Source organism: Terribacillus jepli (assembly GCF_047228925.1).
In the GTDB taxonomy this organism is placed as follows: domain Bacteria; phylum Bacillota; class Bacilli; order Bacillales; family Amphibacillaceae; genus Terribacillus.
Genome location: NZ_JBFEGH010000022.1, coordinates 1 through 57671 on the forward strand (window position 1 = coordinate 1; position 57671 = coordinate 57671).

Annotated in this window: 47 protein-coding genes, 11 tRNA genes and 1 pseudogene; 10 read left to right on the forward strand and 49 right to left on the reverse strand. The window is 43.2% G+C overall.

Features of this window, described 5'->3' with window-relative positions:
• Nucleotides 1–336 precede the first annotated feature (336 nt).
• Nucleotides 337–522 (forward strand): hypothetical protein, encoded by a 186-nt coding sequence (locus tag AB1K91_RS18380; RefSeq protein ID WP_077304658.1) that lies wholly within the window; start codon nucleotides 337–339, stop codon nucleotides 520–522.
• 366 nt (nucleotides 523–888) lie between these two features.
• Here the strand turns inward: AB1K91_RS18380 and AB1K91_RS18385 are convergent, their stop codons facing one another.
• The 4 genes from AB1K91_RS18385 to AB1K91_RS18400 all read right to left on the reverse strand — a co-directional run bounded on the left by AB1K91_RS18385 (nucleotide 889) and on the right by AB1K91_RS18400 (nucleotide 5923).
• On the reverse strand, nucleotides 889–1068 hold the full coding sequence (locus AB1K91_RS18385; RefSeq protein ID WP_413091968.1) for a hypothetical protein: 180 nt from the start codon (nucleotides 1066–1068) through the stop codon (nucleotides 889–891).
• Between the two features lie 87 nt (nucleotides 1069–1155).
• Nucleotides 1156–1746, reverse strand: a complete 591-nt coding sequence (locus AB1K91_RS18390) for a hypothetical protein (protein WP_413091970.1) — start codon at nucleotides 1744–1746, stop codon at nucleotides 1156–1158.
• An 805-nt stretch (nucleotides 1747–2551) separates the two neighbouring features.
• Nucleotides 2552–4045 (reverse strand): hypothetical protein, encoded by a 1494-nt coding sequence (locus AB1K91_RS18395; RefSeq protein WP_413091971.1) that lies wholly within the window; start codon nucleotides 4043–4045, stop codon nucleotides 2552–2554.
• 135 nt (nucleotides 4046–4180) lie between these two features.
• Complete coding sequence (locus AB1K91_RS18400) at nucleotides 4181–5923, reverse strand: G5 domain-containing protein (protein ID WP_413091973.1); 1743 nt, start codon at nucleotides 5921–5923, stop codon at nucleotides 4181–4183.
• 1198 nt (nucleotides 5924–7121) lie between these two features.
• On the opposite strand from AB1K91_RS18400, the gene AB1K91_RS18405 reads away from it, so the two are divergent.
• Nucleotides 7122–7292 carry a hypothetical protein gene (locus AB1K91_RS18405; RefSeq protein ID WP_413091975.1) on the forward strand — a complete coding sequence of 57 codons (171 nt, stop codon included), beginning with the start codon at nucleotides 7122–7124 and terminating at the stop codon, nucleotides 7290–7292.
• Nucleotides 7293–7588: 296 nt separating this feature from the next.
• On the opposite strand, the gene AB1K91_RS18410 is transcribed toward AB1K91_RS18405, so the two are convergent.
• The 8 genes from AB1K91_RS18410 to sigW all read right to left on the reverse strand — a co-directional run bounded on the left by AB1K91_RS18410 (nucleotide 7589) and on the right by sigW (nucleotide 16799).
• Nucleotides 7589–7852 carry a hypothetical protein gene (locus AB1K91_RS18410; protein WP_413091977.1) on the reverse strand — a complete coding sequence of 88 codons (264 nt, stop codon included), beginning with the start codon at nucleotides 7850–7852 and terminating at the stop codon, nucleotides 7589–7591.
• Between the two features lie 96 nt (nucleotides 7853–7948).
• Nucleotides 7949–8770 carry a hypothetical protein gene (locus AB1K91_RS18415; RefSeq protein WP_413091979.1) on the reverse strand — a complete coding sequence of 274 codons (822 nt, stop codon included), beginning with the start codon at nucleotides 8768–8770 and terminating at the stop codon, nucleotides 7949–7951.
• 939 nt (nucleotides 8771–9709) lie between these two features.
• Complete coding sequence (gene glmS, locus AB1K91_RS18420) at nucleotides 9710–11512, reverse strand: glutamine--fructose-6-phosphate transaminase (isomerizing) (RefSeq protein ID WP_413091980.1); 1803 nt, start codon at nucleotides 11510–11512, stop codon at nucleotides 9710–9712.
• Nucleotides 11513–11921: 409 nt separating this feature from the next.
• On the reverse strand, nucleotides 11922–13271 hold the full coding sequence (gene glmM, locus AB1K91_RS18425) for a phosphoglucosamine mutase (protein WP_413091982.1): 1350 nt from the start codon (nucleotides 13269–13271) through the stop codon (nucleotides 11922–11924).
• A gap of 29 nt (nucleotides 13272–13300) precedes the next feature.
• Nucleotides 13301–14587 (reverse strand): CdaR family protein, encoded by a 1287-nt coding sequence (locus tag AB1K91_RS18430; RefSeq protein WP_413091984.1) that lies wholly within the window; start codon nucleotides 14585–14587, stop codon nucleotides 13301–13303.
• Entirely contained in the window at nucleotides 14580–15404 is an 825-nt protein-coding gene (gene cdaA / locus AB1K91_RS18435) for a diadenylate cyclase CdaA (RefSeq protein ID WP_413091986.1), read from the reverse strand. Before cdaA ends, AB1K91_RS18430 begins: the two co-directional genes overlap by 8 nt.
• A gap of 200 nt (nucleotides 15405–15604) precedes the next feature.
• Nucleotides 15605–16222: a zf-HC2 domain-containing protein gene (locus tag AB1K91_RS18440; RefSeq protein WP_413091988.1), complete on the reverse strand. Its 618-nt coding sequence runs from the start codon at nucleotides 16220–16222 to the stop codon at nucleotides 15605–15607.
• Nucleotides 16223–16235: 13 nt separating this feature from the next.
• Nucleotides 16236–16799 carry an RNA polymerase sigma factor SigW gene (gene sigW, locus AB1K91_RS18445; RefSeq protein WP_093727890.1) on the reverse strand — a complete coding sequence of 188 codons (564 nt, stop codon included), beginning with the start codon at nucleotides 16797–16799 and terminating at the stop codon, nucleotides 16236–16238.
• A gap of 206 nt (nucleotides 16800–17005) precedes the next feature.
• Between sigW and AB1K91_RS18450 the strand changes: the two genes are divergently transcribed.
• A complete protein-coding gene (locus tag AB1K91_RS18450; protein ID WP_413091990.1) occupies nucleotides 17006–17167 on the forward strand; it encodes a Spo0E family sporulation regulatory protein-aspartic acid phosphatase in 162 nt (53 codons plus the stop codon).
• Between the two features lie 75 nt (nucleotides 17168–17242).
• Here AB1K91_RS18450 and AB1K91_RS18455 read toward each other — a convergent pair whose 3' ends face one another.
• The 13 genes from AB1K91_RS18455 to AB1K91_RS18515 form a co-directional block, all read right to left on the reverse strand.
• Complete coding sequence (locus AB1K91_RS18455; RefSeq protein WP_413091992.1) at nucleotides 17243–17734, reverse strand: hypothetical protein; 492 nt, start codon at nucleotides 17732–17734, stop codon at nucleotides 17243–17245.
• Nucleotides 17735–17792: 58 nt separating this feature from the next.
• Nucleotides 17793–18998: an MFS transporter gene (locus AB1K91_RS18460; protein WP_413092048.1), complete on the reverse strand. Its 1206-nt coding sequence runs from the start codon at nucleotides 18996–18998 to the stop codon at nucleotides 17793–17795.
• A 134-nt stretch (nucleotides 18999–19132) separates the two neighbouring features.
• The gene (locus AB1K91_RS18465; RefSeq protein WP_413091994.1) at nucleotides 19133–19897 is read right to left on the reverse strand and encodes a cytochrome c oxidase assembly protein; all 765 of its coding nucleotides are present in this window, start codon (nucleotides 19895–19897) and stop codon (nucleotides 19133–19135) included.
• Nucleotides 19884–20342: a DUF2243 domain-containing protein gene (locus AB1K91_RS18470; RefSeq protein ID WP_413091996.1), complete on the reverse strand. Its 459-nt coding sequence runs from the start codon at nucleotides 20340–20342 to the stop codon at nucleotides 19884–19886. The genes AB1K91_RS18465 and AB1K91_RS18470 overlap by 14 nt, the downstream gene beginning before the upstream one ends.
• A 127-nt stretch (nucleotides 20343–20469) precedes the next feature.
• Nucleotides 20470–20542 (reverse strand) — tRNA-Ala (locus AB1K91_RS18475).
• A 3-nt stretch (nucleotides 20543–20545) separates the two neighbouring features.
• Nucleotides 20546–20620: transfer RNA gene (locus AB1K91_RS18480), tRNA-Gly, on the reverse strand.
• Nucleotides 20621–20641: 21 nt separating this feature from the next.
• Nucleotides 20642–20723: transfer RNA gene (locus tag AB1K91_RS18485), tRNA-Leu, on the reverse strand.
• Between the two features lie 35 nt (nucleotides 20724–20758).
• Nucleotides 20759–20831, reverse strand: a tRNA-Lys gene (locus tag AB1K91_RS18490).
• A gap of 29 nt (nucleotides 20832–20860) precedes the next feature.
• Nucleotides 20861–20934 (reverse strand) — tRNA-Gln (locus AB1K91_RS18495).
• A 4-nt stretch (nucleotides 20935–20938) separates the two neighbouring features.
• Nucleotides 20939–21024: transfer RNA gene (locus AB1K91_RS18500), tRNA-Tyr, on the reverse strand.
• Between the two features lie 8 nt (nucleotides 21025–21032).
• Nucleotides 21033–21108, reverse strand: a tRNA-Thr gene (locus AB1K91_RS18505).
• A gap of 103 nt (nucleotides 21109–21211) precedes the next feature.
• A tRNA-Val gene (locus AB1K91_RS18510) sits at nucleotides 21212–21287 on the reverse strand.
• A gap of 7 nt (nucleotides 21288–21294) precedes the next feature.
• A tRNA-Glu gene (locus AB1K91_RS18515) sits at nucleotides 21295–21366 on the reverse strand.
• 321 nt (nucleotides 21367–21687) lie between these two features.
• On the opposite strand from AB1K91_RS18515, the gene AB1K91_RS18520 reads away from it, so the two are divergent.
• Nucleotides 21688–23082, forward strand: a complete 1395-nt coding sequence (locus tag AB1K91_RS18520; protein WP_413092050.1) for an NAD-dependent succinate-semialdehyde dehydrogenase — start codon at nucleotides 21688–21690, stop codon at nucleotides 23080–23082.
• Nucleotides 23083–23116: 34 nt separating this feature from the next.
• Here AB1K91_RS18520 and AB1K91_RS18525 read toward each other — a convergent pair whose 3' ends face one another.
• Nucleotides 23117–27436, reverse strand: a complete 4320-nt coding sequence (locus AB1K91_RS18525) for a S8 family serine peptidase (protein ID WP_413091998.1) — start codon at nucleotides 27434–27436, stop codon at nucleotides 23117–23119.
• Nucleotides 27437–28148: 712 nt separating this feature from the next.
• Between AB1K91_RS18525 and AB1K91_RS18530 the strand changes: the two genes are divergently transcribed.
• Nucleotides 28149–29345, forward strand: a complete 1197-nt coding sequence (locus tag AB1K91_RS18530; RefSeq protein ID WP_413092000.1) for a glycerate kinase family protein — start codon at nucleotides 28149–28151, stop codon at nucleotides 29343–29345.
• Nucleotides 29323–30774, forward strand: a complete 1452-nt coding sequence (locus AB1K91_RS18535) for an SLC13 family permease (RefSeq protein ID WP_413092002.1) — start codon at nucleotides 29323–29325, stop codon at nucleotides 30772–30774. The genes AB1K91_RS18530 and AB1K91_RS18535 overlap by 23 nt, the downstream gene beginning before the upstream one ends.
• 83 nt (nucleotides 30775–30857) lie before the next feature.
• Here AB1K91_RS18535 and AB1K91_RS18540 read toward each other — a convergent pair whose 3' ends face one another.
• From AB1K91_RS18540 to AB1K91_RS18600, 13 genes are all read right to left on the reverse strand, one after another.
• Nucleotides 30858–32213, reverse strand: a complete 1356-nt coding sequence (locus tag AB1K91_RS18540; protein WP_413092004.1) for an Nramp family divalent metal transporter — start codon at nucleotides 32211–32213, stop codon at nucleotides 30858–30860.
• Nucleotides 32214–32306: 93 nt separating this feature from the next.
• The gene (locus AB1K91_RS18545; protein ID WP_413092006.1) at nucleotides 32307–33611 is read right to left on the reverse strand and encodes an MFS transporter; all 1305 of its coding nucleotides are present in this window, start codon (nucleotides 33609–33611) and stop codon (nucleotides 32307–32309) included.
• A 13-nt stretch (nucleotides 33612–33624) separates the two neighbouring features.
• Nucleotides 33625–34656: a phosphoglycerate dehydrogenase gene (locus AB1K91_RS18550; protein ID WP_413092008.1), complete on the reverse strand. Its 1032-nt coding sequence runs from the start codon at nucleotides 34654–34656 to the stop codon at nucleotides 33625–33627.
• Nucleotides 34586–35593, reverse strand: coding sequence for a 4-hydroxythreonine-4-phosphate dehydrogenase PdxA (pdxA, locus tag AB1K91_RS18555; RefSeq protein ID WP_413092010.1), 1008 nt, complete (start codon nucleotides 35591–35593; stop codon nucleotides 34586–34588). The genes AB1K91_RS18550 and pdxA overlap by 71 nt, the downstream gene beginning before the upstream one ends.
• Entirely contained in the window at nucleotides 35562–36857 is a 1296-nt protein-coding gene (locus AB1K91_RS18560; RefSeq protein ID WP_413092012.1) for a four-carbon acid sugar kinase family protein, read from the reverse strand. Before AB1K91_RS18560 ends, pdxA begins: the two co-directional genes overlap by 32 nt.
• Before the next feature lie 12 nt (nucleotides 36858–36869).
• On the reverse strand, nucleotides 36870–38030 hold the full coding sequence (locus AB1K91_RS18565; protein WP_413092014.1) for an iron-containing alcohol dehydrogenase: 1161 nt from the start codon (nucleotides 38028–38030) through the stop codon (nucleotides 36870–36872).
• A gap of 12 nt (nucleotides 38031–38042) precedes the next feature.
• Entirely contained in the window at nucleotides 38043–38924 is an 882-nt protein-coding gene (gene dapA, locus AB1K91_RS18570) for a 4-hydroxy-tetrahydrodipicolinate synthase (RefSeq protein ID WP_413092015.1), read from the reverse strand.
• A gap of 154 nt (nucleotides 38925–39078) precedes the next feature.
• Nucleotides 39079–40737: a PrpR N-terminal domain-containing protein gene (locus tag AB1K91_RS18575; protein WP_413092017.1), complete on the reverse strand. Its 1659-nt coding sequence runs from the start codon at nucleotides 40735–40737 to the stop codon at nucleotides 39079–39081.
• A gap of 112 nt (nucleotides 40738–40849) precedes the next feature.
• A complete protein-coding gene (locus tag AB1K91_RS18580) occupies nucleotides 40850–41566 on the reverse strand; it encodes a YebC/PmpR family DNA-binding transcriptional regulator (RefSeq protein WP_413092019.1) in 717 nt (238 codons plus the stop codon).
• A 127-nt stretch (nucleotides 41567–41693) separates the two neighbouring features.
• Nucleotides 41694–41906 (reverse strand): hypothetical protein, encoded by a 213-nt coding sequence (locus AB1K91_RS18585; RefSeq protein ID WP_093727869.1) that lies wholly within the window; start codon nucleotides 41904–41906, stop codon nucleotides 41694–41696.
• Nucleotides 41893–42381, reverse strand: a complete 489-nt coding sequence (locus tag AB1K91_RS18590; RefSeq protein WP_413092021.1) for a GNAT family N-acetyltransferase — start codon at nucleotides 42379–42381, stop codon at nucleotides 41893–41895. Before AB1K91_RS18590 ends, AB1K91_RS18585 begins: the two co-directional genes overlap by 14 nt.
• Entirely contained in the window at nucleotides 42375–43646 is a 1272-nt protein-coding gene (locus AB1K91_RS18595) for an NAD(P)-binding domain-containing protein (protein ID WP_413092022.1), read from the reverse strand. The genes AB1K91_RS18590 and AB1K91_RS18595 overlap by 7 nt, the downstream gene beginning before the upstream one ends.
• 15 nt (nucleotides 43647–43661) lie before the next feature.
• Nucleotides 43662–43982, reverse strand: coding sequence for an ArsR/SmtB family transcription factor (locus AB1K91_RS18600; RefSeq protein ID WP_413092024.1), 321 nt, complete (start codon nucleotides 43980–43982; stop codon nucleotides 43662–43664).
• A gap of 129 nt (nucleotides 43983–44111) precedes the next feature.
• On the opposite strand from AB1K91_RS18600, the gene AB1K91_RS18605 reads away from it, so the two are divergent.
• From AB1K91_RS18605 to AB1K91_RS18615, 3 genes are read left to right on the forward strand one after another with little or no spacing between them, the layout of a single operon-like run.
• Nucleotides 44112–44447: an ArsR/SmtB family transcription factor gene (locus tag AB1K91_RS18605; protein ID WP_413092026.1), complete on the forward strand. Its 336-nt coding sequence runs from the start codon at nucleotides 44112–44114 to the stop codon at nucleotides 44445–44447.
• Nucleotides 44448–44464: 17 nt separating this feature from the next.
• Nucleotides 44465–45763: an arsenic transporter gene (locus AB1K91_RS18610; RefSeq protein WP_413092028.1), complete on the forward strand. Its 1299-nt coding sequence runs from the start codon at nucleotides 44465–44467 to the stop codon at nucleotides 45761–45763.
• Between the two features lie 12 nt (nucleotides 45764–45775).
• The gene (locus AB1K91_RS18615; RefSeq protein ID WP_413092030.1) at nucleotides 45776–47413 is read left to right on the forward strand and encodes an FAD-dependent oxidoreductase; all 1638 of its coding nucleotides are present in this window, start codon (nucleotides 45776–45778) and stop codon (nucleotides 47411–47413) included.
• 395 nt (nucleotides 47414–47808) lie between these two features.
• Here the strand turns inward: AB1K91_RS18615 and AB1K91_RS18620 are convergent, their stop codons facing one another.
• Together AB1K91_RS18620 and AB1K91_RS18625 are read right to left on the reverse strand one after the other, a co-directional pair.
• Nucleotides 47809–48540: an SDR family oxidoreductase gene (locus AB1K91_RS18620; RefSeq protein WP_413092033.1), complete on the reverse strand. Its 732-nt coding sequence runs from the start codon at nucleotides 48538–48540 to the stop codon at nucleotides 47809–47811.
• A gap of 42 nt (nucleotides 48541–48582) precedes the next feature.
• Nucleotides 48583–48831 (reverse strand): Atu4866 domain-containing protein, encoded by a 249-nt coding sequence (locus AB1K91_RS18625; protein ID WP_413092035.1) that lies wholly within the window; start codon nucleotides 48829–48831, stop codon nucleotides 48583–48585.
• Nucleotides 48832–48957: 126 nt separating this feature from the next.
• Here AB1K91_RS18625 and AB1K91_RS18630 point away from each other — a divergent pair, with 126 nt between their 5' ends.
• Nucleotides 48958–49869 (forward strand): AraC family transcriptional regulator, encoded by a 912-nt coding sequence (locus AB1K91_RS18630; RefSeq protein WP_413092037.1) that lies wholly within the window; start codon nucleotides 48958–48960, stop codon nucleotides 49867–49869.
• Between the two features lie 1105 nt (nucleotides 49870–50974).
• Here AB1K91_RS18630 and AB1K91_RS18635 read toward each other — a convergent pair.
• The 8 genes and pseudogenes from AB1K91_RS18635 to AB1K91_RS18670 all read right to left on the reverse strand — a co-directional run bounded on the left by AB1K91_RS18635 (nucleotide 50975) and on the right by AB1K91_RS18670 (nucleotide 57667).
• The gene (locus AB1K91_RS18635) at nucleotides 50975–51829 is read right to left on the reverse strand and encodes a DegV family protein (protein WP_413092039.1); all 855 of its coding nucleotides are present in this window, start codon (nucleotides 51827–51829) and stop codon (nucleotides 50975–50977) included.
• 280 nt (nucleotides 51830–52109) lie between these two features.
• Nucleotides 52110–54302 carry an MMPL family transporter gene (locus AB1K91_RS18640; protein ID WP_413092041.1) on the reverse strand — a complete coding sequence of 731 codons (2193 nt, stop codon included), beginning with the start codon at nucleotides 54300–54302 and terminating at the stop codon, nucleotides 52110–52112.
• Nucleotides 54303–54393: 91 nt separating this feature from the next.
• A complete protein-coding gene (locus AB1K91_RS18645) occupies nucleotides 54394–55038 on the reverse strand; it encodes a response regulator (RefSeq protein WP_413092043.1) in 645 nt (214 codons plus the stop codon).
• On the reverse strand, nucleotides 55039–56235 hold the full coding sequence (locus AB1K91_RS18650; protein WP_413092045.1) for a histidine kinase: 1197 nt from the start codon (nucleotides 56233–56235) through the stop codon (nucleotides 55039–55041).
• Nucleotides 56236–56392: 157 nt separating this feature from the next.
• A pseudogene (locus AB1K91_RS18655) lies at nucleotides 56393–56734 on the reverse strand (ArpU family phage packaging/lysis transcriptional regulator); the annotation flags it as partial.
• Nucleotides 56735–56760: 26 nt separating this feature from the next.
• Nucleotides 56761–57168 carry a hypothetical protein gene (locus AB1K91_RS18660; protein WP_413092046.1) on the reverse strand — a complete coding sequence of 136 codons (408 nt, stop codon included), beginning with the start codon at nucleotides 57166–57168 and terminating at the stop codon, nucleotides 56761–56763.
• 349 nt (nucleotides 57169–57517) lie between these two features.
• A tRNA-Thr gene (locus AB1K91_RS18665) sits at nucleotides 57518–57590 on the reverse strand.
• A 2-nt stretch (nucleotides 57591–57592) separates the two neighbouring features.
• A tRNA-Asn gene (locus tag AB1K91_RS18670) sits at nucleotides 57593–57667 on the reverse strand.
• Between the last annotated feature and the right edge of the window lie 4 nt (nucleotides 57668–57671).

The following is a 57671-nucleotide window of genomic DNA, read 5'->3' on the forward strand; positions in this document are numbered from 1 at the left end:
ATTCTTGGTTCCTTCGGATCACGTGGAATTACATATACTCCATCCAAAAAAGCATTATCAAAATTATTTATTTCATCGTTTATTTTATTCTTATCTCTTTTTACTTTATATAACCTGAACAATCTCCATACAATAAGGAAACACACCGTATAACCCAACGCTATGCTAGTAATTTTCATGCTATCCACCTCTAACTTTGTTATTCTCAATCCACTTCTGAAACTACTAACACTATAAATATAGAATATAACTTGTATGCTTAAATTACTTTTTAGTTAGAAAGCCACTCCAACTCCCTTTTTCAAAAAAATAATCTAGTAAAGGAGCAACTTTCGTATGCCACTCGGTAAAGAAATAAATCAAAACCTAATTAAAAATGCTAAGAAGACTGCAGCCAAACATCAGAGGTTCAAAGAAAGCCTCAAAAGCTTTTACCTCAATAACAGAGAAAAAGAGTATCAACAAAACCAACTTGAAATGTCACAGCTCTTAAAAGATTTAGATAGTAGACAACAACAATAGTGAATCTGTAGCAAAGTTTGCCCTTTATAACTTTTTGGTTAAAAAGGATCTTATAAAACCAAATCAAATCTACTTTGAAAGGAACAATACTTCAATGAAATTATATTCAGAATGGGAAGCAGCAAATAAACTTAGTTTGAGTATCGAGACTATCCAACGTATGTGTGAAACTGGAAAGTTGAAGGGCTGCCGAAAAATTCAAGACACTTGGAAAATTCCTCAAGACAACTTCATTACTAACAAAGTACATGATATTAAGTCAGAAAGCTTTCTGCGAAATCTTGATAGAAAGAATAGTCTCAGCGATAATGTAAATGAGTTTGATTTATAAAACATGAATAGCGCACTCTCTGCAAAGAGAGCGGGTTACTCCAATGGAACAATCTTGCCATTAGGATACTCCTTTACCAACTTGCCATCCTTCTCGTATACAATATACGTATTATTCTTCTTTGCCTGTTCCATGGCCACCTCCCCGGTCCTTTTTATGTACTCATCCATCCACGCATACTTCCTCTTTGGACGATTGTTTTTGTTATCTGCCATACTTAAGACCTCCTATAAAATTTTATTCTTCAGAAGACGCTCAGAGGCTTCTCATGCAACTTTCACATTCCATTTACTTTCGCCTATTTATCTCATTCTTGATAGCCCAATAGCCTTTCTACTTGCATTATGAGCTGCTCTATAAAACGGGTTATACCTCTTTTCATCTGAATTAAGAGAGCTGACAATCAAGTCTATATCCGGATTAGAAAGAGAGAATAATTCCATCTTTTTATTTATTCTCTTAGCAACATCATTAATAATTGGAAAATTCTCTAGTAGCATGTCCTCATCATACACTAAGTCAATTCCTTTCCAATCACTATTAATAATTACCTTTGAAGGTGCGTTAATCAGATTACCAAGTACAAAATCCAGGTGTTGTATCGCAAAGTCAACGGCCATAACCTCTCCATAGATACTTACTGTTTGCATACGGCTGTTATATTGTTTTTTGGATTTTACATATGTACATCCTTGTCCTACATAAATAGCTCCTAAACCAAATATACCTTGTCTTTTTAATTCTGATGTATCAACAAATACACGAAGAGTTTCTTGATCCCATAACCAATTATCTGCTCTCTCTCTCGCTTCTTTTGGCGGTATCTTTTGTTCTCTATGAAGTGCTGCTTTGTGTCCATTCCCATTGTGTTGATACACTCTTCTATTCTTCAACGGAAACCCTCCTCCTTACTACTGACTATAGGCAAAATAAAAACAGCTCACATCCGATTGAATGTGAGCTGTTGCGTATTTATTAAACTGTCTATACATTTTTTATTTTTAATAGTCATCATAATTCCAGCTTTCTTGCGAATTTTAACTAAGCTTTTCAAGATTCAACTTCTTAAATCTATTCTACCATTTTCATCCTTCACCTGATATTAATTAAAGAATTTCTTTATAAAAGACTTTTTAAATAAAAAGTTAGAAAGTCCACTGTGTCAGATTATTGAATAAATGTATTAACAAGGTCATAAACGTGAAATCAGTCTATGCACTAAAACTTGTCGTTTTGTCTAAAGTCTATAATATGTAATGATTATTTGATTTACAGCTCTTATTTTTACCTATTGTCAAAACGAAGTATGTATTCTTCGTTCAAACCTGCAATTATATTAAACTTCTGCCATTTATGTCGTTAAAACTTGCAGTTTTATCTTATGTTTCTGCTTGAATTATGTATTGCATTCAATAAAAATTGACTCCTTTTGTCGCTTAAACCCCATTGCATAGCCCTTTTCTTAACTTCTGCTATTTCCATCGTTCAAACTTGCAATTTTGACTAATGAATCAGTTTATAGATAATCAAGATTGGTTAATCTAGGTGATTTGTCAAGAGGTGTCTTTCATATGATAGAAAGGAAGATCATAATGTTCATCCCCAAAAAGGATAACGAAGGGGAGTATATATTGGCTCGCATTCTAATTAAAGAGAATTCGAGCTTTTATAAGCCATTTATTCGCTATCTATGTGTGGTTAGTAAAAGCTAGCTACTTGAACAGTTAGTGATAAATCGTCATCTACAGCGTTTAGGTTATCTCCCGCTTTGCGGTATTCATCGTTGATGATTGCCCCTACACGGATTGTGCTACCCGGCTTCGCATCTTTTGGAATGGTAATAGTACCAGCAGTACCTTTACGTCCGCCTTTTGAGATGCTTCCACTACCTGTGGATTTACCTGAAACATCATCATAATCCTTATCATATTGACCACTTTCTTCTAATGAGGATTTATAGTTCAAAGCTAGGCCAGTATCTACTGTCAAAGGAGTATGCTTTGTTTTAGTTACTTTACTCAAGTTTTCAACGTTTGTTTCAATTCGATATGTTTTACCAGGGACAACCTTATCAGTTGCTGCTTTATGCCAATCTGCAATATCACCAATTTCGATTTCTCTTGATTCGGCTTTAACTCGATTAACTTCTTTCACAATACGACGATTGGTTGTATGTACACCATCATCTATGAAGTCATTTTCTACAAGTCGCAACTGTCTTAAGTTCAAGTTCATGTAACCATCACTTTTGTCTGCATACAGCGTAAAAGTACGGTATTTTGAACCACCAGAGTGATAAGCAGCAAATGCAGCTCCACCGTATTTACCATCTTGCTTATTATTGTTGATTGGGTTCTCTTCTGGTTCGGTCTGTAAAGACAATATCTTCATCCACTGATTAACAGAATGCATTTTTTTCATAGATGGATATTGAGCTAGAAGTCGCTGTACAAGGTTTTTCTTAGCAGAATTCCATGTCGCAGTATCAAAAGCAGTTTGGTTGAACAATCTACTACCGTAGTCCTTGTAATTATCCCATTTAAGTTCATTTACTGCTGGAGCCACGAAGTCGCCAGGGAAACGTGTGCTTTGCAAACTGGATCCATCTCCTGCATAACCCGCAAAACGCCAGCTACCTGATTGGTTTTTGTAGTTACCCCCATTATTGACTTCTGGACTTCTTTCTACATAGACTCCTAGTTTTTTCATCCCTTCTCTGGTTGTACCTTCTGCTTCCTTCCCTGCGATGTTTTGCACAGTCTTAAAGTTTCGAGTAATATCTGAATCTCCCAACCATAAGTCACCTAGATATCTACTGGAATCAGAGCCACCAATACCATATAGTTTGGCAGTTTTTAGGTTTTCATAGATATATTCTCCATTACTAACACCCCCACTACCGTTTTTAGAACGGATAGGAGACCAATAGGTATATCCATTGTCGGTTACTTTGTAGAGACGGTTAGATGCTTTAGAGTCAAGAGACTTCACTTGGGAACCATAAAAGCTTGCACGTTGTGGGTCTACACTAGGGTTAATAACAGCTTCAACATTATTTCCTAAGATACGTACAGAGTGCTGACCTGATATAATATAATCGTCTACTGATTCAGCATGCGAAGTCAAAGGAGTGGAAATCAAAATCCCGAAAATAGAACTTGCTCCGATCAATAATTTTGTATTCTGTTTCATTCAACCACTTCCTTTCCCATGTTTTAGAAATTTATATCTTATAATAGTTTGAGAAAAGAAAATCTATAACAACATAATGAATTAAATTTGTTGAATAAAAAAAACCCTCCTCAAGTAGAGAAAGGGTTTATATTTTTAGAAAGATTTATTGAAAGACTCACTTTGAATGATTTGGTTGTAAAGTGAGTTAGCTTTGGAACTACCACTTCCGTATACTGCATTTGATGCAGCACGAACAGCTTTTTCAATAGTGTTTCGTTTTGATTGACCATCATTATATTCTTTTGTTCCTTCTTCTTCACCAAGAAGATCGATCAAATCTTGTTTAGACATATTCAATGAGATATAAGCATTGCCATTATAACGGATATTGCTCACGTCTTCTCCATTTAGACTTACTTGAATAATCTCACCATATCCAGCATCGTTCAGTACATAGCTGCTACCTGCTTTTGTGAATACGCCAGCGCCACTTAGGATGCTATTAGCAGGTACAACTTCTTTCGTTCCAACTTTAACAATCTTGTTAACAGGAGCTTTTGTAATCTCAGAGGATACTTGTTCTTTAGAAACTAATTTTCCATCCTTGTATGTTTCTTTGAAAGTAATTGTCCTAACACCATCTTGGCCTTCTTGAGTAACCACTGTTTTTCCTTTTTCAAGTGTAGGATCTTGTTGTTCTACTGTTTCAAAAGCAATCGCTTCGGTAGAAGTAGAATTCTCATAAGTGATGACAGGTTCTTGAACCACAGGCTCTTCTACTGGTTCTTCTGGCTGAGTTGGCTCTGTTACCTCTTCATCTGGTTGAGTAGGTGTTTCAACTGGTTCAGTGGGTTCAAGAGATGGCTCTTCTACTGGTTCAGTTGGAGTTGTTGGTTTTTCTTCTACAGGTTCTTCAACAACTGGATCACTTTCAACAGGAGTTTCTGGCTGTGTTGGTTCTTCGACAACTGGTTTCTCCTCAACAGGTTCAGTTGGTTTAACCACTGGAACATCTACAGGTTTTTCCTCAACAGGCTTTTGTTCAGGCTTTTCTTCTACAGGTTTCGTAGGTTTTGAGCCGGTAGGTTCTTCTTTTACAGGCTTCTCAACAACCGGTTTTTTATCGTCTTCTTTTGGCTTAGAAGGATACGTAACTACCGCTTTTTCTTCCTTAGAGATTTCCTTTTTTTCTTTTGTTACTGGTTTTGTAACAGGCTTAGAAGTAGGTGTGCTTACCTTAGCTTGTCCTTTTTCAGGAGCAGCAATCGATCCATTTAGGATACCAAGTAATTTAAGGTTTTGTTCCGAAGTTCCTGTATAATTTGCAATACCATATTCGTTCGCAAGATTTTGTCGGTTCGAGAATGTTGAATTCATCCCATTTGCTTTCATCCAGTCAACAATACTTAATTCTGTATGGGCTTGATTATTAGTAGTGATGTTATTTTGAACGCCTGTTTCTTTAAATACACTAAGCAGCTGGATGTTTTGTGCAGCACTACCTTTATAATTAGGAATGCCATGCTTCTCAGCAAGTGCTTTACGATTGTTGAAGGATGAGTCTAAACCATTTGCTTTTAACCAGTCTACAACGCTTGTATTTGTATGTAATGCCTGAACTCCGTCTTCTTTTACATTACCTAGCAATTGAATGTTTTGTGAGGCAGTCCCTTTATAGTTCACAATACCATTCTGCTCAGCAAGCTTTTTACGATTCTCAAAAGATGAATCTAATCCATTTGCCTTCATCCAATCTACTACACTCGTAGCTGTATGGAATGTTTGTTCCGTAGCTGCATAAGCTTTGTTGTAATCTGAATTCAAGAACCCAGGAGTAGTCGTTGATAATGCAATAGCGGATCCTACTGCTAAGGCAATTTTTACGCTTTTTTTCATATGTATTCACAATCCTTTCCAAAACCATCTAAAGTACTATGTATTAACTATTCATCAAGAGAATATATAGACCTAAAACCAAGTCTTCACCTATATCTTTTGAACTATTAAATTATAGTACCAATTGATTTCCATGTAAAGAAATACCTCCAAAAGAAATTATTATAGTAGTCGTCTAGGAAATAACTTCTTAAAGCATGTTATAGAGATATTGTTTTTCTTAAATAGAGAGGGAGGGGGCAATTCTCATTTAATCGACTCCCTCTCTGTCTACCATATAGCCGAGGTTCATAACAAACCTATACTCTTACTAATCCAATTTTTGCTGATGGTAAATCACTTCAACTTCATAAGAGTAATAATTAACGAAACTGTTGAGATAACAATAGCTAAAATAGAGAAGAAGATAGTCCACGTTTCCATAGTTGTTTCTCCTTTCTTACGCTTCTTAATTGATGCTGACTTATCGCTGCTCGCCTATCACCCCCTTTTATTCCTTTGCATATTTTTCAATGGTCCTCCATTGACTATCGTCAAAATAAAAAAGCTCGCATCCTTTAAAATTAGAATGCGAGCTTTTTTGTAATTTTGTTATCCTTTTTGTAATGAACATTTTGATTTCCTTTCTATTACAACTGATTCTGTACTGCGCTTCTGGAGATGTGATGAAAGCCCTCTAACCTTTTTTATAGAAAAACTAACCGAATTTGTTATATGTTATAAATAATCGTATTTAATCGATATAACGACCTAATGGAGAAGAATGCAATAAAAAAGAAGGGTTACACATTCTCCCTTCTACGGGCAGAAACAGGCGAAAGAGGTAGCAACGGCTTAGTATAATTCTCTTGCACATGTGCCAATATTCCGGTTTCGTAGAATGAATATAGCTCTTCAAGAGAAAAATTCAGCAGTTTTAGTACGCAGTAAATGGCTAAAGTGCTAAAGTAACTTAAAATATTGAGGATTTTGGGTTTTAGTACGCAGAATTTGTCCAAAGGTAGATAGTTGAATAGGTACCGGCGTTTTGAATGAGAAAACTAATAAACCCAGTGATTTGTAAATGAAAAATGGACAAACATCTAAGGTAATACGCTTAATCAGAAACGTGTGAAGATGAAACCACTAATGCTTTAAATAATCATTATTATAGGATTGATTAATCCTGAATTACCTTTAAGTACTGGGAGGGTGAAATATGGACAAAAATGAACAAGAAAAAACAAGAAAGAGCGCAAATCTACAACTAGCAGATCCAGGTAAATCAAATACCTACAAAAGAATCAAGAGAGAAAACGAATTGCTTACAAGTCATTTAAGATTCTTATATGATGGCCCATTTGGAATATGGAAGTGGTTTAGGAAATAAGATAAATCAAATATTTAGTGATAGTATAAGGCAGATACTGAAAATCACGAATCGTTCATATATAAAAATAGGTAGAAGAGACAATTGCTTTATTTCTGTCTTTTTATGCTTTACTCTTTCCTGGATTATGATCATATTGATTAACTTCAAAAAATAATATGGAACGAGAGTGATACATTGCAATTGTAGGATGATGCAATATTCCTGAAAGAAGCAGAGAATAATCCCTATATTTAAACGTCCTTACAATCGCTTATGCCGAGCCGTGAGAACTTATTTTAACTTTCTACATAGGTTCAATAGGACCGCAATTTCCCAGGTATTCTCGCTCGAACAATTAAATCTTGAGCAGTCTTGTGAGAGAAATACGTTTGACCGTTTTCTTCCCAAATACAATCCACGATGATTGCATATTCCTTAATATCTTTTATTATTATAACTTGACCCTTTTCTAGTTTTCTATCCGTTTCAATTAATGTACCATTTTCCCCATTCATACGATAACGATAAACACTCTCAAAATCCTTAAAAGTTTTATAAATTGAATCGTAAAGTAACAAAGAAATCACCACCTTCAGATTTTTGACGCTTAGATAGTTGATATATCATTTTATAACAGTTATAACCCATAAAATGAACTTAGGGTTTCTTCATTATTAAGACAAAACCTTATTTATGTATTCTTGCCAGTAATGTTCATCTCCTTCAATTTCGTGAAGCCAGCAATACATTAATAATATTTCAAGAAATTGTTTCCTTCCTTTTATAAAAGGCTTGTGAGAAACTCTCCTATGTAAAGAATTAATATTAAATAAATTACTTTTTTGTTTATAGTCATACTCGTACTTAATCCTACTATCTTTGCTTCTAATCCTATGTTTTACATCCCAACTTTCCTCATTGTCAAAAAAGCGAGACACATAGTCTGATGCAAAAGTAAGCAAATTTACTTGATACTTGTTCCACGTATTATTAATCCACTCTTCTACTCCTTCTGATATAAAGAGATTCTCAAAGTCCCTTTTCGGAGTACTTTGGATCCTATGATGATCTTTAATGAAAAGGAATAGCATTTCCGTTTGCTCTTTTAGAAAATGGCTTTTCTTTATGAGTTGAGCATAGCAATCATAAGAAGCACTCCGGAACTCTTGATCGGTATTATAAAGATAAAATAAATCATCTTTTTTGAGAAAATTAACTATAGAACGATTAAGTTGTTTGTCATAGTCCTCATAAATTCGAACTAGCCATTCTTGAATTTCAGCTTCATAGCCTCGAATGGTCTTTTTATACTTTCCTATTCGTTCTTCATTTAAAATTGTTTTCTCGTTCAGCTTAGAAGTGTCAAGATATTGATTAAAATACTCAAAGATATAGTTCATACATGCTTGCATATTCTGAATCTTTGACGCAATATCAAATTCATTCAGTCGATCTTCCTTTTTCCTTTTTGAAATATACTCTTCAAGTGAAAGCAACTTTAACCCTCCTATCTTATACTCTTATTTTATCATGCTGTACTTTTATCACTAACTTGAAACTCCTTTATATCTTTCTCTTTCCTCTACTATATTTCCCTGCCAAAAAGTCGGTACCCAACCCTGAATCCCATCAATCCCTTGTCTCCCAAGGCTTCCACCCTCTTATATCGCCTTTTCCCTTCCATCCATTATGTTATTAAGTTCTTCCCAAAACGCCTTATATCCTCTTCTTTTTCTCTGTTACGGGTTGTATCGAATATTCGGACAATGTTATTAAGTTGGTACTCAAAATGGAGGAAATAAGAAGGAGCAAGGATAAAACATTGCAATTGTGGGATGGTGCAATATTTGAAGAATGGAGGAGAAAATCCTACGGATTAAATCACATAGAAACTCTCTGTTGAGCCATTTCTGTTTATTGAACGGATAACTTATTGATTGGCTTCAGCTACATAATACAGCGAAAGATAACAGATTTGGGATGATGTTATCTTTCATGCTTTTATCCGACCTTACCAAAATAAAAATGTGTATAAACCGCTTAGTTGAGCCATTTCTTATTTCTATGATTTTCCCTGAAGGAATGATTTCTGGTACAAATTCGAGTTAAATATAACACTTTTGGGACGGAGTAGAGACAAAGAAAAGAAGAGGTAATCCTGCGGATTTCTAAGGACTACAAAAGCGAAAAGAAACCCGGAAAGCTACTGAATCGCATAAGGAAGGGCTTTGAAGCTTACCGAATAAAAAAAGACCGGATCAATTACTGATCCAGCCTTCGAAATGATATTGTTTTTGAGAAAATCACCGTACATACTTACTCCCACTCTTCCCTCAACTATCGGTACCAACTATTTAGCAGCAGATACCGACTTTTTAGCGTGGGGAAGAAGAATTTAGCAGGGAGATATTTTTTCATGTACAGTCTTTTCTCTATTATTCCACCGTAACACTCTTAGCCAAGTTACGCGGCTTATCAACATCTGCACCGCGCTGCACTGCTGCATAGTATGCAAGCAGCTGCAATGGCACGACACTTACAAGCGGAGTCAATAGCTCATGCACGGCTGGAATGACGAAGGCATCATCGTCGTGCTCCAGGCCTTTCATGCTGATGAGCAGGGTGTTGGCACCGCGTGCGTTTACTTCCTGGACGTTACCACGGATGGAGTGGTTCAGGGAGCTTTGTGTAGCTAATGCGATGACTGGTGTGCCTTCTTCGATCAAGGCGATCGTTCCGTGTTTCAGTTCTCCTCCAGCGAAGCCTTCTGCTTGGATGTAGGAGATTTCTTTCAATTTCAGTGATCCTTCGACGCAGACGAAGTAATCGACACCGCGGCCGATGAAGAATGCGTTGCGGGATACACTTAGATAGCTTTGTGCTAGTGTTTCGAATGTTTCTTTTTGGTCTGTCAGTACTTCCATTGCATTTGCAACGATCGCAAGCTCCTGAAGCGGGTTGAAATCAAGTGTGATTTCTTTGCCTTTTGCAGCATCCACAGCAAGCAATAGCATAACTGCCATCTGTGCTGTATATGCTTTAGTAGAGGCTACCGCGATTTCTGGACCAGCGTATAGCGGCAATGTGAAGTCTGCTTCACGAGAAAGGGTGGATCCTGGCACGTTCGTGATCGTCAGTGCTGGGTGTCCGAGTTCTTTCACCTGTACCAATACGGCTCTGCTGTCGGCAGTTTCACCGGATTGGGAAAGGAATATGAATAATGGCTTCTCGGATAGAAGCGGCATATTGTAGGCAAATTCACTCGCGATATGCACTTCAACCGGAATCTTAGCCAGGTTTTCGATAAATTGTTTTCCGACTAGTCCAGCGTTGTAGCTTGTTCCCGCTGCCACGATGTAAATACGGTCTGCATGCATCATCGCATTACGGATAGCAGGGTCCATTTTGATTTGTTCCGCCTCATCCTGGTAATGCTGGATGATTTTACGGATAACGAATGGCTGCTCATCCGTTTCTTTCAGCATGAAGTGATCGTATGTGCCTTTTTCCGTATCGGCTGCATCGATTTCCGTTTTGAACGTATCACGCTCTACTTTCGTACCGTCAAGCAGCTGGATTTCCACGCTGTCACGGCGAACGATGACGATTTCTTTGTCACGGATTTCTTTGTACGTATCTGTTTCGCGAAGTGTTGCCATCGCGTCACTTGCTACGACGTTAAACCCTTCACCGATACCGACAAGCAATGGGCTCTTGTTTTTCGCTACATAGATTGTTTCTTTATCATCTGCATCGATCATGGCAAGGGCATAAGAACCAGTAAGCAAGCTGACCGCTTTGCGGAATGCTGCTGCTGTGTCCTGCGTTTCTTCATACATTTTCTCTACAAGCTGTACAACGATTTCTGTATCGGTATCACTTTTCAATGTTACGCCGGAAAGATACTCTTTACGGATGTCGACGTAGTTCTCGATTACACCGTTATGCACAATCGTGAATTTGCCAGAAGCGCTTTGATGCGGGTGCGCGTTATCTTCGTTCGGTGCACCGTGTGTCGCCCAGCGTGTATGGCCGATTCCCATTGTGGATGAAACGCTGTGATCTACTTTTTCACGCAATGCAGCAATGCGGCCTTTTACTTTGAAAAGGTTCACGCCTTGCTCGTTTTCAATTGCGATACCAGCTGAATCGTATCCGCGATACTCCAGCTTCTCGAGTCCGTTAAGCAATACTTCCTTCGTATCATTTTGTCCGATATAACCTACAATTCCACACATGTCGTTGTTGTCCTCCTCAAGACTTGGAAGGGGCAAACAAACGGCCTGCGATATTAAGCTTCGGGGCGTTAGTTGCCCCTTTCTCGTTTTATCTATTTTTCACATCTTGTTTTGTCCTTATCCAAAGAGTCGCCTCTTTGCTTTCGGCCATAAACATGACGACTGAGATGTGTGCAATCGGGAGGCATCCGCCGAATACTTCGATAAACCTCCACCTCGTCAACTTACCCCACCGCTCGGGATAAGTCCTGGCGCTTTTAATTTGTTGGTAACCTCTATCCTCACTTTCCTGCTGGAATGACTAGCCCCTTCATTTTACATGAAGGTAATCATGTTGGTCAATTTTTTCTTGCTACGTAAATAACGTATGCGGCGGGAGCATGTTCTGTTCCCGCCGCATATGCTGATTTTACTTCGTTCCTAATGTTTGTTCGATTACCGCAACGACTTTGTCTGCGTATTTCTCGCAATCTTCTTTCGTCGGTGCTTCCACCATCACCCGTACAAGTGATTCTGTACCGGAAGGTCGTACAAGAACGCGGCCTTGATCGCCAAGCTCCTGCTCCACTTCTGCGATGGAGTCAAGGATCTGCTGGTTCACAAGTGCCTCCTGTTTGTCTGTTACCGGCACATTTTTCAGGATCTGCGGGAAGATCTCCACTTCATTTGCAAGCTCGGATAGCTTTTTGCCCGTTTCCTTCATCACATTGATCAGCTGCAATGCCGCAAGCATCCCGTCGCCAGTCGTCATGAAATCGAGGAAGATGATGTGGCCGGATTGCTCTCCGCCAAGGTTGAAGTCGCCGCGGCGCATTTCTTCCATCACGTATCTGTCGCCAACAGCTGTCTTATTGCTCTTGATCGCCTGCTTATCCAAAGCACGGTAGAAACCGATATTACTCATGACCGTGGATACGACTGTGTTATGACGCAGACGGCCATGATCATTTAGGAATTTGGCACAGATGTACATGATTTTGTCCCCATCCACGATCTGTCCCTTTTCATCGATGGCAATCAATCTGTCACCATCACCATCAAAGGCAAGTCCAATATCGGCTTCTTTCTCAAGAAGGAAATCACGCAATGTTTCGGGATGCGTGGAACCGACATTCTTATTGATATTCAGTCCATCAGGAGATGAACCAATCGAGGAGATATCTGCTTCCAGATCCGCAAACAAATGTGTGGCAATGGAAGAAGTCGCTCCGTGGGCACAGTCGATGGCGATATGAAGTCCTTCGAAATCATTATCGATTGTCCCTTTCAAATATTGGATATATTTCTGACCGCCTTCGAAATAGTCATTGATTTGACCAAGATCAGCGCCGGATGGACGCGGCAGATCATCTGTTTCGGCATCGATCAGCTGTTCGATTTCATTCTCTTGATCATCGGAAAGCTTAAAGCCGTCCGGACCGAAGAACTTGATCCCGTTATCCTGTACAGGGTTATGAGAAGCAGAAATCATGATACCCGCAGCTGCTCCCATGTTCTTCGTAAGGTAAGCGACACCTGGTGTGGAAATGACACCGACGCGCATGACCTCGGCACCGATGGACAGAAGCCCTGCCACAAGTGCTCCTTCAAGCATTTCGCCGGAGATGCGTGTGTCGCGGCCAATCATCACTTTCGGTCGATCCTCATTTTCCTTTGTCAGTACATAACCACCATATCTGCCTAGCTTGAAGGCCAGCTCAGGGGTGAGCTCCTTATTCGCAATCCCCCTGACGCCGTCCGTTCCAAAATATTTTCCCATTTGTTACCTCTCCTTCACATGGCTCACAGTCACTGTGTCTGTGTATCTGTATTCGTACCTGCCTCTTCATTTGTTTCATCTTCTGTCGTTCGGACAGTTATTGTTGCTTCTTCCTGACCAGGGGTGAGCTTGATATTCTCAGGTCCTGTCACTTCGATCGGCACTGTCTGTTCTCCTTGTTCCAAGCCGCTGCCGTCGATGGTCGCTGTAATATCGTCAGCCGAGAGGCTTTCGATTTCCGATTTCGCTCCGCTTACAGTCACATCGATTTGTTCATTTTGCGGGTCGCTGAAAGCTGCTTCCAACCCGCCAGGAAGGTTCTCGATCGTGATCGGCACATTCTCTATCGTCGTCTCGCTCGTTTCTTCCAGCTCGATATCGACTTCTACCTGCTCTTCGCTAGCCGATCGGACATTTTCCGGCAGCTGCAAGTCAGCATCGACCGTTTGATTCTCTGTTATCTTGGACAAATCGATCTCTTCGGTACTGATGGAATCAATGCCATCCAACGTATCCTGCGGTGCATATATCGTCACTTCCTTCGTTGCTGGAGAAAGCGATGCAACGGATACATCATCCGGGGCTTGCCCTTTTGTTTTCACTTCCACCGGGACGGTCTTGCTCGGATTGCTTACCTGTACCGAAACCTCGACTGTTTCCGGCTGTACATTCACACTAAGCTCATTACCTTGTGCATCATACACTTTCACTGGTGCTTCTTTGCTATTTATATCAGCATCGACATCGGTCAAATCCACATATGCACGTACACTGGCGATCTGATCGATGACCTCCTGTGTACTTACGATTGAAACGGTCTGAGGTTCCACTGTGGAACTATCCACTTGAAAACCTGCTGCCATTTGATCTTCATTGGTATAGCCTACGTTAACATTGAATTGCTGTGAAGCTTTTTCTTGGATTGTCACCTCGACGCTTGCTGGCTGCATATATACTTGCAGATTGTCCGAAACGTTCTCGTAATGCAGCTTCACTGTATGTGTACCGGTACCGAGATCTGTCAAATCGACATAAGCTTCATAGTTTTTCTGCTGAATGGCGGCTGTCACATCGCTTGCCGGACCGACAAGCTGCATGGATACATACTCCGGAACGCCGCTGACGACATATTTGGAGTCATCGATGCGGATGCTGACAGGTGCATCGACTGTGTTCGTTTCATCCGAACTCGTGATCGGAACTTCCCCTGCCCGGTTGTTCACATCCGATTCAGCACTCACATAGGCGTAGAGAAGGACAGCAAATACTAGAGACAAAACGCGTAAGGTCCATGGACTCTTCAGCCATTTATCCATTTTTACCCCTCCATCTTCTTACCTTGGAACCAGACGCTGGTACGCTGATTTCCCTGACGAGGATTTCTTTTAATGCATCAGGTGTGATATCACGGAATAACTCGCCGTTCTTTGTACAAGAGATGGCACCCGTCTCCTCCGAAACGACAATCGTCAGTGCATCGGTCACTTCACTGATCCCCATGGCAGCACGGTGACGTGTACCGAGTTCCTTGGATATGAACGGGCTTTCGGATAGAGGCAAGTAGCAAGCTGCCGCTGCAATCTGATTGTCTTTCAAAATGACAGCTCCGTCATGCAAAGGCGTATTTGGCACGAAGATATTGGTGAGCAGTTCGAATGTCAGGTGACCGTTCACCGGAATACCTGTCTCGATATAATCCCCCATAACTGTTTCGCGCTCCAGCGTGATCAATGCACCGATTCGGCGCTTCGCCATGTAATTACAGGATTTCACGATTGCTTCGATATTCTTGTTCGCCTGTTCTTCCTCCGACCCCTTATTCCGGGAGAAGAAGCTGCCTCGGCCGAGCTGCTCCAAGGCACGTCTGATTTCCGGCTGGAACAAGACGACGATGGCCACAAACCCCCAGGTGATTGCCTGTGAGCTCAAGAAGGCGAGCATCGGGAAGTCGAGTATCTGCTCACTGCTCAGGAAAGCGATGATGACGACGATGAAAATACCCTTCAGCAGCTGAATCGCTTTCGTTCCTCTTATGAGCATCAAAACTTTATAAAAGATGAACCATACCGCCGCAATGTCCACGATGATCCGCAGTATGGATAATATGGAAAGTTCACTTAATCCCCCAAACATGGATACACGTCCTTTTATATATGAATAGCTCGAATTTCTTCGTACATTATAGCACAGTTCCCCTATTGCGGTCGCTTCCAAACAGGGGGAGTGTCCCACTCTTACTGTCCCCTGTTATCTTACCCCAATACAGGCTTTAATCGCCAATGATTCTAGTACAAAAAAAAGAGCCCTTTTACAAGCAGCTCTGTAGAATGTTATCAGAATGAAAAGATTTCTTTGATATGGTACCATGTCCAGCCGAATATCCGGTCGATTTCCTGGTATTCGCCTGTGATATTGTCAGCAGACGCCATGTTCACTTTTGCACCGTGGTCTTCGATGAGGTCCCCATTGATGATCGTAACATCGCCATCCACCTTACCCCTGATATCCAAATCACCGTTTTTAACGACAAGGTCCCCCTTGACCGTGACGTCTTTCGGTACGATGACGAGATCATTCTCTACAATCAAACCCTCTTGCTTCGATACACTGACACTGCCATCACTATTCCAAGCAGAAATGATGCTTGTGAACATGAAAAGGAAGAATACCGCAGCTGCTGTGATGACAGGATGCGCACGGAACCATCTCATGTAGCCGACACGCTTTTTCTCTTTCGGCAGATTCTTCATGACACTGGCAGTGAATCCGGCCGGTGCGCTCAATTCGTAAGCGGCGCCGCTAAGCAGGCTTTCCGTTTGTTTGAGCTCCCGGTAATGCTGATTACAGTCAGGACAGGATTTCAAATGCTCCCTGAGCTGCTGTGCTTCTTCCTCTGAAGCGTCTCCGTCCAGATATAGATGCATAAGCGCAAGGCTTTCTTCGCAATTCATGTGTAACCCCCCTTTATACGTGGCGAAGTTTTTTCCGTAGTAGTTCTCTGCCACGGTGGATACGAGTCTTCACTGTCCCTAGCGGCAGATCCAGGATTTCACCTATCTCCGCTAATGATAAATCATCCAGGAACCGCAGTACGATGACACTGCGGTATTTAGGTGGAAGGGATAATATCTCCTTATGGATATAGCTTTGAAGCTCCATGCTCTCAACCTCTTGCTCAGGCAGCGCTTGGTCAGCTGCCAGCTGCGAGTACATATCCAATCCTTCCGTTCCCTTCACCTCGGCATCAAGATGAAAATCCGGCTTTTTTTTACGCAGACGGTCGATACTCAGGTTAGTTGCGATCCGGTATAGCCATGTGGAGAATTTCCGGTTCTCGTCAAAAGAATGAATATTGGTGTAAGCACGGATAAATGCCTCTTGGGCGATATCCTGCGCTTCATGACTGTCTCCGACCATGCGGTATACGATATGGTACACCTTGTTCTGGTAAAAGGAAACAATTTCCTCGAAGGCAGCGTGATCACCCTTCTTGACGTTTTTTATATGATATTTTATGATGTTCTCCATGAAAATCCTCCCGCCTAACTGCGGCTTCTTAGTAACGAATGACGTTCCGAAAAGGTTTCACTTTCACGAAAATATCTTTTTATAAACCTTATAGTATGCCAGCAACAGTTTTTTCTTTTTTATATTTTTTTAAATTTAGACGTTTTAAATAATGATGGACAGGGTAATCATAACGACAAATAGTATATCAGATTTTGGAGGTAAAAATGGTTACATTAGACAATCTTTTGGAAAAAATCGAACAGACCCGCAGCCGCATGCTTACTTTGTCCCGACGCTTGCCGCTCACTTCCGATGCAGTCGTCACTGCCAGTGTACAGCTCGATGATTTGTTGAATGAATATGAAAAACAGAGAAAAGATATATAGCTATTAACAGCCGCAGAAGAAGCTGTTATTTTTTTTGCACCAAAAAAGCACGTACACAATGTACGCACTTTTAACTCAATCGCGATCTTCCGCCCAAATTCCCCGCTTGATGGAATAAGTCTTCACATCATTATGAAAGCCGACATTCACCTCAAGCGGAAAAGCGTTGCCCCCGGCACGCTTGAAGCAGTCACTGAACCAGGCAATCATCACTTGCTCATCCGCTTTCTCCACCGCATCGTCCTGCAGTTCGCGGAAAGCTTCGAATTTATCGGCAGCATCATCAGGCAGCTGGAAATAGGCAATATCCTCCGCTACTTCTTCGCTCCCGCCGGCATATTTATCGCCCATTTCATCATAATAACGCTCATTGCCATCTGCATCGAGCGCATAATACATGATCGTCAGTTCGAACGCCATTGGCTCCTTGAACATGCGAAAAGCGATTGTCTCCACTTCCGGCAGGAATGGCAGCTGGAAAATCTGCTTCAATTCGCCTATCACATCCTCCGAATGCTTATCCAGGCAGACACTTACTGTCTCGGTATAATCTTGTATGGAAAACAAAGCGTTTACCCCCTTCTTACTCTTGCTCTACTTTACCACACAGCACCGAAGTCACGCATCAAGCAAGTGCCTTGCCTTTCGTCTCCTCACCAAGGATCCAAACAGCGACAACAGCAATCAATACCGTCACACAGAACAACAGAAAGACCATACTGACTGATAACCCGAATGTACTGCGATAACCGATCAGCAGTGGTCCCAAGATTCCGCCGATCCTGCCAGCGGTTGCCGCAATCCCGGAACCTGTCGCACGGACAGCCGTAGGATACTGTTCCGGTGTGTACGCATATAAAATACCGTAAGCTCCGAGATTGAAGAACGAAAGCAGCATACCTGCTGTCAGCAGCATCGCAGACGATTCTGCGTTACCGAACAGCACGGCACTGATGGCAGTACCGATCAGATAAATGATCAAGATCGGTTTGCGTCCCACCTTCTCGATCAGCCAGGCTGCAGAGAAATATCCTGGAAGCTGCGCGAGCGTCATGATCAGTACATACTCGAAGCTGCGGACCATATCGAATCCTTTTTCAACCATGACACTTGGAAGCCAGAGAAACATGCCATAATAGCTAAGCATGATGCAGAACCAAACGATCCAGAGCATGACGCTGCGCTTTGCAAATCCTTTTGCCAGCAGCTGCCGGATACCATCCATGACAGATGTTTTTTGCTCAAGCTTCGTATAAGATGGCGAGTCCGGCAGATTTTTGCGAAGAAAGACGGCGAACAGCGCCGGTATGGCTGTCAAAACAAGCGCTATCCGCCAGCCGTAAGCTGGTATGACAAAATAAGAGATGATTGCTGCAAGCAGCCAGCCGACTGCCCAGAAGCTCTCCAGCAGAACGACCATACGTCCCCGCCTTTCAGGAGCTACCGATTCGGAAACCAATGTCGATGCCACCGGCAGTTCCCCTCCGAGCCCTGCCCCGATCAGAAAGCGCAGCACGACAAAGATGAGATAGGAAGTTGCAAGCGCTGATAAGCCGCTCGCAATTGAGAATATCAAGATTGTCACCATGAACACCGTTCGTCGGCCGACCCTGTCCGCCATGATCCCGAATACGAATGCCCCGACAGCCATACCGATGCTGTTCACACTGCCGATCCATCCCGCCTGCTGGGCTGATAATCCCCAATCCAATGTCAGCGCTGTAATGATAAAAGATAAGATACCTACATCCATTGCATCAAATAACCAGCCCGTACCGACAATACCGAGCAGTTTCCGCTCGGAAATCGGCCTGTCGTTTTTTTTACCCACCACTGTGTGTTCCATCCCAACACCTCTGCTAAATTATGTTAATTTACACTTATAGTTTACATGTGTCTTGACACTTTGTAAATTGATTTTAGCGTTATTTTTACCAATGATACCGATAGACATAAAAAACTGCCTTATTCGGCAGTTTTTGTTGCGGGTAATGATGTTTTGGGTTCAGCGGTTCGATACCATTGCCAGCATAATAAGAAAATCAGGATCAAATCAATCAAATCCCCGCCATAATACATCAGTACAGCCCCTGCTTGCGCATCTGCCGGATCCACACCGGCAGGCGGGTTTGCGTATAGATACTTCGACAGGATGCCATGTCCGGCCAATGCAAAGATGAACACAACCATCCGGTACATATGACTTTTCCGGTAGGCTACAGGATCGGAATACAGCATAGCCAACGTGAACACATAACCTGCCGCAAACACGTGCAGATGAATCAGGAACGATATCCAGCTGGCTTGATGCATATGATGAAACAAAGGAGTCGTATAAAGCAGCCAAAGCCCACCAATGTTAAGGACTGCTGCAGTGATCGGATGAATGATGAAGCGCGTGTATCGGCTGCGGAACAAATGCGAGACCGCTTTTGAACCGGATTGCGGAAGTGCACGCAGAAGCAAGGTCATGGGCCGTGATAAGACTAGCAGCAACGGAGACAGCATCCCGAGTAATAAGTGCCCGATCATATGATAGACAAAACTATGATGCGCCTGCATCGCTACGGATCCTGAAACAGCCTGGAGCGCGGCTAGAGTTCCGCTTACAAACAGGACCAGCCTGTATAGCGGCCAAGTTTTGAATCGCTTAGCGGAATGCTTCATCGCCAGCAGATAAGCGAGTATACCAAAGGAGGCGATGCATAAAGGAAGCTTATCGACGTACATACAGCTTCCTCCTTGCAAGACTGATACACAAGACCCCTGCTGCAATCAACAGGATTGCCGTAACATTCCAAATCAGATCATAATAGAAGATGTCCACTCCGTAACGAATTTGATGAATCCGGAACATCTTATGTTGTATAAGGCCATCATACAGTTGAAAAACACCACTTCCGAGCAGAACAGCACCGAACCATCTGAGCGGAATCAAACGCTTACGCCTGCGCAGATCAGCAAAAAGGAATAACCCGCCAACTGTCGCAAACCAGCTCAGCGCATGGAAAAATCCATCCGAGACAAGCCCCCACGCCGTAGAAGATAAATCGTAGAAATGATGCCAATGCAGCAGCTGATGAAAAACCGCTTCATCAATGAATGCAACCAAACCAACACCGAATAAGAAACCAGATAAGATATTCCTGCGTTTATATGTATGGATTTCCTCCATTTATATCCTCCTACCAACAGACTTCTATCTAAACTGTTTCCCGATAGGCCCAAAAATAAACAAAAAAGCACAGGAGAATCTCCTGTGCTAAAATAAAAAAGCCATCCGATTGGATGGCTATCATGAGTGGAGCCTAGCGGGATCGAACCGCTGACCTCCTGCGTGCAAAGCAGGCGCTCTCCCAGCTGAGCTAAGGCCCCATATGGAGCGGAAGACGGGATTCGAACCCGCGACCCCCACCTTGGCAAGGTGGTGTTCTACCACTGAACTACTTCCGCCCAGCAGTATAGTAATGATGATGCGGGTGGAGGGACTTGAACCCCCACGCCATACGGCACTAGATCCTAAGTCTAGCGTGTCTGCCAATTCCACCACACCCGCGTAATAGAAGCAGTTACAGGAACTGATCTATAAAGTGAGCCATGAAGGACTCGAACCTTCGACCCTCTGATTAAAAGTCAGATGCTCTACCAACTGAGCTAATGGCTCAAAAACATTCTATTGATAAAGAAAGTAAATGGCTGGGCTAGCTGGATTCGAACCAACGATCACGGGACCAAAACCCGTTGCCTTACCGCTTGGCTATAGCCCAATGATGGTGGAGGGAGTAGGACTCGAACCTACGAACCCGATGGGAGCGGATTTACAGTCCGCCGCGTTTGGCCAACTTCGCTATCCCTCCATCATAGGTGGTGCCGGCCAGAGGACTTGAACCCCCAACCTACTGATTACAAGTCAGTTGCTCTACCAATTGAGCTAGACCGGCAAGTTATTAAGTTTCGTCGACTTCAGCCGTCACGAATGATATCATATCATCCATCATTCAGCTTGTCAACACTTTTTTTGATCTTGATTATCCATCAAGCAAGTGGTGGAGGATGACGGGCTCGAACCGCCGACCCTCTGCTTGTAAGGCAGATGCTCTCCCAGCTGAGCTAATCCTCCAACTTGATGACCCGTACGGGATTCGAACCCGTGTTACCGCCGTGAAAGGGCGGTGTCTTAACCGCTTGACCAACGGGCCAGGTTGTCCTTTTTCTTCGTTACGTTTTTCGTAACTCGAAACTGACAAGAGTTATTATATACAGGAACGCAACAGTTTGTAAAGCTACTTTTTCAATTTCTTTTTATTCAGATAATTAACCCGTGATGACACCCTTCCCCCATTAGCTGAAATCCCCGTCATATCAACATTTTGGCCTTTTTTATTATCTCTCTTATTCCTGCATATTTTCCTCTCAAAACAGGAATATAAACATGAACTCCAAAAACTTGAGCAGTTTTTTTGTCTGATTCAAAATTTCCTTGATAAGCTTTTCCTATGAAATAAATTAAGAAAAGGGGTATTCGACATGACAGATCATTCGATGTAACGAACCCAGCCACAGGTGAACTGATCGAAAAAGTAGCGATTGATTCAAAAGAAGCGATCAATCAAAAAATTGAAAAGATACATCATGCTTTCCAAACCTGGTCCAAAACTTCAGCAACGGAACGCAGTAAACTTCTTCGGGCTTGGCACGACAAGATGATTGAAAATAAGGCAGAACTTGCTGCGCTCATGACAGCCGAAAACGGCAAGCCCCTGAAAGAATCAGAAGGCGAGGTATTATATGCAGCCGGTTATATCGAATGGTTCGCCGAAGAAGCCAAACGTGTGTACGGCCGTACCATCCCTGCATCCACTACCGATAAGCGCATGCTCGTAACACGCGAAGCTGTCGGACCGGTTGCAGCGATCACGCCTTGGAACTTCCCGGCAGCGATGATCACTCGAAAGGCAGCTCCAGCATTGGCTGCCGGCTGTACTTTCATTATCAAACCAGCACCAGATACACCGCTGACGGCTATCCGCCTGGTCGAACTGGCGCATGAAGTCGGCATACCGGAAGACGTCATCCAATATGTGAATGCCGATGGCGAAATGGTCGGCAAGATCTTCACCGAGCATCCTCACATCCGGAAGATTTCCTTCACAGGTTCTACTCCTGTCGGCAAGCTGCTCATGAAACAAAGCGCTGACAGTGTGAAACACGTCTCCATGGAGCTCGGCGGACATGCACCACTTATTGTCGATGAGTACGCGGATATTGACCACGCTGTGAAGCATGCTCTTGCATCTAAATTCCGAAACGCAGGCCAGACATGTGTCTGTGCCAACAGATTGCTCGTCCATGAATCCATCAAAGACGAATTCACAACAGCATTCACCAAAGCAGTATCCGAAATGAAAGTCGGCGTAGGTACAGAGGAAGACGTCGCAATCGGACCAGTCATCAATAAAAAAGGCTTTGATAAAATCGTTGCCCAAATCGATGATGCCAAATCCAAAGGCGCTAAAGTCCTCGCAGGCGGCACATATAATGCAGATGCCGACAAAGGCTACTTCTTCGTCAACCCGACTGTTCTTGATCAAGTAACGGATGACATGGACATCATGCACGAAGAAACATTCGGACCAGTAGCCCCAATCACGACTTACACCGACATCGATGAAGCAATCCGCCTGGCAAATGACACACCGTACGGCTTGGCAGCATACTTCTTCACAGAAAACTATCGCCGCGGGCTGTACATCGCTGAAAACTTGAAGTATGGTATCGTCGGCTGGAATGATGGCGGCCCATCTGCCGTGCAGGCACCATTTGGTGGCATGAAGGAAAGCGGTGTCGGCCGCGAAGGCGGAATCGAAGGAATCGAGCCTTATTTGGAAACAAAATATATTTCAATTGGCATATAAAAGAAGGACCCGTCGCTGACGGGTCCTTTCTTCGTTATTCTACGAATACCTTACCGGCAGCAGTCGCCTCGGTTACATTCCCGAATGCATCTGTTGCTTTGACGACGACGTCCGCTCCATCAAGCTTTGCCGATGATGTTGCCGTCCAATAGCCTACATACACACCATCTTCCGTTTCCCGCATCGGCAGCTCTGTCGCTTGTGATGTGGTGCGGAAATTCGTCAGTGGCGCCTTCAAGTAAAAAGTCGCATCCTCCAATCCAGGTTCCGATTCAAAGGAAATGACAACCGTTTCGCCAGGCTGTACTTCTGCGTCCTGCTCCGGCTTCACATTTTCCAGTGCAGGGGCAGTATAGTCTGCTTCCAGCTCGATGACTTTCGTTGCTTTATTTCCTGCCTCATCTGCTGCAACTACTTTGATTTCATTGACGCCTTCATCCAATAGGATACGTTTGGAGAAAGTCCCATCCTCGCTCACATCAGCTTTATTACCATTGATCGTCAGCTTTTTCAAATAATCATCAGACGCCGTACCTGTCACAGTCACCGTTTCCTTATTCGTCTTGCTGCCATCTTCAGGTGCAGTAATCGTCAGTTCCGGTTTCGTTTGATCCCGGATGACCATCACTGCCTCAGAAGGTGCTGTGCTGCCATTTTCCAGCTTCGTCACAGCTGTAAGACTGTTTTCTCCTTCTGTCAGCTCCACTTCCGCTGCAAAAGCTCCTTCTGCGGATGCTTCGACCGAGGCGGCAACTTCGCCGTTATTGCTGATTTCGACTGTTCCGCCAGGTGCTGCTGTCCCTTCCACTGCCACACTATCCTCTTTTGTGACTGTATCAGGAGCAGGCGACGTGATGACCGGGGACTGCGCCTCGTAATCAACAAGCGCCCGGATCATGTAGTTGCCATCCTCTTCCGGCACCGGGCTCCATTCCCCGCCTATATTCTGCCAGCTGCGGCCGGAGAATTCTCCATCTTCATCGGTTGCCAAAGCAGGTGTATTCGGATTCGGATCTGTTTGGACATATAGAATATAGAAGTCAGAATCGACTACGACACCTTCGCCAGCCAAATCGACCTGTGTCCATTCCCCATTGCGGAGGGCTTCTGCAGTAATCGGTCCGGCAAGCTTCTTGCCTGGTGCACCATCTTCGCCAGAATCATCATAGATTTCCACGGCAAAGTTTGTCCCGCCTGGCGTCGGGAAGCTTTCATCCCAGAAGCGGAACAATCCGCCTGTCACTTGTGCAGAAGACTGTCCTTCCGCCAACGTGAATTTCACGGCCCAGCCATTTCCGGCATCGTAAAAGGCATGCGCATTCTCTGCCGTACCGTCATCATAACCGATTTCTCCGGCAAAGCCGATGAACGGCTCCAGCTCGACATTTTGTTCTGTTGTTTCATCAGCAGTCACCCTCACTTCTGGTTCTGCTCCCTTGAAGGAAGGAGCTGTGATTTTAAGAGTATATGTTCCTTCATAGGCAGTCAGCGTATACGTACCGTCATCATCGGTTTGGACCGGCTCGATGGCTGCATCCTCGATTACATAGACGTTGGCACCAGCAATCGGTTCCCCTGTTTGCGCGTTCGTCACCGTCCCCGTCACTGTGCCCTCCGCAATCGGATCGAGCGTGAAATTCTGGGTGACGGCGGTGCCTTCCGTTACGGTCACTGGCGCAGTGCCGGAATGGAAGCCGTAAGCGGATGCTTCCAGGGTCACGTCACCTGCTGCCTGCAGTAAGCGGTAACTGCCGTCGGCTGGGTCTGTCTGAACGCTTCGTCCTGTTTCCTGTACCGTCACCGTCGCATCAACCGGCAATGCACTTGGGCTTATGTCAGATGGATCAGCCTGCCCATCCGGAAGCGTTGGCCCTTGTATGTTCCGGATTGGTGTTGGAGCAAGTTTTTTCGCATTCACTTTCTTTTTACTCTTCGCACTTTCCTTCGTTTGTTTATCTTCTTTCACCTTTTTTGTATCTTTCATAATGGAGGCAGAGGTATTGGAAGTATCCGAAATGGCTACATCGTCGATATACCAGCCTTGTTTCCCAATGCTGCCGTCTGTTTCCAGATGGAATCCGATATAGACGGTCTGCCCGGCATAATCACCCAAATCGATTTGTTCAGCAGACCAAGCGCCATTGGCACCATTATAGGTCCCAACCTGATCCCAGTTCTCCTTATCCGTCGATACAACCACATGGCCATAATCATAACGGCTCTCCAAGTCGAACCACGTCTGGAACTGCAGATAAGCTCCTCCATCCTCCGGGACTGCTACAGGCGGTGCAAGCAGGGTTGCATCGGCATTATTAGCATAGGCGCCTGTACCGTATACATTTTCACCAGATGCAGCCGCTTCAGGACCTGCAGCCGGTGCCCCCCATTCCCAGGAATTTTGATCACCGAATGATGTCCAGCCTGATGGCTCTGCTTCGAAGTCCTGGCTATAACCGACTGTCAGCGGTGCAATGAGTTCCACTTCATACGCATCCGTCTCTGTTGTATTACCGCCAAAATCGGTTACGACAAATTTATAAGTTAGTGTCTCACCCGTTGTCGCTTCAGCCGGCAGCACTGCCTGATACGTGCCGCTTGCGGCATTTCCATCCACAAGTGTCGCTTCGACAGACTGCCATTCGCCATCGTCTTGCTTGTATTGAAGTGTCACGGTATCTGCGCTGATATTATCCGTCACTTCCGCTGTGAGCGGAGTGGCTACACCCTGATACACTTCCGATACAGCTTCATGGATGATGACAGCTGGTTCCTCATCTTCACCATCTTGATACACATTTCCATTGATTTCGCCGACACCAGTCGCGATGGTGGATACAGCCAAGTATGCATTGACGATACCATGGCCGAAGCCTTCATTGATTTCATCCGGATATTCGCTGTTTGTCTTTCGATCAGCCGTGTCATAGAGAATCGTTTCGATCTCATCGACTGTCAGCGAGCTATCGGCCTGCAGCAGCAGTGCTATGATGCCGCTCACGTGCGGGGCAGCCATCGATGTACCACTGAAAGAGGCACTATATTCACTACCACTTACCGAGGAATAAACGCTCACTCCGGGAGCTGCAATATCAGGTTTAATTTCCCCTTCATAAGGAGAAGGGCCTCGAGACGAGAAGCTCGCCAATCCATCTTCACTGTCCGTTGCAGCGACAGCGATGGATTCTGGATAGTTGGAAGGTGCTGACACTGTCGCGTCTCCGTCTCCGTCATTACCTGCAGAGAACACCGGGACGATACCTGCGTTCCGCCATGTCTGGACAACTTCGCGATACCATTCATCGAGTCCCGGACCGCCGCCCCAAGAGTTATTGACGATATCCGGCGCCTGCTCCGGATGCGGAGTGCCTTCTTCATCCTTTGGCGCAAGCATCCATTCAGCCGCATCAAGCAAGATGGCATCCGTTGTCTGCCCTTGTCCTGTATCTGGATGGAAAGCTTTTACCGCAATCCACTTGGCCCCCGGTGCAACGCCGATATCAGCAGAGCCATCCGGAGCTGCACCGACAGCCGTACCGATCGTATGTGTCCCATGATCCAAGTCATCATACGGCACAGCTTCTCCGTCGACTGCATCATACCAGTTGAACACATGCGAGACATTATCCGGGTCAGCCGCATCATAGCCGCGATACTTTTCCAAAAGCGCCGGATGGTCATACTGTACCCCTGTATCCAACCCGCCGATGACGACGCCCGATCCATCCAGTCCCGTTTCCTTCCATACTGCAGGTGCTCCGACTCTTTCCACACCCCACGCTTCGACTTCCTCAGCCAAAGCAGCTACCTTTTTCTCCTCTGCCTTCGTTGGCTCAAGGATTTTACGCTCCCTGTTAGGCAGGATCTTCTCCACTTCCTCCGAAGCAGCCAGCTCCTCCATCACATCTTTGGAGCTCGTTACTTTCAGGGCGTTGACGATATAGTAGGAATCATAGTCTTTGACGACACCCTTATCCTTCGCCTGCTTCAAGTAATCAAGCAAATTCGCTTGAGTTGCATCTGCTGTCGCACGCAAATCACTGACAACAGCTGAATTCTGGATACGCTTCTCTTCCTTGGCAGACAAACTGGCTGATTGTTTCTTCGCCTTCTCGACAGCAGTATCTGCCGCCTTCTTCGTATCCGCCTGATCCTTCAGCTTCACCAAGTACGTCACCTGCTCATCCGCCTTGAACTGTGACGTAACATCCTTGTCTACCTTCGCTGCTACACCCTCACTCGCTTTCACAGAAGTTCGCTCAGAAGACTGTGCTCGTGAAACTGTAGGAGAAAGCAACGACAAGAGAAAGACACCGATCGCCAAAATACTGAGCCACTTCGTCATCCTTTTGTGCATCTTCCCACACTCTCCCTTTTCTTGATATGGTCCTGCCCGCTAACCTTATCCACCTCCGCACGTCAAATGACAGATTATGTAATATCGCTCAGATGTTATAGATAGATTACGAGAATCTGTCGGTTTCGGGAAGAGAGCCGCGGTAAAACAGGAGCATATGCGCAGAAAGTGCGGATTCATGCGGGATAATAGTAATAATTTTCTGTAAATTACTCATCTGAATACATCATATCTTATCAAGCACAACTTTCGTTCGCCTTCGAAAGCCCTGGATTACGTTAGGACGCGGAGCTTCTTTAGCAGTAAATCTCTCGACATCTGGGCATGAGATAGCTGCTTATATCTAGTAATCAACATAAAACCTTTTGTCACAATGTCTAATTGGGAAATTCATCAAATAAGAAGCTATTTAGCTTTAGCAAAACCAAAGCTTCCTTCCATCATTACAATCACGCTTCTTTCTGCCTATAAATTCCAAAAATATTCATATGGGAATATGCATATAGTCACGACCATACAATGCGGAAAGTAAGTGAATCTAGAGTGCAAGTTGTTCAGGCGCTTGACCGCAATCCATCCAACTGTCACTATTGTCAGTCCTTATTATCTGAAAATTCATCAATCTCTCATCCACCTTTAATACACCTCACAGTGAATACTCCAATTTCGCAGCTATGATAACAGTATTAAAAATTAAACGGAGGATAAAAACATGAAGGTTATTATGATTCCATCAGGTTTTAAAGAATGTCTTGATGCTGAGGAAGTGGCAGTCGCAATGGGGGCCGGAGCAAAAAGATTCGAACCGTTCATCCGGACAGAAATGCTTCCAATGATAGATGGCGGAGAAGGCTTTGCAAAAGCGATCGTTAAGATAAAGGATGGAAACTTAATCCATAAAACCGTCACCGGTCCTGTCTGGAAGAAGATCGATAGCCATTACGGCATCTTCCAGGAGGGAAATGAACGCACTGCCGTCATCGAAATGGCTGCTGTGGCGGGATTAAAGCTGGTTCCAAAAAACTTAAGAAATCCGTTGCATACAACTACGTATGGTGTCGGGGAACTGATTCTTGATGCATTGAACAGACGTGTGAACAAGATTATAATCGGCTGCGGTGATTCCGGCACATCAGATGGAGGAGCAGGTATGGCCCAGGCGCTTGGTGTTCGATTTCTGAACGATAAGCAGCAAATTATTGACGTCAAGTCCGTCACCGATATTTTGAAAGCGGCAACAATAAATGTGTCGCATATGGATACACGACTGAGAGAGGTCTCCATCGATGTTGCATGCAATTGGAAGAATATCTTGTGCGGCGAACGCGGAGTTGCGAGGGTTTTCGGTCCTCAAAAAGGAGCTGCTCCTGAGCAGGTCCATATCCTTTCTGCGGCCTTGGATCATTATGCTGATTTGATTCAAAATGTCACGGGCATGAACGTACGCTATACACCAGGAAGCGGAGCCTCTGGCGGGCTGGGCGCTGGGTTGATGGCATTTACAGGAGCTAGGCTGCATCAGCGCTTTGATTTGATCAAACATTACATTCAAATAGAAGAAAAAATAGCAAATGCAGATCTCGTCATAACCGGCGAAGGAAGTTTGGATTCTCAGACACCTGACGGTAAAATCCCGTGTGAAGTCGCAAGAATTGCCAAAAAATACAATATACCTGTCATCGCCATTACCGGTACCATTGGACGCGGAGCCGAAAGCAATTATGATGCTGGAATCGATGCTTACGTGAGTATTATCCAAAATCCTGTCACATTAGATAAAGCGATCGCTAAAGCACCTCGGTGGATTGAAGATAGCGTGGAATGTATCTTGCGGCAAATTACCATAGGTATACAATTGGCAAATCAAAGTAAGAGGGTCCAACCTAATGGAACAAATCAATCAATATAGTAGAAGCGAGAGGAAACAAGCAAAGCATACTGCAAAGTCTTCTACCAGAATACGTGTTATTTGTTTCATACATGTTTTCTTTCTCCTTCTTGTGGCTTTGGTAAATCTGAATTATCCTGCGAAAGTATCGCTTTTTGCTTTCCTATCAGCTATGACTCTCTGGATCGGCACAAAGATTCCAGCAGGGTTTGTCGCAATTTCGCTTATATCGTTCATCATAATCATGAAGGCTGGGGATCCTGAACTGCTTTATCATGCTTTCAGTGAAGATGTAGTGTGGCTGATGTTTGGAGCTTTTATAATTGGTGAGGCTATTAAGGAATCGGGACTTGCTGCGCGGTTCAGCCGCGCTATTTTATATCAGGCAAAAAGTAAACATTCCATTATAAGAGGTTATACATTGGCGTTGGGACTGACGGCACTATTTATTCCTTCCACTTCCGGAAGGGCTGCCCTCTCCGTCCCCGTCATTAACCAGCTGGCGCGTCACTTCCCCACTAAGGAAGGACAGTTTCTTGCCATCTTGACACCTGTGGTCATTTTGATGAGTACTTCAGCAACATTGATTGGAGCTGGCTCACATATAATTGGAGTTGGTTTGCTGGAGAGTACGACTGGTAAATCTATCTCCTTCATTCAGTGGCTGGTATGGGGGATTCCTTTTACCATTGTGATCACCACGGTAACGATGTATATCGTAAGATTGCTTTTATGGCCAAAGAAAAGCAATCTTAGCGATAACATACAACAAGATGGATCCAACAAAGAAGATATAGAGCAGCAGCATTTATCACCGAAAGAAAAAAAGACAGCGATACTGATTGCCGCACTGATCATCGGATGGGTTTCAGAAAATATTCATGGTTATGATACAGCATTTGTTACCATAATTGGTTCTTTATTATTTATGTCTCCCCGATATGGAATAATCAGCTGGCAACAGGGAATAAAAGCTGTTTCATGGAATTTGCTTCTTTTTGTTGCTGCCGCCACTGCCCTTGGACAAATTCTCGTAGATACAGGTGTCATCGATTGGATGGAAAAAGAAATCATGCACAGCCTGCATTTATTTACAGGTGCTTCAGATTGGACAAATGTTCTGATACTTTCCATCGTGACCGTTACAAGCCATTTGTATATAACGTCGCATACGACACGGGCTATCGTGTTTATACCAAGTCTCATCATTTTTGGGCAAGCAATTGGCGGAAATCTTGATTCCATTGTCTTTCTAAGTTTAATAGGAATGAATTATTGTGTGACATTTCCTGTCAGTTCCAAAGCCCTGCTTCTTTTTTATGAAGAAGGCGGCATCACATACGATGCACGTGATTTACTGAAAATCAGCCTCGTTCTTATGCCAATATACATCTTCGTAATACTTCTGTTTTATTTTACTTATTGGAAGTGGACCGGATTATCAATTTAAAAGGGCGGTTGCACACTCCCCCCTTTAAACAGAAAAAGCTGTCAGAACTATTGACAGCTTTTCCCTTTATTGAAAACCAGACTTTATATAAATTTATTGATCTGATCGACAAAATTACGGATGATTTCAACTGTCGACCATATCCCGATAGCTGCTATCAAAGTAAGGATGCCTGTTTCCCACCATTTATTCCTGAATCCATCCATCATATATTTCTTGCTGCTGGTCATGAGAACTAATCCGACCACAATAGGCGGCAGTATCAAAGCGGTGATGACACTCGTGCCGAATACATTCAGCAGTACCAAGTCAGGTGCTCCAGGAATCGATATGAGAATTGGTAACAGCAGGAATAGTCCAATGGATAGATAGCGGAATTTAGGGTCATCATCTGTTTTCTTGTATTCTTTTTTAGCAGATAGATGGAAGCCATTGAGCATCAACAAAGTAAAACCTCGAGCTTGAGCCGGAAAACTTGTAAAAGCCGCGAGGAATAAGCAGATCCAAAGCATCGTCGGACCAGCCGGCCCCACAGCCAATTCCATCATAAGTGCCAAGTCATTTTCATTGCTGACCGGTATACCAGTACCATAGAATACCTCTGCAGCCACTACCCAGAAAAGCACATTGATCACCAAGAGGGGCAGCATTCCAGTAATCAAATCAAGCTGTTGAATCTTCCGGTATTTTGGTTTATTCCATCCTTTGTCCTCCATGAAGTAAGGGTACAGCAGGTTTACAGCAGATCCACCAATTGCTCCAATCGTAGCGACCGCGATAAATATGGCATTGAATGGCCCCTGATTCGGCGGCATGTCAAATGTAAGTCCCTTCAGAAAACCAATGAAATCAAATGAACCAATTCGAAAGAGAGCAAAAACGAACGATGCAATAATTGCTACAGAAGCAAAACGAGCCAGCATTTCTAATAGCTTATATTGATTTGGATTGATTAATAATAAGAACGTAAGGCCAACAACCACCAAACTGAAGAGAAAGACACCCCATGTTTCCCCGCCGAATCCTCCAAATAAATTATAAAGAGCAACTGCACAAGCTCTAAGGAAGCTCATTTGAATAACTATTCCAAGGAATAATATAGCAGCACCAAGCAGCAAAGGAAAACCGCGCCAGACTCTCTGAAATCCTTGCAAGATAGATGTATCGCCGTGTCGGTTTTGTAATTTGTATTTTGCTACTGCGGAAACCATGAAATAGCGGGCAGCTAACGCAACAACCAATGTCCATAAAAGTGCATAACCATAGTTTGCACCCGAAACTGTGGAACTGACCAGATCTCCAGTCCCAAGGAAAGTCATTGCCAGCACAAGACCTGGGCCGAGACTTCGCATATATTCCATAAATGTCTTAGGCAGTGCGGATGGTGCCTCTTCCCTTTCCTTGACAGGTGCTTCTACGTCTTTCAAGCTCTTGCTCATCGCCTTTACCCCTCTCCTTTTTGATAACGCTTACATTTGCGTCATCCATACTCTAAGGTAAATCAATATCCGGATGAAATCCGGATATTGACATTAAGCTGCTTCGATTCGTTTCACATCGCCAAGCAGGAACAGATAATTAAGGATACCTATAATGATCAGCGCGGCCGAGAAAAGAAGGGCAGGCACAAAGGAACCTGTAGCCGCTACGATGAAACCAGTGATGATCGGACCAACAACGCCACCCATGTTGGAGACTGTATTTTGCATACCAGCAACAACGGAAGTCATGTTCTTTGGTGCAACATCCGCCGGCAGCGCCCAGACTTGAGAAGCCGCTACAGTCGTTCCTGACTTAGCAATGCACAATAATACAATTGCCAGCACAGCTGAATCAGCAAAAGCAGCCAGCCCGATACAAGCAGCCATAAGCAAGCCGATGATCAGAAAGAGTTTCCGAGTTGCAGTGAGAGAAAGTTTGCCGCTTGCATGCACTTTATCACTAGCCCAACCGGCAATAACTTCGACAACCATCGCTGACAAGAGTGGCAAGGAGGCAAAGATACCAAGTTCCAGCAAATTCATTCCGCGTTCATCAACTAAATAAGATGGCAGCCAAGTAATGAAAAAGTAGGAGTTGTAGTTAATCATGAAAAAGCCAATACACATAGCCCATATATTCTTGTATTTCAATAGCTGATACCATTTCATCGGCATCGTCTTGTCTGCTAATTCTGCTTCCGACTGACCATCCCGGATATATTCCAGCTCAGCTTTATTCACACGTTTATGATCAGCTGGATTATCCTTGAAGAAGAATAACCAAATAATGCCCCAGATGATACCCAACAATCCGATCAAGACAAATGTCATTTTCCAGCCAACCCATGCAATCAGAACGACAATCAGCGGCGTGGCTATCGCACCGCCAAATTTGGAACCGCTATCAAAAATACCCGCTACAGTACCTCTTTCCTTTTTAGGGAACCACTTCGCTGAAATACCAGCATTACTCGGATAAGCGGCAGCCTCCCCGACACCAAGCGCCACCCTGAAGGTCAGCATGGATTTGAATCCAGTTGCCAGTCCCGTTACCGCAGTCGCAGCCGACCACCATATAACAGCGAATCCAAGCGTTTTCTTTTGTCCGAATTTATCCGCTGCCCATCCAGCTGGTACCTGCAATAACGCATAAGACCAAAAGAATCCAGATAACAAGATACCCATCTGTGCTTCATTGATATGAAAGTCCTCTGATATAAAAGGCGCTGCTGCCGAGAGCACTGCCCTATCAATATAGTTGATCGCAATAGCTGCCCACATCATTGCTGCAACGACCCAGCGTACCTTGGTCTTTTTCCCCATTCCCAGATCGGGTTGATACGTTCTCTTCTCCACCCAGGTTTCCCCCTTATCTCAGTTTGTGTTTTACTTCTCCGACTCCCTTGAGTACAGCGATGACATTCTCGGCACAAGTAACGCTCAATTTATTGACTGCACCTGGTGTATATCCGGCAATATGAGGCAAAGCAAGCACATTATCCAATTCAAACAATGGATGGGATACCAATGGCTCTTCCTCGAATACATCCAATGCCGCCCCTTTAATCCAGCCTTTCGACAACGCTTGGTACAAGGCTTGCTCCGAAACGACACCTCCGCGCGAAGCGTTGACCAAAAAGGCTGATTCCTTCATCAGCTGTAATTCCTTCTCTGCAATCAAGTGCTTTGTCTCTGGCAGCAGCGGAAGATGCATCGTCACGTAATCGCTTGACTGCAGCAGTTCCTGCAATTCGACATATTTCATGTCATATGCTGAAGCAAATTGTTCATCTGGAAATGGATCATAAGCAAGTATCTCCATGCTGAATCCTTTGGCGCGTTTGGCAACTTCTTTCCCTATTTGTCCAGTTCCCAGGATTCCCAAGGTTTTCCCATGCACATCGGAACCGAATACCCTCGGCCACTCTCCATTTTTCGTGAGCTGATTTGCTCTGGGAATATCACGTGCCAAAGACAATATAAGGGCAAATGCATAATCCGCTACAGCATGTTTATTTGCATTCGGTACATTTGTGATGATGACGTTACTTTGCGCTGCTGCTTTTACATCGATATTATCGACCCCAACCCCATGCTTACAAACTATCTTCAAGTCGGGCAGCTGGCTAAGCACATGCTCATTGATACTATTGAATGCAACAATTGCTGCTTGTGCATCTTTTGCTTCCTTGATAAAGTCCTCCTCGGATATATCTGCTGGCAGCAGCTTAAGCTCGATGCCGTTTTTCTTCAGTAACTCTATTGGTTCATTGCTGTATTTAGCAAATGAAGGAGATGTAGAAACGACTAGCATGACATTCACCTTTCTTTCATCTAGTGATGGATTGTTTTGGAGCCAAGTCGGCTGCTGTCTGTAAAGCTGCCAGCATACTCCGTTCATCGGCTATGTTTTTACCGGCAATGTCGAAAGCAGTACCGTGGTCCACAGACGTTCGAATCAAGCCGCCTTTCAATCCCACCGTAATATTGACCCCTTCTTCCAGTCCCAACACTTTGATCGGCACATGCCCCTGGTCATGGTAGCAAGCCACGACGAGATCGAAGTCGCCGCGCACGGCCCGGAAGAACAGCGTGTCTGCCGGATGCGGTCCACTTGCCGAAATCCCTTCTTCCTGTGCCTGTACAATAGCCGGGATAAGCTTTTCCTCTTCTTCTCCGTTACCAAATAAGCCATTCTCTCCCGCGTGGGGATTAATTCCGCAGACTGCGATTCTAGGATTCTCGTACCCTGCTTTCTTCAATGTCTCATAAGCCAGCCGAATGACTTTATACGTCCTGTCAGGGGTAATGGAAGCGATGGCATCAAGCAATCCTTGATGCGTAGTCAAATGAATGACTCGCAGTTTAGGAGAAGAAAGCATCATGGAATAATCCTTTGTATCCGTCAGCTCTGCAAGTATCTCTGTATGGCCCGGATAATGATGTCCGCCTAGATGAAGTGCTTCTTTATTCAAAGGAGCCGTGCAGATGGCAGCCAACTCCCCTTCCTTTCCTAATTGAATTGCTTTTGCAAGGTATTGGAAAGCTGCATTTCCTGCCTCGGCTGAAACACTGCCTTGAGGCAGATCTTCCGGCAGCAAATTCAAATCCACTACTTCAACAGTGCCATAGTCAAATACACATTCCGATATAGCGGAAACTGATTTGAAAGTGACTTCAACTCCAGTTTGCTCTTGCGCACGTTTCAACATAGACAGATCACCGATGACAAGCGGTCTTCCATACTCGTATACAGCTTCGTGCGTCAATGCTTTAACTATTATCTCGGGTCCTATGCCTGCAGCATCACCCATTGTGATTCCGATGATTGGTTTCAAGCTGTCTCTCTCCCTTCAATGCTTCCAAAGCACTCACCATTACTTCCATACTTCCGAAGCTTCCTGCCTTCGTCACGATATATAGGTCCTGCTCCGACGCTTTCCCAAACGGAACTCCAGGCTCAATCTCCTTGAATAATTGGAATGAAGTGACCCTGAGCTGCCGAAGAACCTGTAAGGCTGTGTCTCCTCCGGTAAGAAAAAGGCGGTTTATTCCTAATCGCTCAACAATCTGCTCAACAAGTCTTCCCAGCTCCTTTGCAATACGATTGCTATGTGAGACTGCTTCCAGCTCGTCATGAGCTTCAACCAGTTTTTCCGAAGCGAAAAGGACGGGATGTAGATTTTCAACTATCGCCTTTTGTACTTCCTGAAATACTCGCTTACTTTCTGTCTCTGATGCTTCCGTGTCAGTGACCAAATTTTCTGCGTTCACTTCAACCGATGCAAGCTCTTTTTCTCTCAATAACTGCATGAGCTGATTTCTTCCATGTCGGCTCATACTGCCTATAACAAACAACACATTCCCCTGCTGGATCGTCATTTCATTTGGCATCATCTTTTTGGTAAAACCATAGGATCCGGGCAAGTGATGGAATAATCCTGAGGACCCACTCCATATGATTTGCAGTCCACTATTTACACCAGCTGCTGCCAGTACCTTCAAATCATTCTCGGTTGCAGCATCCACAGTGATGTAATCATGCCCTTGTGCAACCAAACGCTTGAGCTGCTCCTCGGTTCGAACTTCCCCGCTTTCCAAGTACTCCACTGTTAAGTGGCCCACTTTATGGGCACTTTGCATTTGCAAAAGTGTCTGTATATCAGAAATGGTGATAGGTGTCTTCGGATCTCTCGCTACCTCTGAATCACCCAAGGGAACTCCATTAACCCGATGAATCCTATTCTTTACTATTCGACTCTGCTTAGGAAAAGCAGGCGCGACTATGATGACATCCGGATGAAATACATCATATAAAGCATCCAGCTCGCTGCCGATATTGCCTCTCATAGTAGAATCGATTTTCTTGTATACAAGATCGAAAGCTTCTTCTTTTACTGTTGCAGCTATTTGCTTCACTTGCTCGTAAGCTGTTTTTGCAGGTAATGCCCTGCTATCTGTATTCCAGACCACAGCCTGATGGGAATCACCATTAAAGGTGTCCCCGACTTGCACATTTACTTCCATTCCATATGGGAGCAACGCGGCACCGCAATCACTCGCCCCTGTCAAATCATCCGCGATGATCGCTATCCTGTTCATCTCTATCCCACCTTAAGCAAGCAGCTTACTGTATATCGCTTTTACATCCTCTTTTGTAAGCTGTTTCGGATTGTTATCCATCAGTCTTTTCACATCCAATGCAGCAACTGCCATTGACTCGATTGCGCTGTCTTGGACACCATAAGCACTCAAATCCTGCGGTATCTCCAAAATTTTCGTCAGTTCAATAATTCGGTCCACAACTGCTTGCGCCAATTCTTTTTCATTCTGATTCTCTTTTTTGATTCCCATCGGTTCCGCAACAGTCGCTAGTCTCGTTTCGATCGCATCCATATTGAACTGCGTAACATGCGGCAGCAGCATGGAGTTTGCAACACCGTGGGCTATTTTGTATTTTCCACCCAATGGATATGCCATAGCATGAACTGCAGCAGTGCCGGCAGCTGTCAGGGCCATTCCCCCATACATGGAACCAATCAGCATACGCTCCCGCGCCTCGATGTTCTCGCCGTCAAAGTAAGCGGTTTCGATATTTGCCGAGATAAGACGGATAGCCTCCAAAGCGAACATGTCACTGATAGGATTTGCTTTATTGGAAATATAAGATTCCAGCGCATGTGTAAAGGCGTCCATTCCTGTAGCTGCGGTGATAGGTTTTGGCAAGCCAGTCGTCAAGGCTGCGTCAATCAGTACTAAATTCGGCAAAAGGTAGCTGCTTACCACACCAATCTTCAGTTCTTTTTCTGGCAGAGTGACAATAGCGTTAGGTGTCACTTCCGCTCCGGTTCCAGAAGTTGTCGGAATCAGGACTGTTGGAATCCCTGGCTGCTTCACTTGGTCTGTCCCTAGCATTTCTTCCAATGACATGTCATTGGTCTTCATGACAGAGAGCAGTTTTGTCGTATCCAAGATACTGCCGCCGCCGAGACCGATCAATACATCGTAGTCTGTCACGTTGAGCGTTGCCTGGTAGACATTTTCTATATTGGACAAAGTCGGCTCGGGTTCCACATCTGTTGTCACATCAACCGATACACCCGCCTGATCAAGACTTGCCACAACTTTCTCGACTGCTCCTGACTTTTGCAATGCAGGCTGCGTCAGCAATAAAGCCTTTTGAACATGCTGCTTTAATTGCGAAAGATGTTCTCCTATTTCACTTGCGATCCCGACTTTTGTAATAATGGTATCTGCCGTTCTGAATACATACATGCGTATGACCTCCTATAATCCCATCTTGTACTGTTCCATCATGTTCTCTATTTTTCGAAGCGCCTCTTCAGATACAGGTTTCACAGGCAGTCTCGGATCACCAACTTGAAAACCTTTTATCTGGATAGCCTTTTTCAGGGAAGACGGAATTGTGCCGTATGCAAATGTATCCCTGAGAGGCTGCAATGATTTTTGCGCTGCTTCAGCAGCTGCTGTATCTTCTTGAGCATGGCGATAAATATCCAGCACCGTCTTGGGCAGTACATTTGCAGTTGCAGCCACTGCCCCCTTCCCTCCTGCCTGCAGCGTCTGCAGAATAAGGGAATCTGTACCGGCGAATACAGCGAAATCCTTTCCTTTTGTCACATCGATATAAGCTTGGATATTACCGAATTTACCGCTGCTGTCTTTTATTCCGATAATATAAGGATGATCTGCCAATCTCTCCACTGTCTCCGGTTCGATATGCATCCCTGTTTTAGATGGGATATTATAAAGCATGATTGGCATTTCAATGGCATCTGCTATGTATTCGTAATGCTCCGCTAGCTCTTCCTGAGTTATAGGTATGAAGTACGGGGTGATAATCGATAACGCATCCGCGCCCAAATCTTTCATCTGCAAGGATAAATCTATTACTTCCTTGGTTGAATTACCTCCCGTACCAACCATGACTGGTACACGATTATCTGCTGCTTCCATCACTGTTCTGGCAACTAACAGCTTCTCTTCTGTGGTAAGCGTATGGAATTCACCGTTCGTCCCTAAAATGAACAAACCATGGACACCTTCACCGATCAAATGATCAGTAAGCTGTTTTAAATTATTCTCTGATACGTGTTGTTCTTCATCAAAGGCCGTCACCATTGCCGGCCAAATACCAGCTAACTTCATATAATCCCCTCCGTTGTTTGCGCTTTCATAATTATAACTATAGGAGAAATCGTTTAATTAATCAACCTAAATATAATATTTTGATGTATTTTATCTTTATTTCTTTATTTTGTTTCATTTTTAAACACTTTATATAAAAAAGAGGACGCACAATTCATGTGCGTCCTTCTTTTTCAACCCGTTCCTTTAGTCTTCTCCATAATGTTGTCCGGTTAATTCCTAACCTCGCAGCTGTCTTCGTATTATTTTGGTTCTCTGCTTTCCATACTTGGTATATTATCTCAGATTCGATTTCAGCTAGTGTACCACGAAACGGCAGCTCCCACTTTAAAAGATTGCTTGATGAAATACTCTCCAGGATACATTCTTTTGATAGATATTCACCAGTTGATTTCAATACTGCTTGTTTAATAATGCGTTGGAGATCCGTTACATTCCCGGGATATTCAAAGCGGATCAGTTCTTCCAGCCCATCCTCCTCAACACCAGCAATTTGCTTCCCATATATATTATTAAAATGACTGATAAAGACTTTTGTCAGTACAGGAATCTCTTCTTTGCGGTCCCGAAGCGGCGGCAGATTAAATACAGCAGTGCCCCTTTTATCTTGCGGTTCCTCAGCAGCGGATAAAAGCAGTTTACCGGATCTATCCTTTACAAGCTTCTCCATCTTTTCAATATCTACCCGATTAAGCTGATCAGCATTCCTTACAAAAATAGTTCCTTCTTCTAAAAGAACAGTACTTAATTCATTTAAATGCTGCTTATTAAGCAGTTTACCGGAAATGCGCAGGAAGGGAGCATGCACATTGTGCAGATACCTAGCAAGAATGGCTCTGCCCGACCCTGATTCTCCTATCAGCCATATCCCTCTCGCATACTCGTCCTTTTTGAAATGTCGTGCCCTGTCCATCCATCTACTGACATATAACCCTTCACTGCCAGGTGTGTCAGCATATTGTCCTAAACGTACTTCAATTGCCGCCTCTTCTTCATATGCAGGCTCGATCTGGTACATGATCAGATTATCATGCTGCAATCTATTTGCTTTTATCAAGAATCTATCTTCCTTACCGGATAGAACGAATGAACAGCTGCTTTGCACGCGTACTGCCATTTGAAGCAAATACTGCCGAAAGAAAGGTGAAACTGATTTTGTTTCCAATACGATATTTTGCTGCTCATCAACTACGAGTATCCACTGCTTCAACTGTTTTAACATTTGAAGCAGCTGCTTATTCTTATTATTCGAGGATACTAAATAAGAAAGTGTCTCCTTCGCCTTTAGGAAAGCTTGCTGCACACTTTCTTTCCCCGATGTAAGCAAGATTCCATGCAAACCCATTCGTTCAGCCAGCTCTACAGTGATTACATCTCCAACCACGAACGTATAATCCTGATCTTTAAGTTGCTGCAGTCGTGTTTCAATAGACTCTTCTTTGTTGACTGCGTATACATCCACTGCCGAAGAAGTCAGCTTACTAATGGTCGAAACGGCTTTAGCTAAAACAGGAAACCCAACAAACGCAGCCTTCTTTTGCTTATCGCGAACCAAGGAAAGTACGCGAAGTACATCAAAACCTGATACCTCTATTTCGATGACTGGGATATTAACTCTCTGCTTGATTCGTTCCGCAGTACCGCCGCGGCTGATAATCAGATCGGCACCTTCTTGTTCCGCCCTAACAGCATTTTTTACACCCTCAGCCAAATCACCGTATAAAATTTCAACATCCTCTAGCTGAAGACTGTTTGCCACTTCCTGCATCAAGATACCTAATCCCTTGTAGGGAGCAATTGCAACTACCTTCATTTTCTTTCCTCCTGTTGCAAACGTAAACACACTTTAAGACTAGCAATCGATCATTAGAAAAGCAAACCAAGAAAAAAACACCTTTTCCCGATAGGAAAAAGTGTTTCTGGACTCAACCTAAATCAACATTATGATAAACCTGCTGCACATCCTCCAGATCTTCCAGTGCATCGATCAGCTTCTCGAATTGCTCTTGGGATTCCGGATCAAGGTTGATATCGTTCTGCGCAAGCATGGTAAGCTCAGCTACCGTGAACTCTTCGATACCAGCTTGTTTAAGTGCTTCCTGCACAACATGGAATTGATCCGGTTCCGCATAAACGATGACTGCATCGCCTTCTTCGATGATGTCCCGTGCATCAACGTCAGCTTCCATCAGGATTTCCAATACTTCATCAGAGGATCTGCCTTCGATACCGATTACTGCAGTTGCATCGAACATGTAGGCAACAGATCCGCTGACACCCATGTTCCCGCCATTCTTACCGAATGCAGCACGAACCTCCGGCGCAGTACGGTTCACATTGTTCGTCAGTGCATCAACGATGATCATGGATCCGTTAGGACCGAAACCTTCATAGCGCATTTCATCGTAGTTCTCTTCGCCGCCGCCCTTTGCTTTTTCGATCGCACGCTCGATGATTGCCTTTGGTACGTTATATGTCTTTGCGCGCTCCAAGACGAACTTCAACGCCTGGTTGGCTTCCGGATCCGGCTCGCCTTGTTTGGCCACTACGTAGATTTCCCGACCGAACTTCGCATAGATCCGACTCGTGTTGGCATCCTTCGAAGCTTTCTTTTCTTTGATATTGTTCCATTTACGTCCCATTGCTGAACACTCTCTTTCAATCTATTTTAAAACCGTGTGTGAAATGATGATTGCTATTACCATTATAACGCAAAAAGTCCGGTACTAAAACTGGAGTACTTTAGGTCCTTTACAAAAAGCCGGGTCCTCATATGGATTCCGGCTTCTTTGTGAACTGTTCATATGCATCATTGAATGCTTGGAAGCTAGCTTGCCCAAGTTTTGTTTCATCCTGGTCAAATAGTCTGTCAAAAACAATATCATACACTTCTGCAGTGCTGCATTGCCTGGCATTGGAAACAAGTTCTAAATAAGATAAAAAGTATTCCACACTTAGTTTACCGCCTTTATTCAGGATCATAGGTCATCCTCCTCTCCAAAAGCATGACATCCCGCCACCTCCCGCAGAGCTTTCCGATTCGCTCACGGATTCCGACCTCCCGGAATCCGCAGCTCTTATGGAGTGCCAGGCTAGCTGCATTTTCAGGGAATATACTTGCTTGGACTGTCCATATGCCCTGCTGATCGCATATTTCCAGCAGTTTCTTCATAAGTTTCCTGCCCACCCCGCGACCTTGATAAGCTGGATGGATATAGATGCTGATGTCCGCTACCCCACGGTATACCTCTCTGCTCGAATATGGTGTCAGTGCTACCCATCCTGTGACGATACCATCTTGATCCGCCACCAATCTTCCAAATGGCAGTTTCGATTTATTCCACTCTTCCCAGCCAGGAGCCTTTGTTTCAAATGTAGCATTTCCGCCATCCATGCCATCCTGATAGATCTGTTTAACAGCCGGCCAATCCCGCTGTTCCAGTATCCGTATCAGCATGTGCAGCTTCCTTTCTCACTGCAGCTGGTTTGTACAGAAAGACGGTCGGTTGAACAGACACCAGTCTCCGGCAGTGAAAGCTTCACTTGCTCCGCTGCTTGCTTATCGCCTGCGATCATGGCGACAATGGAGCGTACTTGTTCATATCCGGTTGCCAGCAAAAATGTCGGTGCTCTTCCGTAACTTTTCACACCAGCGATATAAAAGTTCGGCTCTGGCTGCCGCAGTTCCTTTTCACCATGCGGTCTTACGGTCCCGCAACTGTGAACATTCGGGTCGATCAATGGTGCCAAGGCAGGCGTGCTTTCAATGGCAGGATCAATTTGGTATCGTATCTCCCTTAAAAAACTGAAATCAGGCCGAGCACCTGTATTGACGTATATTTCATCCACTTCTTCAACCGCTTCTCCAGACAGACTGGTTATCCGGAGGCGCTTATCCTGATTGGTGATCTCATCAGTACGGAAACCTGGCTTGATATTTATAACACCACTGTTAACCAAGCTCTCCGCGTGCATTCCCAATGCGCCTCTTGCAGCCAATTGATCTCTCTCTTTGCCTCCATATGCAGAAGCAGGGTTCCCACGCCGGATCAGCCAAGTAATAGCTGTATCAGGATGAATCTGCTTTACCTGGGCAAGCTCAGCCAATGTCTGCAAAGCGGAATGACCGCTGCCGATCACCGCTATATGCTTATTCTTTAAAGCATCCATATCTTCAGCAGCAGAGGGAATGTCTGTATGTACTTGAAGCTCTTTCTGCCATACACCGTCTGCTGAGGGGGGATTCGGGTTATGCCAAGTCCCGCTTGCATCGATGACAGCCTTCGCACGATATGCTGCTGTTTTACCGCCTGATTTAGCATAGACAAGGAACGGCAGCTTATCCCTCCCAGCAGTTTTCAGCTTATCGACTCCCTCTCGAGTGACAGCAATTACTTCTGCACCATAGACAACATATGGAGCGATTTCTGGTAAAGCAGCCAGCGGTTGTAGATAACTGGCAACCAGTTCGCCTCCAGTCGGAAGCTGCGTTATATCCGGCATTAGCCAACCATTCCCCTCAAGCAGCTCCTTAGCTGCTTGGTCAATGTTATATTCCCAAGGCGAGAATAAACGGACATGCTTCCATTCTTTAATAGTAGACCCTGCTGCTTCCCCCTTCTCCAAGATAAGAAATGGCACGCCATACTTTGCAAGATGTGCAGCTGCGGCAAGGCCCACCGGTCCGCTTCCGATAATAACGACAGGTAAATCATTTCCCATAAGATCTCCTCCTTATTATTTACAGCATGCTTGAGCCGCTGTTTCTTTTGGTCCCCTTAAGAGACAGCATAATTCTTCGGACAGAACATGATTCAAGTTTGAATGCTGCAAGCCATAGTAATTCCATGTCCCCCGCTTTTCCTTTGTGATCAGACCAGCATCCAGCAGGATTTTGATATGATAGGACAGCTTGGATTGAGCCATATTCAGCGCTTCAGTCAGATCACAAACACAAACAGATTCCTCTGGCGTTCGAGCCAGTAAATGTAACAGCTCGAGACGTTTACTATCAGCGAGAGCTTTAAACATACGCTCATAATCTTGCCATTCCTTCATCACAAGCACTCCTTAAATCAACTTTTTTTGATATATAGATTATAAATCAACTTTTTTTGATGTTCAAGTATATAATGATTGCCTTATATAACATTTCACTTATATACTAGCTTCGAGGGGAGGGATTGGATGTTGGGATTATCGACTGAAAAGATCACGGAGACTTTAAAGATCCTTCATGATCCAACTCGATTGCTTTTAATGAAACTGCTGACCGAAAAAGAGTATTGTGTATGCGAGCTGGTAGGTATGTTTGAAGTTAGCCAGCCGGCCATGAGCCAGCACTTGCGTAAGTATAAAAAAGCGGGTCTGGTATGTGAAAAAAAGCGCGGACAGTGGCGCTACTATTGCTTTAATGAGGCTTGTGAGCAACGCATTTTAGTGGAGCAGATCATCGGACAGTTGGACGAAAATGATGAACAGCTCATCAAACTGCGAAGCAAAGCAGAAGCAATCACTTGTTAAGTAGGGAGTTATTACACATGTTGACAACAGTCTTAGCCTGTACCATCTTTCTTGTAACACTTATTTTGATTATATGGCAGCCAAAGAACCTGAATATAGGATGGACTGCCTGTGGCGGAGCTATACTAGCCTTACTGGCAGGCGTGGTCGATTTTTCCGATGTATGGGAAGTGACCACCATCGTATGGAATGCTACCTTGGCTTTTGTGGCCATTATTTTAATTTCACTTATATTGGACAGCATCGGTTTCTTTGAATGGGCCGCTTTACATATGGCGGCAGCTGCCAAAGGACACGGCGTGAAAATGTTTGTTTACGTCTGCCTGTTAGGTGCTGTTGTATCCGCCTTCTTCGCCAATGATGGGGCAGCCTTGATCCTGACACCGATTGTATTGGCGATGGTTCGGGCACTCCGCTTTGATGAAACACTGGTGTTTCCGTTCATCATTGCGAGCGGGTTCATCGCCGATACAACCTCATTGCCGTTGATTGTTAGTAACTTGGTGAATATCGTTTCCGCCGATTTCTTCGGCATCACTTTCCTGGAATATGCATCTCGAATGGTTATTCCGAATTTAATTTCCCTGGGAGCAAGTATTCTTGTACTTTATTTATTCTTCCGTAAACGCATCCCTTCGACCTATGAAGTGAATTTTGTAAAACAGCCTTCTTCGGCTATTAAAGACCGAAAAATGTTTAAACTATCTTGGTATGTACTTGCTTTATTAGTGATCGGCTATATGGTTTGTGAGTTTTTCCATATACCTGTATCTTTCGTGGCTGGAGCGATCGCAATCTTCTTCCTGCTGATCGCACGCCACAGTCCAGCCGTCGAAACAAGAGCCGTCGTGAAAGGCGCACCATGGAATATCGTCTTCTTCTCCATCGGTATGTATGTCGTCGTCTATGGATTGCGTAATGCCGGTTTGACAGATATACTCGCCGATGCCATTCAATATGTTGCTGACCAAGGTATGTTCATCGGAACGATCGGCATGGGCTTTATCGCAGCCATTCTATCTTCCATGATGAATAATATGCCGACAGTCATGATCGATGCTATTGCCATATCCCATACTTCCACTTCAGGAGCGATACGGGAAGCCCTCATTTATGCAAATGTGGTCGGTTCTGATCTTGGTCCGAAAATCACTCCGATCGGATCATTAGCAACCTTATTGTGGCTCCACGTCCTTTCTCAAAAAGGTGTCAAAATACCGTGGGGCACCTATTTCAAGACTGGTATCATTCTAACGATACCCACGCTGTTTATAACACTGACTGGACTTTATATTTGGTTAATCATCATCCATTAAAGGAGAGATACAATGAAAATACGAATCATCGGTTCCGTTGCTGCCGGAACATCAGTTGCTGCCAAGGCACGCCGGAACAACGAAGAAGCTGATATCCGCATTTATGACAGAGATTATGATATATCTTACAGCGTCTGTGGCATTCCTTATTTCATAGGAGATGAGGTCGAGGATCTGGAGACACTGAATCCCCGCGATCCAGCTTGGTTCAAGAAACGTTACAACGTCGATATTCAAACCAGACATGAAGTCATAGACATAGATCATGATACAAAGACCTTAACCATAAAAAATCTGGATACTGGGGAAACACTGACAGATACGTATGATATCCTCGTCTTCGCAACTGGTGCCAGTCCATTGACACCAAATATCGAAGGCACTGAGCTGGGACATGTCTTCCACGTTCGAACCATCCAGAACGCCGGTGCAATCGATCAGTTCATCGAATCCCGCAAGCCGAAAACAGCTACAATCATCGGTGCCGGCTATATCGGATTGGAAATGGCCGAACAGCTCACCCATCTAGGGATTGAAGTAACCATACTCCAGCGCAGCAATCAAGTGATGAAGCATCTGGATAAAGATATAGCTGATCGTATCACGGACACGCTGAAGGCACATGGTGTAAATGTGCTGCTTGATCAGGAAGCTGTCCGCATTACCGAAACAGAGATCACCACTTCCAAGGACGATACGATTGCTTCTGATCTTGTCTTCCTAGCTGTAGGAGTCAAACCAAATACAGCTTTGGCCGAAAAAATCGGCGTTAAAATTGGAGAAACTGGAGCAATTGCAGTCAATGAAAAGATGCAGACCAATCTGCCGGATGTATACGCAGTCGGAGATGTGGCAGAGAGCTTCTCCGTCATTACAGGTAAGCCACTCTACCGCCCGCTCGGATCGACAGCGAATAAAATGGGACGCATTGCGGGTGATGTCATTACCGGAGGCGATTCTATTCACCGCGGTATCCTTGGCACCGGGATTGTCCGTGTATTCGAACTTGCTGTCGGACAGACCGGCTTGAACGAACGAGAGGCTCTTGCCCAAGGATATGACATAGAGACTCTGCACAACATCAAACCTGCCCGCGCTGCTTATCTTGGCGGCAAAGAAATCATCATAAAAGCGATTGCCGACCGAGCAACCGGCCGCTTACTGGGAGTCCAGGCAGTAGGCGAAGAAGGTGTGGACAAGCGCATCGACGTGTTTGTTACGGCAATGACCTTCGGAGCCAAAGCAGAAGACCTGTTCCACCTGGATCTTGCCTATGCACCACCATTCAGCACGACAAAAGATCCCGTCATGTACACCGGCATGGCGCTTGATAATGCCATCAAGAAACAGAATAAACTGCTTACACCAAAAGAACTGCAGCACCGGATAGAAAAAGGAGAGTCCTTCCAGATCATTGATACACGGGCTAAAACCCAATATGATAAGTCACACGTTCCAGAAGCTGTGAACATCCCTCTGGCAGAGATAAGGAACAAAGCAAAAGAACTCGACCCGAAAAAGCCGATCCTCTGCTATTGCAATAGTGGTGTTTCGGGTAATGCTGCACAGAATATTCTTCGCCATATGGGGTTTGAGGAAGTATATAATCTTTCCGGCGGAAATAAAAATTATCAAGAGTACCGAAAGTAAGAAGATGCCATTTACGGCATCTTTTTTGTGCAGAATATTTTTTCGATGGAGTAATTGGTATCTACACATAGAGGTCACATGCATATGCTATAATCGACCAAAATTCAAAAGGAGGTAATGAATGATATTCCTCACCCTCTTCGCCATACTCGCTGTAGTCATCATAATTGCCCTCTTGGTTAGTCGGAAACAAAAAAGTACCACTACTATTGAACATCTTACAAAATCAACTGAACAAGCTAAAACTGATGTACAGAATTATATAAATACGAATAGAAATAATAATGGCTCTTAAACTGAGCGCTATAACCAGGAAGGGCTGAGTTTCATACTCAGCCCTTTTCTAATTAATTATCAATTTTACTAATACTTCACGAAATAAAATTTGACTCTTTTTATAATGAAGGAGTAGGTCTTACAATTAATTCACTTACATCGACCTCTTCTGGCTGCGAGATTGCATAAAGAATTGCATGTGCAATAGCAGAAGCAGGAATCGCTTGTCTTCGGTACTCGATCATAGCCTCTCTTGCCTGTTTATCGGTAATATGATCAGCTAATTCCGATTCCGTTACACCCGGTGCAATAACAGTAGTTCGGATATTATTCGTTGCTTCCAGTCGTAAGCCTTCCGTGATGGCACGGACAGCATATTTGGTTGCACAATAAACTGCTGCAGTCGGAGTAACTTCATAGGCGCCTATTGAAGCTATATTGACGATATGACCGCTATTCTGCTCTTTCATTATCGGCAACACTGCTCCAATACCATGCAGGACACCACGGATATTTACATCAATCATTCGATTCCATTCAGCGATTTTCAGAGAATCCAATGTAGATAATGGCATTACACCGGCATTATTTACGATGACATCGATCTTTCCATATGCTTCTATTACTTCTTGTACTGTATGCTCCATTTGATCAAAGTCAGTTACATCCAATTGCTTATAATTTGCATCATATCCTTTTTGGTGAAGAGTGGATACGAGTGTTTCTAACTTATCTGTTCTCCGCGCTGCTGCTATCACTGTAGCACCATTCTCAGCTAATAAATCAACAGTTGCTGCTCCGATACCGCTGCTTCCACCAGTGACAAGAACAACTTTATTCTTTATACTCATCCTTGTATCATCCTCTTTTTATTAATTTTCGTTAGGGAATCTTTAGCTATTTTCACGATGCAGGACCATGCCTGCGTGATATAGAATTCCGTTTTGGAAATCTCCATCAGCTGTGAATCCTGTATCATCTTGATATTCAATGTGGTCACCTGTTATTTGATAATTACCTGTATAAGCGCATTCGACATCACCACGAGCTTCAATATAGCGTCCTTCGGGCAACAGCTCATGCCTGATATACCTATCTTTAGTAACCCATAGCCCAGCGTAAGTATGATTGTTCTTTTTCATATCATCAGCTCCTTTTCTGTTCTACTGTTAGTATCCGGGAAAGTTAACATGGAGTGGTAGCCGGCATTTCTTTAATTCTTGCCCTATTCTCCAAGCCGAAAAACTTTATAAAAGGAGTGATTATCCATGTCGCAAAAAGAGCATTTGCAATCGAAAGAAGAGGAACTTACAGATCTAGTCTCAACATTTGCTACCAAGGAGGGGACGAATCTAACACCGATCTCTGGTTTGGAATTCATTCGATCTGCCAAGCCGCTGGAGCCTGTACATATTATGCATGAACCTGCATTGTGCATTGTTCTTCAAGGAAGAAAAGTGATCTCGGTTATTGGAAAAGACTTCTTTTATAAGAAAGGGGATTATTTAATCGTAGCAGTCGATCTGCCTGTTATCGGGGAAATTCTAGAAGCAAGTGAGATGGAACCTTATTTATGTCTAAGATTGAATTTTAACATGATGCAGATTGCAGAGGTTTCAAAAGAGTATAAGCAACACAGCACTAATAAAGATGTTTCCGAGCGAGGAATATTTGTAGATAAGACAGATGAGGTTATTCTGGATGCGATTATCAGACTCGTAACACTGCTGCATACCCCTGAAGATACAGAAATACTTGCACCTCTAATCATTAAGGAAATTCTATATCGCATTATGCAGGGAAAGCATGGTGACACAGTAAAAAGCCTCGTTGCCAAGGGGAGTAAATTATCTGAAGTGGCCGCTGCCCTTGATCATTTAAAAAATAACTTTTCTCATGAAATAAAGATAGATGAACTAGCTAAAACAGTAAAACTTAGTCCATCAGCTTTATATCATCATTTTAAACAAGTTACAACCATGACTCCGATTCAATACCAGAGAGCACTACGCCTTCATGAAGCAAGGCGTTTGATTATCGGGAAAGATATGGGGGTTGCTGACGCTGCCTTTCAAGTTGGCTATGAAAGTCCTTCTTATTTTAACAGAGAGTACAAGAAGATGTTCGGCAAGCCTCCAGGGATAGATCGTAAAGAGAATATGAATTTATATAATGTATAGTACATATCAAAAAAGAAAGCCAAGTTTAACACTCTTCCCCTTTGATTGATATTAGAGAAAACCCTCTAATACTTTTCTCTAAGCTTTCCCCACTTGTTAAGGAGGGGCATTTTTTACAACTCTAATTTTAATACTATTAAACACCAAAAAACTCCAGTTAATAAAGGAGTATAAAGCCTAGAGATTCGCACTCTAGGCTTTTTTGATTTGATGCGATTTATTTTACTTCTACGTACTTTGTTGAAACTTTGATATACTAGCCCGACTTAAATTGATACATATTAGAGACATTTACAGTCAATTCATTACTGTTTCCAGAGGCCTGAAAGACTCCCTACTAAGTTACCAGACTGATTAGGGCGGCATCTGTTGCTAATTGAGACTGTCTTTTATCGGTCACTTTCGTATGAAGGGTATTCAAGAGCGTTTAAGACATAAGGTGTATGCACATTACGAATAAGATGGAGACAGGGACAGGCATTGCATTTTGGAAGGTTCGAGCATGTAAAAAACTAGTTTGGGCGGTCAGTTGGACGGTCGCCCACTTATAAAGCTATTTCAAAACTAAAAGAAAGCACAAAAAAGCCTAGAAACACTGGATTTCTAGGCTTTTCCTTCTAAGCTTCCTAGCGGACTTGAACCGCTGACCCCCACCTTACCATGGTTCATACCCTGTACGGCAGCATTAGGGAGGATTCGGAGAGAACCAGATTTTGTTCCACATGGTGATTTTGTAGAATGGGAAATCTTCAAAGGAACCTGGTTACAGGTAGCCAAAGGCACTCCATCCATTGGTAGCGGACCTTTTAGGATAGGTGTGCCAAATATAGAAGATGAAAGGAGAAGAATTATAGACGTACTACATATAGAAATTGAACCAGTTAATACACGTGAAGGAGTTCCTGCAGCTTGGTGTACTTTTAGTGATCCTGAAGGAAATAGAGTAGGGTTGTATCAAGATTTCATAACACAAATAAACAGCACTAGATGATTCCTAGTACTGTTGCTAATCTGAGTAGGACAATCGCTCACCACAATTTTCACTTTTGTACTACTAGTTTAATATTATTTTTCTGTGGAGTTAAAGTGTGCGCAACAATAGTTCTCACTTTTCATCCCAGTAATACATAATTGCAATAGATCCTATACCTGCATGTGTACTAATTGCAGGTGTAGTTGTCTCTATAGTGATTCCTTTTAGTCTAGCTCCTAGATTCTCTTTTATAACACTTTTCAGTTTCCCCGATAATTCTGGATTACCAGCATGAACAATTGCTGCACCTTTAATTTCTTTGTCTTTCGTATCTTTTAGAATATGTGTAAGGAGCTCTTTAATAATCTGAGATTGATTTCTCACTTTTGCCACAGGCTGAAGGACCCCGTTCTCTAGAGAAGCAATCGGTTTAATCTTCAATATAGAGCCCAAAAAAGCTCCAGCTTTACCAATCCTTCCTCCTTTCACTAAATTTTCAAGTGAATCTATCGCAATCAATAATCGTGTTTTCGCTTGTATATTGCTCAATTTATCAACAATTTCGATTGCGCCTTTTCCTTCATCAGCCATTATTGCTGCTTCGATTACTTGGAATGATAGTGCTTTAGAAATAAACATAGAATCTATCACAGTTACTTTTACATCGGTCATACTTGCTGCTACCTTAGCCGCTTGGACTGTACCGCTCATCTCACCAGACATGTGTACAGAGACAATCTCACTACCATCATTTCCTAATCGATGATACATTTCCAGAAACTCACCTACAGAGGGCTGCGAGGTTCCTGGGAGATCTTTCGCCTTACTCATTCGTTCGAGGAATTCATGCGGTTCCATTTCTATTTTGTCTAAAAATGATTCTCCATCTATAATAATAGATAGTGGCACCATTCCCACACCGTGTTTTTTCAATGTTTCCAGATCTAAATCAACTGTAGAATCCGTTACAATCTTGACCTTCCTCATACAATCACGTCCTTAGCCATATTTATGATTGATTTCATATTGCCATTCCAGTTAATATTTAACGTTTATTTACGTTAAAACCTTGAATGAGAATTTGAAACCCATCACTCCGAAACCGCTATCTTAATAATTTTTCCTACTTGCTATTTTTAAACAAACAAGAGAAACCAGAAACGTACAAACGGGCAAAAACGATTTCTAACGTAGCATGAGAGTTCGTTTAGATATTTAGAAAAAAAGAGCCGGTGATGAACTGGCTCTTTCCGTTACGTATCAGTATTTAATCGTTTTGTTTTTGATCTTCCTTCTCTTTTTGTTTCAGAAGCTTGTGTCCTTCAATATCTACATTTGGGATGATCCTATCTAACCATTTAGGCAAATACCACGTAGCGTGCCCCATAACTTTCATCAAAGATGGAATAATGGTCATACGTACAATAAAGGCATCAAATAAAACACCGAATGTTAGAGCCAGACCAATTGATTTTATCATTGGATCCCCAGCAAAGATAAACCCAGCAAATACAAATATCATGATTAATCCTGCTGCTGTTACGACTGGACCACTGTATTTCAAACCCGCCAATATTGATCTCTCTGGATCCCTTGTGTGAAGATATTCTTCATGCATACGACTAACTAAGAATACTTGGTAGTCCATTGCTAATCCAAACAGAATACCAATTACTAAAATGGGCAAGAATGCAAGAATTGGTCCCGGCTCCGGTATACCGAATAATTGGCTCAGGTTGCCTTTTTGAAGGACAAATACTGAGAAGCCAAGCGTAGCAGTCATTGTGAGTAGAAATCCTGCCACTGCAGTAAGTGGTACCAATAATGAACGAAACACGACTAACAATAATATAAACGCGAATCCGATTATAATCGTGGCGAAAACAGGAATAGCTTCATTCAACTTTTCTGCAATGTCTATATTGATAGCTGTTAAACCTGTGATACTTAAATTAAGATGCTCTCCATTTGAATTCACAACTGATATGTCACGTAAATCATGAACTAGGTTCGCAGTTTTTTCGTCATTTGGACCAGTTTCCGGTATGACATTTATAATCGCATATCTACCTGTCTCATTCGGTATTGCAGGTGTGGCACTTTGAACATTATCTAATTTAGTAATTTCTTCCATAATTTCTTGGAATTCTTCTTTTTGATCCCCACTTGTATCAGATGCATCTACCAGGGCAACTAAAGGTCCATTAAAACCTTCCCCAAAACCTTCTGCTAGCAAGTCATAAGCTTGACGTGCAGGTTTTTCCTCTGCTTGCATACCATCATCAGGCAGACCTAAACGCAGATCCAGTGCCGGAATACTAATTACCAAAAGCAATAAAATTCCCAGCACGCCAATTGTTAAAGGATGTTTTGTAATTAAACGTCCCCAGCTATTGGATGATTCGTCATTTCCACGTCTAATAAATCTACCTAGCAGTCGGTTTCTTTTATATGTTGGATCAATTCGCTTGCCTAAGACTGCAAGGACTGCTGGTACTGCTGTCATAGAAATTAATACAGCAAAAAGTACACTAATAGCAGCAGTCATTCCCATTACCGCAAGAAATGGAATACCTACTACACTTAATCCACACAAAGCTACAATAACAGTCAACCCAGCAAACACTACTGCTCCTCCTGCAGTTCCACTGGCTCTTGCAATTGATTCGTTTATATCAATTCCATCCCTAACCTGCTGACGATGTTTAGAGAAAATAAACAGAGCATAATCTATACCAACAGCTAGTCCAATCATGACTGTTAAGGATAGACTAAAAGAAGAGATATCAAAGATCTTTGTACCAATGAAGGTGAGGCCTATGCTAGTAAGCAATCCCATTAAGGCTGTTAGAATTGGCAATCCTGCCATGAGGAAAGAAGCAAACGTCACAGATAAGACAATAAATGCCAATGCTATACCGATTACTTCAGAAATCCCTCCGACTTCCAACTCAAACGGCAAAATATCACCAGTATACTCAACTCGCATACCCTCATCTTGTGCAATTTTTATACTGTTCTGGATATGTTCAAGTGAGTTTTCTGGAAGATCCTCTCCTGCTTCTTTGTAGGTGACATCTGCATAGGCAACAGTACCATCCTCATTAATTGTTTGTACTTCATAAGGATTAGCTATGGAGTCGACTTCTTTATCTTTCATGATTGAGTTTAAAACATCTCCAATAGTCTTCTGTGCAGATTCTGACATTAGATTTTCGTCTTCTTTAGCTTCGAATATCACTCTAGCCGATCCTGCATCTGGTGCGCTAGGAAACTCCTCCTCTATCACCTTCATCGCTTTTTCCGATGGAGTGCCGGGTATACTCATATCATCTGAAAAAGTTGGTTTAAGCAAAAGTGCCGCTGTGAAAATGACTGCTATTAAAATACACCAGCCATAAAGCACCTTTTTCTTATTACGCACACACCAGCTTCCAATTCTATATAACAACGTTGACATATAATTCTCCTTTCAAAACTTTTACCTATTAAATTTAACAAGTGATGAAAAAAGAAAAAACGTACTTTTGGGCAGCACGTCTTTTAAAAAATTATTTATTTTGATCTTTAAGAGTGATTAAACCTGCATGCATTGCTACTGCCACTGCTTCAGCTCTGGAATCTACCGCCAACTTATTAAAAATAGTTGTTAACCTAGATTTTATCGTTCTTTCAGATACACCTAAGTCAGCAGCAATATCTTTACTTTTCCTTCCATTCGCAACTGCTTGCAATGTAATAATTTCTAAGTGGGATAAATGAACTTTTGCTTGTTCTTGCTTTTTGAAATTACGAATTCTGTCCATCATATCTGAATTAATTAGTGTTTCTCCCATTAGCGCTGCTCGGAGCGAGTGAAACAAAGATTCGAGGCTAGTATCCTTCAACAAGTAACCTTTCACTCCTAAATCGAAGCCTTCTGCCATTAATTGGTCCTCATTGTAAGTAGTCAATATGATTATAGGAAGGTTTGGATGGCTGATGGATAGCTTCTTGATGGCATCTAACCCACTCATCACCGGCATATATAAATCCATTAAGACTACATCCGGTTTCAACTCTTCAACCAGTTTAATGGCCTCCATTCCATTCTCTGCCTCTCCAATGGTCTCATAATCATCATTTGTCTCAATTAACAACTTAAGTCCTTCTCTAACAACAAGATGGTCATCTACTATTAATATTTTATGAGGCATTTAATAATCTCCTTTTAACGGTATGATAATCCTAATTTTTGTACCTTTTAGTTCTTTGCTTAAGATACTCACCTTTCCACCGAGAATCCTTGTCCGTTCTTTAATTCCAACCAACCCATAATGTCCTGGTTTACGAAGAGCAGATTCTAACTTGAAGCCAACTCCGTCATCAATTATTTCGAGGGACATAGTCTTATTGCTTTCTTTTTTGAGAATGACATGTACTTCACTAGCTTTCGCATATCTAGCTATATTGAGAAGGCACTCACTGACTATTCTAGAACAATGCTCAACTAATTTCGGGTAAACTGGTTCGCTAATTGTATAATCAAAGTTCACAGGGATTCCAGTTGCCATTGTAAATTGTTTAATTTGGGATTCTATATGGTGTTCTAAATCGGTATTGTCTGTGTACATCCTCAGATTATCTATTACTAAACGAGAATCAGCTAGAACAGTAGTAGCTTGTTCCATTGCTAACCTCGTAATTTCACGGGCCCTCTCATAGTTCCCTTTAGCAAGATGGGCATTGATTGCTTCAGCTTGCATTTTAAATGCCGATAAGCCTTGTGCCAGCGTATCATGCAAATCCCGTGCCATCCTTTGCCGCTCATTATGAATGGTTAGTTGTTCAACTTTAGTATGAGCAGCTTCTAATTCTGCAAGAAAATTCTCGGTTTTATTCTTAGCATCCACCAACTTAAAGAAGTTTGCAGCATATCCAACAATAATTAGTACCACAGGTAGAGAGACCCCTAAAAATAGAAGTAGAATATCGCTGGGGACATTAATTAATGTGGCTAGGAAAAACAGGCCGAGAAGCAGAGAAAAAAATATCCATCTCTTTTGCCCGACCATTCCTATTACTTGTCCTAACAATAATGGAAATAATAAAACGATGGATACATATTGGTCATACATAAAGAAAGTGCAACCATACACAATCATTCCTTGCACTACAAAATACATCCATGCTCGTTTTGGTAAGAATATATGAGAACGTGAATATATCACAGAAAACAGAAAAACTAAAATGGTGAAGAATATATAATGTAGGATGGAAACATTAGAATTGATTTGCAATAAGACAGAAACCAAATAGGACACAAAAATCCATATAAGACCAGGCATACGAGCAGCAATCATGTTGGTGTTTTCTCTTTTTGTAGCTTCTGGAAAATTCGGGCTATTTTGCATAACTATCTCCTATCTGCAAGACATTTTACTACTAGTATGCATTATTAATAATATTTTTTCTTGCCCTTTCGGGCAGAGCAGCAATACATTTCTATCAGTTTTACTTTGCAATAATCTCGCTACTTCTATGGATAGTCGTATTATTTGTGTATAAGCCCTATATCATACCTAAGGCTGTTGCTAGTCGAAACAGAGCTTGTTTTTTCTTTTGATAATACTTAGCCTTTGTAATACCCAGTTCCATAAATATGTTTAAATCATTTATCTCTGTTGAATTAAGATACTTCATCCCTATGGTTTGCCGCTCAATAAAGTCCAAGGATCCATCCAACGCCCGGTCCATCTGTCGTACCTTTATCTCATTCAATCGATCAGCATGTCTTAAAGTGGGAAATAATCCGACCACACCTTCTTTCTCTTGCTCTTTCCTATTTTCTATCTGTACCTTCAAGGCCCGGTACTCTTTAAGCTCTTTTATAACTATCTGCTGTACCTCTTTTGTTTGCTGGTAGAACTACATATTTCTTAATCATTATGATTTTTAAATTTATCCCTTAACTTCTCAGAAACTTTGTATCTTATCATTTTTTCATCTACAATTCGTTCTACATAACCTTTATTGGTTAAATCCATTAATATTCTTCGAGCTCTGGACAATTTTATATCATAATGGTTTTTCAAAATGTTATAAAATCTTCTAAATAAAAAGGTTTCGTCTTTATTATTCAAATTAGAATCATATAGAATTCTTAATACATCATTTCTAGTTATAGGTATAAAATCAGTTTCTGTTGAATCATTGTCTGTTTCTATGTTGTTAATGCTATTAATCTTATTGAACTCATCCATTATTTCCTTAGGAATAGTAACGTTACCAGCCTTTTCACTCTTTAAAAGATTTTCTATTACTGAAAATTTATGATCATACAACATTACTTCTTGTAGTTTTTATTTTTAAACAAAATACGAACATATATTCCCGTTTTGTTATTACTAGGGGGCAATTATGGTTTATTACTTTTCACACCTTCAAGAAGAAGTTCAGAAGATATACGAATCGCTAGGCTTTCGAGAACCTGCAGATATAAATATGGTGGAGATCGCTCGGTATTTTGATATTTGGATACAAAGAAGATGGAAAAGGATACAGGCAACGCATTTTTAGACGTCCGCGCACACAAATCTTGAGTTTGGTCGTTGCTTGTTCTAAATCAACACATTCATTATAAAGAAACACATGAAAAAACCCCGGAAACGCTGAGTTTCCGGGGTTTTTCTTCTAAGCTTCCTAGCGGACTTGAACCGCTGACCCCCACCTTACCATGGTGGTGCTCTACCGACTGAGCTAAGGAAGCAATGGCTCCACAGGCAGGATTCGAACCTGCGACCGATCGGTTAACAGCCGATAGCTCTACCACTGAGCTACTGTGGATCAA

What these genes read in the sequence shown, in the direction of transcription:
- sigW (WP_093727890.1), bottom strand. Translation starts at nt 16,799, where the DNA reads ATGGAGAACATCATAAAATATCATATAAAAAACGTCAAGAAGGGTGAT.
- AB1K91_RS18610 (WP_413092028.1), top strand. Translation starts at nt 44,465, where the DNA reads ATGTTGACAACAGTCTTAGCCTGTACCATCTTTCTTGTAACACTTATT.
- AB1K91_RS18620 (WP_413092033.1), bottom strand. Translation starts at nt 48,540, where the DNA reads ATGAGTATAAAGAATAAAGTTGTTCTTGTCACTGGTGGAAGCAGCGGT.
- AB1K91_RS18650 (WP_413092045.1), bottom strand. Translation starts at nt 56,235, where the DNA reads ATGCAAAATAGCCCGAATTTTCCAGAAGCTACAAAAAGAGAAAACACC.
- AB1K91_RS18595 (WP_413092022.1), bottom strand. Translation starts at nt 43,646, where the DNA reads ATGGGAAATGATTTACCTGTCGTTATTATCGGAAGCGGACCGGTGGGC.
- glmS (WP_413091980.1), bottom strand. Translation starts at nt 11,512, where the DNA reads ATGTGTGGAATTGTAGGTTATATCGGACAAAATGATACGAAGGAAGTA.
- AB1K91_RS18440 (WP_413091988.1), bottom strand. Translation starts at nt 16,222, where the DNA reads ATGAATTGCGAAGAAAGCCTTGCGCTTATGCATCTATATCTGGACGGA.
- dapA (WP_413092015.1), bottom strand. Translation starts at nt 38,924, where the DNA reads ATGAAGTTAGCTGGTATTTGGCCGGCAATGGTGACGGCCTTTGATGAA.
- AB1K91_RS18660 (WP_413092046.1), bottom strand. Translation starts at nt 57,168, where the DNA reads ATGTTGTATGATCATAAATTTTCAGTAATAGAAAATCTTTTAAAGAGT.
- AB1K91_RS18530 (WP_413092000.1), top strand. Translation starts at nt 28,149, where the DNA reads ATGAAGGTTATTATGATTCCATCAGGTTTTAAAGAATGTCTTGATGCT.
- AB1K91_RS18470 (WP_413091996.1), bottom strand. Translation starts at nt 20,342, where the DNA reads ATGGAGGAAATCCATACATATAAACGCAGGAATATCTTATCTGGTTTC.
- AB1K91_RS18640 (WP_413092041.1), bottom strand. Translation starts at nt 54,302, where the DNA reads ATGTCAACGTTGTTATATAGAATTGGAAGCTGGTGTGTGCGTAATAAG.
- AB1K91_RS18385 (WP_413091968.1), bottom strand. Translation starts at nt 1,068, where the DNA reads ATGGCAGATAACAAAAACAATCGTCCAAAGAGGAAGTATGCGTGGATG.
- AB1K91_RS18625 (WP_413092035.1), bottom strand. Translation starts at nt 48,831, where the DNA reads ATGAAAAAGAACAATCATACTTACGCTGGGCTATGGGTTACTAAAGAT.
- AB1K91_RS18380 (WP_077304658.1), top strand. Translation starts at nt 337, where the DNA reads ATGCCACTCGGTAAAGAAATAAATCAAAACCTAATTAAAAATGCTAAG.
- AB1K91_RS18535 (WP_413092002.1), top strand. Translation starts at nt 29,323, where the DNA reads ATGGAACAAATCAATCAATATAGTAGAAGCGAGAGGAAACAAGCAAAG.
- AB1K91_RS18575 (WP_413092017.1), bottom strand. Translation starts at nt 40,737, where the DNA reads ATGAAGGTAGTTGCAATTGCTCCCTACAAGGGATTAGGTATCTTGATG.
- AB1K91_RS18645 (WP_413092043.1), bottom strand. Translation starts at nt 55,038, where the DNA reads ATGCCTCATAAAATATTAATAGTAGATGACCATCTTGTTGTTAGAGAA.
- cdaA (WP_413091986.1), bottom strand. Translation starts at nt 15,404, where the DNA reads ATGTTTGGGGGATTAAGTGAACTTTCCATATTATCCATACTGCGGATC.
- AB1K91_RS18525 (WP_413091998.1), bottom strand. Translation starts at nt 27,436, where the DNA reads ATGCACAAAAGGATGACGAAGTGGCTCAGTATTTTGGCGATCGGTGTC.
- AB1K91_RS18615 (WP_413092030.1), top strand. Translation starts at nt 45,776, where the DNA reads ATGAAAATACGAATCATCGGTTCCGTTGCTGCCGGAACATCAGTTGCT.
- AB1K91_RS18450 (WP_413091990.1), top strand. Translation starts at nt 17,006, where the DNA reads ATGGTTACATTAGACAATCTTTTGGAAAAAATCGAACAGACCCGCAGC.
- AB1K91_RS18395 (WP_413091971.1), bottom strand. Translation starts at nt 4,045, where the DNA reads ATGAAACAGAATACAAAATTATTGATCGGAGCAAGTTCTATTTTCGGG.
- AB1K91_RS18550 (WP_413092008.1), bottom strand. Translation starts at nt 34,656, where the DNA reads ATGAACGGAGTATGCTGGCAGCTTTACAGACAGCAGCCGACTTGGCTC.
- AB1K91_RS18430 (WP_413091984.1), bottom strand. Translation starts at nt 14,587, where the DNA reads ATGGATAAATGGCTGAAGAGTCCATGGACCTTACGCGTTTTGTCTCTA.
- AB1K91_RS18405 (WP_413091975.1), top strand. Translation starts at nt 7,122, where the DNA reads ATGGACAAAAATGAACAAGAAAAAACAAGAAAGAGCGCAAATCTACAA.
- AB1K91_RS18540 (WP_413092004.1), bottom strand. Translation starts at nt 32,213, where the DNA reads ATGAGCAAGAGCTTGAAAGACGTAGAAGCACCTGTCAAGGAAAGGGAA.
- AB1K91_RS18590 (WP_413092021.1), bottom strand. Translation starts at nt 42,381, where the DNA reads ATGCTGATACGGATACTGGAACAGCGGGATTGGCCGGCTGTTAAACAG.
- glmM (WP_413091982.1), bottom strand. Translation starts at nt 13,271, where the DNA reads ATGGGAAAATATTTTGGAACGGACGGCGTCAGGGGGATTGCGAATAAG.
- AB1K91_RS18605 (WP_413092026.1), top strand. Translation starts at nt 44,112, where the DNA reads ATGTTGGGATTATCGACTGAAAAGATCACGGAGACTTTAAAGATCCTT.
- AB1K91_RS18580 (WP_413092019.1), bottom strand. Translation starts at nt 41,566, where the DNA reads ATGGGACGTAAATGGAACAATATCAAAGAAAAGAAAGCTTCGAAGGAT.
- AB1K91_RS18565 (WP_413092014.1), bottom strand. Translation starts at nt 38,030, where the DNA reads ATGTATGTATTCAGAACGGCAGATACCATTATTACAAAAGTCGGGATC.
- AB1K91_RS18465 (WP_413091994.1), bottom strand. Translation starts at nt 19,897, where the DNA reads ATGTACGTCGATAAGCTTCCTTTATGCATCGCCTCCTTTGGTATACTC.
- AB1K91_RS18560 (WP_413092012.1), bottom strand. Translation starts at nt 36,857, where the DNA reads ATGAACAGGATAGCGATCATCGCGGATGATTTGACAGGGGCGAGTGAT.
- AB1K91_RS18600 (WP_413092024.1), bottom strand. Translation starts at nt 43,982, where the DNA reads ATGAAGGAATGGCAAGATTATGAGCGTATGTTTAAAGCTCTCGCTGAT.
- AB1K91_RS18400 (WP_413091973.1), bottom strand. Translation starts at nt 5,923, where the DNA reads ATGAAAAAAAGCGTAAAAATTGCCTTAGCAGTAGGATCCGCTATTGCA.
- AB1K91_RS18635 (WP_413092039.1), bottom strand. Translation starts at nt 51,829, where the DNA reads ATGAGGAAGGTCAAGATTGTAACGGATTCTACAGTTGATTTAGATCTG.
- AB1K91_RS18585 (WP_093727869.1), bottom strand. Translation starts at nt 41,906, where the DNA reads ATGATCCTGAATAAAGGCGGTAAACTAAGTGTGGAATACTTTTTATCT.
- AB1K91_RS18630 (WP_413092037.1), top strand. Translation starts at nt 48,958, where the DNA reads ATGTCGCAAAAAGAGCATTTGCAATCGAAAGAAGAGGAACTTACAGAT.